The 46,070-nt window shown below is 64.9% G+C and carries 43 protein-coding genes; 17 read left to right on the forward strand and 26 right to left on the reverse strand.

Going from position 1 to position 46,070, the window contains the following annotated elements; genetic code table 11:
* Positions 1-29: 29 nt before the first annotated feature.
* Positions 30-1,177 (reverse strand): IS3 family transposase gene (locus tag ACOXXX_RS20525; RefSeq protein ID WP_422828496.1). Its coding sequence is split into 2 segments (ribosomal slippage): positions 30-902 and positions 905-1,177, totalling 1,146 coding nucleotides; the frame shifts between segments, so codons are not numbered across the junction.
* Positions 1,178-1,616: 439 nt separating this feature from the next.
* On the opposite strand from ACOXXX_RS20525, the gene ACOXXX_RS20530 reads away from it, so the two are divergent.
* From ACOXXX_RS20530 to ACOXXX_RS20545, 4 genes are all read left to right on the forward strand, one after another.
* Positions 1,617-1,979, forward strand: coding sequence for a hypothetical protein (locus ACOXXX_RS20530; protein ID WP_422828497.1), 363 nt, complete (start codon positions 1,617-1,619; stop codon positions 1,977-1,979).
* A 187-nt stretch (positions 1,980-2,166) separates the two neighbouring features.
* Entirely contained in the window at positions 2,167-2,514 is a 348-nt protein-coding gene (locus tag ACOXXX_RS20535) for a hypothetical protein (protein WP_422828498.1), read from the forward strand.
* Complete coding sequence (locus ACOXXX_RS20540; protein ID WP_422828499.1) at positions 2,511-3,482, forward strand: tyrosine-type recombinase/integrase; 972 nt, start codon at positions 2,511-2,513, stop codon at positions 3,480-3,482. Before ACOXXX_RS20535 ends, ACOXXX_RS20540 begins: the two co-directional genes overlap by 4 nt.
* 70 nt (positions 3,483-3,552) lie before the next feature.
* Positions 3,553-5,907 (forward strand): hypothetical protein, encoded by a 2,355-nt coding sequence (locus ACOXXX_RS20545; RefSeq protein WP_422828500.1) that lies wholly within the window; start codon positions 3,553-3,555, stop codon positions 5,905-5,907.
* Positions 5,908-6,233: 326 nt separating this feature from the next.
* Here the strand turns inward: ACOXXX_RS20545 and ACOXXX_RS20550 are convergent, their stop codons facing one another.
* From ACOXXX_RS20550 to uxuA, 8 genes are all read right to left on the reverse strand, one after another.
* Positions 6,234-7,112: a metal ABC transporter substrate-binding protein gene (locus ACOXXX_RS20550; protein WP_422828501.1), complete on the reverse strand. Its 879-nt coding sequence runs from the start codon at positions 7,110-7,112 to the stop codon at positions 6,234-6,236.
* Positions 7,112-7,450, reverse strand: a complete 339-nt coding sequence (locus ACOXXX_RS20555) for a hypothetical protein (RefSeq protein WP_422828502.1) — start codon at positions 7,448-7,450, stop codon at positions 7,112-7,114. The genes ACOXXX_RS20550 and ACOXXX_RS20555 overlap by 1 nt, the downstream gene beginning before the upstream one ends.
* Positions 7,447-8,211, reverse strand: a complete 765-nt coding sequence (locus ACOXXX_RS20560; RefSeq protein WP_422828503.1) for a DUF4198 domain-containing protein — start codon at positions 8,209-8,211, stop codon at positions 7,447-7,449. The genes ACOXXX_RS20555 and ACOXXX_RS20560 overlap by 4 nt, the downstream gene beginning before the upstream one ends.
* Before the next feature lie 29 nt (positions 8,212-8,240).
* Positions 8,241-9,395 (reverse strand): ABC transporter permease, encoded by a 1,155-nt coding sequence (locus tag ACOXXX_RS20565; RefSeq protein ID WP_422828504.1) that lies wholly within the window; start codon positions 9,393-9,395, stop codon positions 8,241-8,243.
* A complete protein-coding gene (locus ACOXXX_RS20570; protein WP_422828505.1) occupies positions 9,392-10,075 on the reverse strand; it encodes an ABC transporter ATP-binding protein in 684 nt (227 codons plus the stop codon). Before ACOXXX_RS20570 ends, ACOXXX_RS20565 begins: the two co-directional genes overlap by 4 nt.
* Positions 10,072-10,659, reverse strand: coding sequence for a hypothetical protein (locus ACOXXX_RS20575; RefSeq protein ID WP_422828506.1), 588 nt, complete (start codon positions 10,657-10,659; stop codon positions 10,072-10,074). Before ACOXXX_RS20575 ends, ACOXXX_RS20570 begins: the two co-directional genes overlap by 4 nt.
* A gap of 90 nt (positions 10,660-10,749) precedes the next feature.
* Entirely contained in the window at positions 10,750-12,210 is a 1,461-nt protein-coding gene (locus ACOXXX_RS20580; protein WP_422828507.1) for a mannitol dehydrogenase family protein, read from the reverse strand.
* The gene (uxuA, locus tag ACOXXX_RS20585; RefSeq protein ID WP_422828508.1) at positions 12,207-13,418 is read right to left on the reverse strand and encodes a mannonate dehydratase; all 1,212 of its coding nucleotides are present in this window, start codon (positions 13,416-13,418) and stop codon (positions 12,207-12,209) included. The genes ACOXXX_RS20580 and uxuA overlap by 4 nt, the downstream gene beginning before the upstream one ends.
* Before the next feature lie 237 nt (positions 13,419-13,655).
* On the opposite strand from uxuA, the gene ACOXXX_RS20590 reads away from it, so the two are divergent.
* Entirely contained in the window at positions 13,656-14,504 is an 849-nt protein-coding gene (locus ACOXXX_RS20590; RefSeq protein ID WP_422828509.1) for a shikimate dehydrogenase family protein, read from the forward strand.
* A gap of 17 nt (positions 14,505-14,521) precedes the next feature.
* Here the strand turns inward: ACOXXX_RS20590 and ACOXXX_RS20595 are convergent, their stop codons facing one another.
* Positions 14,522-15,439, reverse strand: a complete 918-nt coding sequence (locus ACOXXX_RS20595; protein ID WP_422828510.1) for a LysR substrate-binding domain-containing protein — start codon at positions 15,437-15,439, stop codon at positions 14,522-14,524.
* A gap of 96 nt (positions 15,440-15,535) precedes the next feature.
* Here ACOXXX_RS20595 and pcaC point away from each other — a divergent pair, with 96 nt between their 5' ends.
* Genes pcaC through pcaG form a run of 3 tightly spaced genes read left to right on the forward strand, consistent with a single transcriptional unit; the run spans position 15,536 to position 17,276 of the window.
* On the forward strand, positions 15,536-15,916 hold the full coding sequence (gene pcaC / locus ACOXXX_RS20600; protein ID WP_422828511.1) for a 4-carboxymuconolactone decarboxylase: 381 nt from the start codon (positions 15,536-15,538) through the stop codon (positions 15,914-15,916).
* Positions 15,913-16,659 carry a protocatechuate 3,4-dioxygenase subunit beta gene (pcaH, locus tag ACOXXX_RS20605; protein WP_422828512.1) on the forward strand — a complete coding sequence of 249 codons (747 nt, stop codon included), beginning with the start codon at positions 15,913-15,915 and terminating at the stop codon, positions 16,657-16,659. Before pcaC ends, pcaH begins: the two co-directional genes overlap by 4 nt.
* 2 nt (positions 16,660-16,661) lie before the next feature.
* Positions 16,662-17,276: a protocatechuate 3,4-dioxygenase subunit alpha gene (gene pcaG / locus ACOXXX_RS20610; protein WP_422828513.1), complete on the forward strand. Its 615-nt coding sequence runs from the start codon at positions 16,662-16,664 to the stop codon at positions 17,274-17,276.
* 9 nt (positions 17,277-17,285) lie between these two features.
* Here pcaG and ACOXXX_RS20615 read toward each other — a convergent pair whose 3' ends face one another.
* The 4 genes from ACOXXX_RS20615 to ACOXXX_RS20630 all read right to left on the reverse strand — a co-directional run bounded on the left by ACOXXX_RS20615 (position 17,286) and on the right by ACOXXX_RS20630 (position 22,297).
* Positions 17,286-18,683, reverse strand: coding sequence for a pyridoxal phosphate-dependent decarboxylase family protein (locus tag ACOXXX_RS20615; RefSeq protein WP_422828514.1), 1,398 nt, complete (start codon positions 18,681-18,683; stop codon positions 17,286-17,288).
* Positions 18,684-18,803: 120 nt separating this feature from the next.
* A complete protein-coding gene (locus ACOXXX_RS20620; RefSeq protein ID WP_422828515.1) occupies positions 18,804-20,081 on the reverse strand; it encodes a flavin-dependent oxidoreductase in 1,278 nt (425 codons plus the stop codon).
* A gap of 43 nt (positions 20,082-20,124) precedes the next feature.
* Entirely contained in the window at positions 20,125-21,303 is a 1,179-nt protein-coding gene (locus ACOXXX_RS20625; RefSeq protein ID WP_422828516.1) for a cytochrome P450, read from the reverse strand.
* Between the two features lie 109 nt (positions 21,304-21,412).
* Complete coding sequence (locus ACOXXX_RS20630) at positions 21,413-22,297, reverse strand: amidohydrolase family protein (RefSeq protein ID WP_422828517.1); 885 nt, start codon at positions 22,295-22,297, stop codon at positions 21,413-21,415.
* A gap of 106 nt (positions 22,298-22,403) precedes the next feature.
* Between ACOXXX_RS20630 and ACOXXX_RS20635 the strand changes: the two genes are divergently transcribed.
* From ACOXXX_RS20635 to ACOXXX_RS20650, 4 genes are all read left to right on the forward strand, one after another.
* Entirely contained in the window at positions 22,404-23,189 is a 786-nt protein-coding gene (locus tag ACOXXX_RS20635; protein WP_422828518.1) for a crotonase/enoyl-CoA hydratase family protein, read from the forward strand.
* A gap of 69 nt (positions 23,190-23,258) precedes the next feature.
* Positions 23,259-24,293, forward strand: a complete 1,035-nt coding sequence (locus ACOXXX_RS20640; protein ID WP_422828519.1) for a TRAP transporter substrate-binding protein — start codon at positions 23,259-23,261, stop codon at positions 24,291-24,293.
* 68 nt (positions 24,294-24,361) lie between these two features.
* On the forward strand, positions 24,362-24,889 hold the full coding sequence (locus ACOXXX_RS20645) for a TRAP transporter small permease (RefSeq protein WP_422828520.1): 528 nt from the start codon (positions 24,362-24,364) through the stop codon (positions 24,887-24,889).
* A complete protein-coding gene (locus tag ACOXXX_RS20650; protein WP_422828521.1) occupies positions 24,886-26,214 on the forward strand; it encodes a TRAP transporter large permease in 1,329 nt (442 codons plus the stop codon). The genes ACOXXX_RS20645 and ACOXXX_RS20650 overlap by 4 nt, the downstream gene beginning before the upstream one ends.
* A 21-nt stretch (positions 26,215-26,235) precedes the next feature.
* On the opposite strand, the gene ACOXXX_RS20655 is transcribed toward ACOXXX_RS20650, so the two are convergent.
* The 3 genes from ACOXXX_RS20655 to ACOXXX_RS20665 are packed head-to-tail and all read right to left on the reverse strand — an operon-like array spanning position 26,236 to position 29,288.
* Positions 26,236-28,023 (reverse strand): feruloyl-CoA synthase, encoded by a 1,788-nt coding sequence (locus ACOXXX_RS20655; RefSeq protein WP_422828522.1) that lies wholly within the window; start codon positions 28,021-28,023, stop codon positions 26,236-26,238.
* 21 nt (positions 28,024-28,044) lie between these two features.
* Entirely contained in the window at positions 28,045-28,812 is a 768-nt protein-coding gene (locus tag ACOXXX_RS20660) for an SDR family NAD(P)-dependent oxidoreductase (RefSeq protein ID WP_422828523.1), read from the reverse strand.
* Between the two features lie 2 nt (positions 28,813-28,814).
* Positions 28,815-29,288 carry a MarR family winged helix-turn-helix transcriptional regulator gene (locus ACOXXX_RS20665; RefSeq protein WP_422828524.1) on the reverse strand — a complete coding sequence of 158 codons (474 nt, stop codon included), beginning with the start codon at positions 29,286-29,288 and terminating at the stop codon, positions 28,815-28,817.
* Positions 29,289-29,365: 77 nt separating this feature from the next.
* Between ACOXXX_RS20665 and ACOXXX_RS20670 the strand changes: the two genes are divergently transcribed.
* Positions 29,366-29,830, forward strand: coding sequence for a DUF3237 domain-containing protein (locus ACOXXX_RS20670; RefSeq protein WP_422828525.1), 465 nt, complete (start codon positions 29,366-29,368; stop codon positions 29,828-29,830).
* Positions 29,831-30,120: 290 nt separating this feature from the next.
* Here ACOXXX_RS20670 and ACOXXX_RS20675 read toward each other — a convergent pair whose 3' ends face one another.
* From ACOXXX_RS20675 to ACOXXX_RS20685, 3 genes are all read right to left on the reverse strand, one after another.
* Positions 30,121-31,680 carry an acyl-CoA dehydrogenase family protein gene (locus ACOXXX_RS20675; RefSeq protein WP_422828526.1) on the reverse strand — a complete coding sequence of 520 codons (1,560 nt, stop codon included), beginning with the start codon at positions 31,678-31,680 and terminating at the stop codon, positions 30,121-30,123.
* A gap of 83 nt (positions 31,681-31,763) precedes the next feature.
* Positions 31,764-33,410: a sulfatase-like hydrolase/transferase gene (locus ACOXXX_RS20680; RefSeq protein WP_422828527.1), complete on the reverse strand. Its 1,647-nt coding sequence runs from the start codon at positions 33,408-33,410 to the stop codon at positions 31,764-31,766.
* On the reverse strand, positions 33,407-33,916 hold the full coding sequence (locus ACOXXX_RS20685; RefSeq protein WP_422828528.1) for a MarR family winged helix-turn-helix transcriptional regulator: 510 nt from the start codon (positions 33,914-33,916) through the stop codon (positions 33,407-33,409). The genes ACOXXX_RS20680 and ACOXXX_RS20685 overlap by 4 nt, the downstream gene beginning before the upstream one ends.
* 133 nt (positions 33,917-34,049) lie before the next feature.
* Between ACOXXX_RS20685 and ACOXXX_RS20690 the strand changes: the two genes are divergently transcribed.
* Together ACOXXX_RS20690 and ACOXXX_RS20695 are read left to right on the forward strand one after the other, a co-directional pair.
* A complete protein-coding gene (locus ACOXXX_RS20690; protein ID WP_422828529.1) occupies positions 34,050-35,105 on the forward strand; it encodes a TAXI family TRAP transporter solute-binding subunit in 1,056 nt (351 codons plus the stop codon).
* A gap of 55 nt (positions 35,106-35,160) precedes the next feature.
* Entirely contained in the window at positions 35,161-37,464 is a 2,304-nt protein-coding gene (locus ACOXXX_RS20695; RefSeq protein WP_422828530.1) for a TRAP transporter permease, read from the forward strand.
* A gap of 10 nt (positions 37,465-37,474) precedes the next feature.
* Here ACOXXX_RS20695 and fahA read toward each other — a convergent pair whose 3' ends face one another.
* From fahA to ACOXXX_RS20720, 5 genes are read right to left on the reverse strand one after another with little or no spacing between them, the layout of a single operon-like run.
* Positions 37,475-38,728 carry a fumarylacetoacetase gene (fahA, locus tag ACOXXX_RS20700; protein ID WP_422828531.1) on the reverse strand — a complete coding sequence of 418 codons (1,254 nt, stop codon included), beginning with the start codon at positions 38,726-38,728 and terminating at the stop codon, positions 37,475-37,477.
* Positions 38,725-40,074, reverse strand: a complete 1,350-nt coding sequence (hmgA, locus tag ACOXXX_RS20705) for a homogentisate 1,2-dioxygenase (protein WP_422828532.1) — start codon at positions 40,072-40,074, stop codon at positions 38,725-38,727. The genes fahA and hmgA overlap by 4 nt, the downstream gene beginning before the upstream one ends.
* Positions 40,071-40,268, reverse strand: a complete 198-nt coding sequence (locus ACOXXX_RS20710) for a DUF2783 domain-containing protein (RefSeq protein ID WP_422828533.1) — start codon at positions 40,266-40,268, stop codon at positions 40,071-40,073. Before ACOXXX_RS20710 ends, hmgA begins: the two co-directional genes overlap by 4 nt.
* Positions 40,265-41,881, reverse strand: coding sequence for an FAD-dependent oxidoreductase (locus ACOXXX_RS20715; RefSeq protein WP_422828534.1), 1,617 nt, complete (start codon positions 41,879-41,881; stop codon positions 40,265-40,267). Before ACOXXX_RS20715 ends, ACOXXX_RS20710 begins: the two co-directional genes overlap by 4 nt.
* A gap of 26 nt (positions 41,882-41,907) precedes the next feature.
* Complete coding sequence (locus tag ACOXXX_RS20720) at positions 41,908-42,858, reverse strand: MBL fold metallo-hydrolase (RefSeq protein WP_422828535.1); 951 nt, start codon at positions 42,856-42,858, stop codon at positions 41,908-41,910.
* A gap of 119 nt (positions 42,859-42,977) precedes the next feature.
* Here ACOXXX_RS20720 and ACOXXX_RS20725 point away from each other — a divergent pair, with 119 nt between their 5' ends.
* Complete coding sequence (locus tag ACOXXX_RS20725; RefSeq protein ID WP_422828536.1) at positions 42,978-43,460, forward strand: MarR family winged helix-turn-helix transcriptional regulator; 483 nt, start codon at positions 42,978-42,980, stop codon at positions 43,458-43,460.
* A gap of 6 nt (positions 43,461-43,466) precedes the next feature.
* Here the strand turns inward: ACOXXX_RS20725 and ACOXXX_RS20730 are convergent, their stop codons facing one another.
* Positions 43,467-44,096: a LuxR C-terminal-related transcriptional regulator gene (locus ACOXXX_RS20730; RefSeq protein WP_422828537.1), complete on the reverse strand. Its 630-nt coding sequence runs from the start codon at positions 44,094-44,096 to the stop codon at positions 43,467-43,469.
* Between the two features lie 258 nt (positions 44,097-44,354).
* On the opposite strand from ACOXXX_RS20730, the gene ACOXXX_RS20735 reads away from it, so the two are divergent.
* Positions 44,355-46,031 carry a formate--tetrahydrofolate ligase gene (locus tag ACOXXX_RS20735; protein WP_422828538.1) on the forward strand — a complete coding sequence of 559 codons (1,677 nt, stop codon included), beginning with the start codon at positions 44,355-44,357 and terminating at the stop codon, positions 46,029-46,031.
* The last annotated feature ends 39 nt before the right edge of the window (positions 46,032-46,070 follow it).

The following is a 46,070-nucleotide window of genomic DNA, read 5'->3' on the forward strand; positions in this document are numbered from 1 at the left end:
TGGACTTGCCCGGATTTGGTGGAGAGCGTTTATCTCACTTCCTTGGCCTTTCGCTCGAATGCAATCGGGCTCTGGAAGTCGAGCGATGAATGGCGTCTGACGGGATTGTAGAACCCGTCGATGTATCTGGCGATAGCGTTTTCGGCCTGCTGGCGTGATTGCCAGGCGACTGGCCACAATAGCTCGGACTTGATGGTCTTGAAGAAGGTCTCGACCATGGCATTGTCATAACAGTTTCCCTTGCCACTCATTGATATCAGGACGCCGCGCTTTCGGAGTTCGGCCTGGTATTCGACAGAGCAGTATTGGCTGCCGCGGTCGCTGTGATGGACCAGACCAGGCTGTGGATTGCGAGCCGCGAGAGCACGGCGCAGGGCCTCGACCGCCAGGCCGCGCTTCAGTCGATCACTCGTGGCCCAGCCGACAACCCGTCTTGAGTAGAGGTCGATGATCACGGCCAGGTAGAGCCAACCCTCAGCAGTCCAGACGTAGGAGATGTCAGCGCCCCACTTTCTGTCCGGGGCATCCGCCGAGAAGTCCTGTGCAACATGGTTGGGGGCGATCGGCCAAGCATGTTCGCTGTCAGTTGTGCGCTTGAACCGGCGCTTCTGGCGGGCCACCAGCTTGTTCTCTTTCATCAGGCGAGCGGTTCGGTGCCGCCCGATCTGGTGCCCCTCATCGACGAGATCGCGGTGCATGCGGGAACTGCCGTAGGTCCCGTTCGACAGCGCAAAGGCCGTTCGGATGTGGGCAAGATGGATCATGTCCTGCCGCTGGCGATGACAGGCGGGGCGGTCCCGCCAGGCGAAGAACCCGCTCTGGCTGACACCGAGAACATGGCACATCCGCTGGATCGGGAAGCTGGCCTTCTCCGCCTCTATGAAAGCGAAGCTCATCGACTTGCGTCTTTCGCGAAGAAGGTTGCGGCCTTTTTTAGGATGTCGCGCTCCTGCTTCAGAACCGCGTTCTCGCGTCGCAACCGCTTCAGTTCCGCGTGCAGGTCCACCGACGCCTCGACCGGCTCACCGGCATCCCGTTCGCGACTGAGCCATCGCGTCAACGTCGATAGGCCAATGCCCAGATCTTCTGCGATCTCGCGCCGTGTCCGGCCGCTTGTCAGCGCAAGTCTAACCGCTTCCCGCCGAAACTCCGGCGTCGGTCTGTTTCCGTTTCCCATAGAACACCTCCTGGTTCCTCAGTTGGTGCTCTCCACTTTTTCCGGGCAAGTCCATCACGAGCACGTCCGGGGCGAAGTGGACATCGCCAGGCACGATCGTGTTTGCCGCGAACCTTTCGGCCCACGAAAGTCTCGCGGCGGTGAGATACTTCCGTGAGATGGGCCTCGCGGAATAGCGCCGAGACGCAACGCCGCGGTTTCCGAAGCCGGTCTTGACGGTGAGACCGGCTTCGCAAGCCGCGGCCTGACGAGGGTCGAAACAGATCAAGGGTATGCGGCATGCAGACCGGACATCCGCGCATGTCCTCCAAGATCGCATCGAGACCTTCTCGCATTCGATCCACCCGGCGCGTCCTCCTGCGCACCGGGCCTTGAAAAGACCGGCACCGATTGTTCCGGACGACATGGTGTCGTCCAGCGGCTGCCAAGGAGATCTCTCGTGACCCATCAACAACTGATCGCCATGGACCCGCGGAGTGGCGTTCCGCAAGCAACCGCGGCCCGGCTCGTCCGCAGTTTTCTGGACCGACACGGCTCTGGTCTGGATGATCTGCTCCGGCGTTTCCCGAGCGTGCCAGGGCCGGCATTCCGGCATGCCATCGAGAGCTGCCTCAAGGCCGGCGACACGATGCCAGAACTGCAGATCGCGCTCGAAGAAGCGTGCGACACGCTCCTGTCCCTGCGCGCCGAAGAATTTCGGCCGTTGCCCGTCGATGAGGGCAAGCGCGTCAACATCGACGCTGGGCTCCGGTGGTATGCCGCGCGACTTCGCGATCTCGCCCAGGCAGCCCGTCACATGTGACCGACCACAGCCCGTGTTGGCAGGCGCCGACGCGGGCCTCGGCCACGGTCCGATCTCCTCCGAAGTGGAGATATCGAACCCTGCACAAAGTTCCGGCCGGCCCGTTTCGGGCAAGCCGACCTCCTCCTCGGGACCCGGGAAATCATCCGGTGCGCCCTTCACCGAAGACCCTCCCGAGGAGCGCAACATGACCACACAGGACTGGGCAGTCATCCCCCTCAGGCAGAAGGAAGCCGCGGCCGTTATCGGCCACAGCTACGGCCGTTTTTCCGCGGTGCTGGATGAGCTGGAGAAAGGTGGCGTCAAGACCTGCGCGTATCGAGGCACTCGGCGGGTCTTCTATCCGCAGCACATCCAGAACATCAAGGAAGCCCTGGAATGCAGGACACCCCCCAAAAAGGCCGCGGGAAAAACCGCGAAAAGCGCAACCCTTGGGACCCGTACTGGGTCAAAAAAACAGGCGACTGGGCAGTCGATTTCGTCATCGACGGACAAAGATTTCGACGCCGCCTTGGCATACGCTCTGAAGAAATGAAGAGCCGGGCCAATGAAGAGGCAAAGCGTCTCTATACGCAAGCGTGGGATGTGATGAAATGCCCCGCGATCGAACCGGCGCCGGCCAAGACTCCATTTTTCCTGGCGGCCCTGCGCCACATGGAGCAGGGAAAAGAAAGGCGGTTTCTCGCGCGCATCATCGAGTATTTCGGCGAGGGCACAATGATCGAGGACATCGACACGATGACGATCGCGGCCGCCGCAGCTGAACTCTATCCGAACGCGAAACCCGAAACGGTCAAGCGTCAGTTGAAGACCCCGATCAGGGCGGTCATCAACTTTGCCCAGGGAACTGGACGTGAGAAGGGCCATGACACCAAGAGGACCCGCTGGCTCACCCCCGAAGAGGTGGAACGCATGCTCTATTTCGCAAGCAATCCGCAAAAGGCCGGACTGCATGACCCGCACCTGAGGACGCTCCAGAAGATCGCGTTCATGCTCGGCGGCGGTGCTGGGCCCGGCGAGACCTTCGCCACGCATGTCGAAAACTGGAATGCAGCAACGTCCGAGTGGTGGCTGGACGGCACCAAGACTGCCTACCGGCCTCGTTTCGTCCTGCTCCCGCAGCGGTCAATCGACCTGATGGGGGACCTGCCGGAAAGCGGACCGGCTTTCCTCGCGCCGGACGGTCAGCCCTATGTGGCACGCAAGAACGGCGGTGGTCAGATGGCCGGGGCCTTCGGAAATATCCGGGCCGCGGCCGGCTTGGGAGAGGACGTCGTGCCCTATACCCTGCGACATACCTGGGCCACATGGTTCTACGCGCAGACCAAGGATTTCCGGCGCCTTGTCGATCTCGGCGGCTGGAACAAATCGGACACCGCCAACCGGTATTGCAAGGTCGCCCCAAAGGATCTTGGAAATCGTCTCCTTCAGCATGGCTGTGATTTCCGTGAGGATGTCGGAGGCCCCGTCAGATACGGCGAACTGGTGACTGTTCGAAAGTGATTTCAATTCGCCCGGGGGAGTGTCCTCCGGGCGATTGTCATTTGCTCGCCTGAGACGCATGGTCCGCGGCATGTCAGATGATTCCGCGGCACACCATATCGTTCGTCCCATCCACATCCTTGCCGGTCTCGGAACTCTCGAGCGGGCTGAGATATGCCAGATCATAGCCCTCCTCGAATGCGTTGATGGCCTTTTTCTCGCCAAGGGCGCCGTGGCCGGCATGACTGCCAAGCTCGGTCTGGAAAGCGATGCGGCCGCAGAACGCCTCCAGGCCCTTCAGGATGACCTCGCCGGATCGTCTGCCTCGGATGGCGCATTGCGCTTCCGCCTCTGGTCGCGGCTGACCGAAGCCATGGCGTTGCCGTCAGTAGCGCCCCTCTCGACGAAGTCCGCCATACGATCGGCATCTGCCTTTGCTGTTCGAGCGTCCGAGAGGCTGACGCCGTCAATCCGCGCCCGCCAACGTAGGGCGGATCGCAATGAACCTGACGGTGGCATTGCGGAACGGGTCGGAGGAAAGGCCGCAGATTACTGGAATTCGGCGAAGGCTGCCGTCGTCGCCGAGCCCCCGCTGCCGTTTCCCCAGATCGTAGCCGAGGAGATGCTGGCGTTCCTCTCGAACGACGAGGTTGTCGAGACCGCTGCGAAGAAAGCCGATCCCGAAATCGCCGAGGCGCTTCGGCAAGGACATGCCCGAGCGCGCAATGCCCTGGCCGCTGGCGGGGCCTGGATCGGTGGGGCGGCCGTCGTCGCCAACGCCGGGTTCTTGCCGTACATTCTGGCTGCACAGCTCAGCGCGATCATCCCGTTCGTCAGTGGTCCAACCCTGGTCTCGCTTCTGGCAACTCTCGTCAACCCCGTGACCGTCTTCGCGGGCGTTGCCGCGCTCGGATGGCTCGGAATGGGCCGTGGTTCAAGAGTGGTGCGCAGTCAGCTGGCTGCTCGCCTTGGGGTGCTCATGGCGGCACAAGGCACCCAGCACAGCGAGGCAGGTCTGGATCGGTTCATCGCCGACATGCGCAACCTGGACCGGGAACCGACCGGTTCGTTCGACTGGATGCCCTCGAAGGATCACGCAGACGTCCGCAACCGCATTGCCGCGCTCACTGGTCGCCTGCCCGGGCCGCTACCGTCGCCAGCCGGGCGACCTCCAGAGCCTTGGTCGTCGAAGAAAATGACGACCGATGGCTCGGACGCAACGGCCACGCTGGGCCTGACAGCGGGGGAGATGCTCTGGCATGCAGCAGCGCTCGACCCCAACGTCATGAAGGCTGCCGACTTCTCCCGGGCCGAGGACATCGGTGACCCCATGGCCTTCGCCTGTAGCGCGGCTGACTTCCTGACTTCAGGTGCCGGATGGTCGCTGCGGGGGTACACGGCCGAGCGGCTTGTCATGGACAAGCTCATTGCCGACGGTCACGCCGTCCACCTTGCAGAGGCGAGCAATACGCCCGGCCTCGACCTCATGGTCGACGGGACGCCAGTCCAGGTGAAATGCGGGACCTCGCTTTCGAACCTGACCGAGCATTTCGAGAAATACCCGGACATCCCCGTGATCGCCAATGCCAGCCTTGCCGAGGAGGCGGCCACAGACGAAAAACTCAACGAGTTTGCTCATCTCGTGACAACCCTTCCCGGGTTCGAGATCGAGGCGATCGAGAAGCAAATCGCAGAGACGCTCGGTCATGCCGTCGACTTGGCTGACCCGGACATCCTGCAGTTCGCGCTCTCCGTGGGTGTGCTGCGCGGGGGCATCGAGGTCATCCGGGGGCGGATTCCGATTTCCGACCTCCCCGCCTCGCTCATTCTCGATGGTGCTTCGCGCGGCCTCCTCGTCTTTGCTGGTGGCAACGCCGGGGCCTGGTTAGGGCTGATCGCGATCGGTCCGGCTGGCGCCCTCATCCTCGGTCCCGCGATCGGTGCGGCGGCTCTCTTGGGAAACAACACCCTGAAGGGCTACGCCCAGAAACAACTCATGGCAGACTGGCACGAAGACCTGCTGCGAGCCGCTGAGGATCTTCATGGAAGTATCATCTCGGCCGTCGAGCGCCGTATCGATCACTTGGAAGATAGATCTCGCACCTTTGCCAGCAACGCATCGCAATCCGCTCTCGATGCCTGGATGGCCAGGCGGGCCCAAGACGACTTGATCGCGGCGCAGGAAGACAGTGCCAGCCTCATCGCGTCTCGGCCGAAGACCGAAGTCGACGCAATCCGGCTGCTGTTCAGCGCGCGCGAGATTGCGCCGGCCGACGCTGACGTGTTGTCGCGGGTCCACGAAGTCGAACTTACGATAGCCCGAAAACCAGGCCTCAAGACTCTCATGATCGAAGCGGGGCGCCCCGCTGGTGACATGCTACGGTCGCGCCTGAAAGGGCGTGGGTTCAATCGCAGAAAAACGGAAACCGGTGACGGCCAGCGGTAGGCCGAGTTGGCAATGATCTGTCAATTCGACGGGTTTCTGGGGGATGCTGGAGGGAAAACACCTTATTTCATTGAAGGTGACTGCCCTCTTAGCAGGGGAGCGCCTTCGACCACTCGGCCACGTCTCCGCCGAACGGTCTAGCCCGTAACGCATTGGAACCGCAAGGCTTTTATCGGAAAACTTTCCGGACGCGTAAGCCCCTGATTTTCGGGCGTTTTACCTGAAGTCGTGCAATGCCACGGCGGGTTCACGCCTTGGAGAGATGCTGTGCTCCGGTCGATATGTCCTGACAACCGCTGCCGATCGGGCGGTTTGGCCAGAGCAGCCTAGCCCTCTCCGGCCTCCGACAGGGCGGTGATCTGGTCACGCATGATGGACGGGAAATCGCCGCTCTCCGGGCGGCCTGCCAGGGGGGAAAGGACGACCGAGCGCAGGCCCAATTCGTCGGCCTGGGCGATGGCCTCTTTCGGTGGCGCGGCTTCCCAGATCAGCAGGCTGGCGCCGGTCTCGGCCTTTTTTGCGGCGAGCGTCTGCCACTGGTCGGGATCTGGCATGGCGCCCGTCTCCCACTCCAGCGCCGTGATGTCCAGACCGTAAGCGCGGGCGAAGTACTGGTAGCGCGGGTGGGTGGCGAGGATCGTGCTGCCGCGCAGATCGGCCAGGGCCTCGCGCGTGTCGGCATCGAGCGCTTCCAGATCGTCGACGAGCTGCGGCAGGTTCCCGGCCACGGTGTCGCTCAGCGCCGGGATGCGGCGCTGCATCATCGCGGCGAGTGCTTCGGCCTGGCGAGCGGCCTGATCGAAGTCCAGCCAGGTGTAGCTGGCGGTGCCGGTGTGCGAATGTTCACCGTCCGCGCCGTGGCTGTGGGTCACCGCCTGTGTGCTGATGTAGCTGTCGGCAAAGGCGGCAGAGGTGTCGACGAGGCGCGATCGCGGCAGGGTGGTGCGCGTGGTCCAGTCGGCGAAGGCGGCCCCGTTGAGCGCGATGACATCGGCCTGCTGGATTGCCGCGATTTCGGACAGGCCGGGGCGCCAGAACGACGGGTCCTGGCCTGCCGGGACGGGGAACAGGACTGCGACGCCGTCGCCGCCCAGACGTTCGGCCATCCAGGCCAGTGGGTAGTTGACCGTCGCCACGACCGGACGGTCCTGCGCGCCTGCCGCCGTGGCGGCCAGCGCCGCGGCCAGCACCAAACGCCTGAGCATCAGTTCATCTCCAGCCCGTGGGCGATGTCCTCTGGCGTCAGCAGCCAATAGTCGGAATGCCCTTCGCTCACCTCGACCTCGATCATCAGCCCGGTCTCTGCGGTGCCTTCCGGTAGGGCAAAGACGGTTTCGCCCGCTTCGCCCACCGGCAGCGTCATCAGTACGGCGTTTTCGGCATCCATCACGCGAACGGTCCCGTCCTTCGGCACGCGCCCGGTCGAAAACTTGCTTTCGACCGTGACCATGTCGCCGCTGACAGAGGCAAAGACGCGCAGGTCATGCGCCGCCGCAGGCAGCGCCATGACCAGGCCCAAAATCAACGCAAGCGGTCGGATCATTGCGCCGCCCAGGGTTCGAAATGCACCCAGATCACCGCACCCAGTTCGTGCGCCTTGTCCTCGCTTTCGTGCTGCATCGGCTCTTCCGCCGTGTTGAGGGCGGCAAAGCCCCACCACCCCGGCGTCGGCGCGGCATAGGTGAACACGCCTTCGGCATCCGCCTTGATCGTCTGGGTGATCATCAGGTCGGACGGGGCAGAGGCGCTGCCGTCCTCGTTGTAATACTCGACCTCGACCTCGGCGTAGGGCACGGCTTCGCCGTCCAGCTTCACGATGCCCTGGAACACGTTGCCGGACCAGAGCGCGAAGGGTTTCGACAGCGGCACGATTTCGGTCTTAAGACCCAGTTCCGTGTCCCAGCCTTCGTCATCGCCATAGGCGGACACGTAGGTCTTGGTGAAATGGGTGATAAAGGCGTCTTCTTCCGGTTCCCAATAGGGTTTCGGCGTCATGGCAAAGACATGCGTGCCGGGGCGTTCCATCCGGTATTCGGTGGTAAAGCCCGCGTCGTCCATCACCTGCGCCGGTTCCAGCGTGTCGAGCAGGGACATGGTTTCGCCCTCATGCGTGACGGTAAAGGCCTCGGGCGTTTCAAGCACCATGCCCAGGCCTTCGAACGGATGCGAGAAGGACAGCGTCAGGTCCACCGACCGGCCGTCTTCCTGGCTGACCATATTGTCCGACGGGATGATCATGCCGTAGTGCGCACCGGCGGTGGTGGCAAAGGCGGCAAGGGCCGCGGCGGTCAGATAGGTCTTCATTAAGGGTCTCCCTTCGGGATCAAAATCAACTAGACGGCCAGGATCCATGTCACGATCCCGTCGCCGTTTGTTATCACGACTATGACAAGACACGCGGCAATTGCGACCGCGCAGGATAACAATAGCGCGATTTCGGCCGCCGCAAGGCGCAGGATCACGAAACGCCCCGCACCAAGACGCCGGGCGGTCGCCATTTCGGGGGCGCGCAGGCTCCATGATAGGTAGAGGGACAGGCCGATGGCCCCCGCCGCCGCCACGCCGATGATCAGAGTCACCGCGTCCAGCAGAGCTGCGATGCGGAAAATCCGGTCGACGAGGCCCGCGACGATGTCCGCCGGGACGGTGATCTGCACCGGGTTTTCCGGGTCGAGGTAACGCCCCCGAAGGATCGTGCCGGAGCGGGTGTCGTTGGGCACGACCAACACGGCAGACAGCGGATAGTCGGCCGCATCGCCGTGGAAATGAAAGCTGTCGATATTGTCGGGCGTGATGCGCTGGAATTCGGTGATGGCGGCATTGGCGGTCACGTTGCCATCGGCATCCGCGGTCACCACGTCGTCATGCCCGTGGCCGATACCGGCGATAACCCAGGCGGTCTTAATGTCGGTAAAGACCGCCTCGTCATCCGCCGTGCCCGTGGGCGCAAGGACGCCGGTGATCTGCAGTTCCAGCGGATAGATGCCATCGAGGTCAAAGAGGTTTTCGGGCGACGACACCACCGTGTCGCCCGGCCCCAGACCCAGCCGCTGCGCCACCTGCGCGCCCAGCACCGCCTCGCCCAGAAGGGCAAGCTGGCGTCCGTCCGCAATCGAAAGCCCGCGAAAGTCGAAATAATCGAGCGAGGTGCCGACGATCCGTGCGCCGTTGGCCTGAAACGCCGTGTGCAGCGGGATCGGCAGGGCCAGCCCGCTGTCCCAGACCGCATCCTCGGCGGCGCGGCTGATCGGCTGGGGGCGGTCTTCGGAAAAGTAGACCGCGCTCATCACCAAGTCGAGCTGGCTGCCGCGCGCGCCCAGCACCAGCGGTGCCGCTTCGGCCCGGCGGGTCAGCGCCTCTTCGGAGCCGCGCAAAAGGGTCTGCGTGACCAATGGTACGGCAAGGATCAGCGCGCCGACCAGCACCAGCACAAGGCTGCGCACCCAGGTCCAGCGCAGATGCGCGAGGGCAAGAAACAGCGCGTTCATGCGGGCTGACCAGCCGGCGCGGCGGGCTGGCGCAGGCTGGCAAAGTCGATCACCCGGTCGAAGCGCGGCAAGAGGTCGTGATCATGCGTGACGGCCAGGATCGTCGCATTCATCTCGGCCGCGCGGTCGAACAGCAGGTCCAGGATGGCATCCTTCGTCTCGGGGTCGAGGTTGCCTGTCGCCTCGTCCGCGAGGATCAGCGCCGGTTGCGTCACCAGCGCTCGGCAGATCGCCACGCGCTGCTGTTCGCCACCGCTGAGCGCGCCGGGGTGGTTGGCCAGCCGGTCGGTGATCCCGCAGGCGGCGGCCAGCGTCCGCGCCCGGTCACGCACCGCATCGTCCAGCCGCAAGCCCAGCCCGACGCGGTAGGGATAAAGGATATTCTCGAAGGCGTTCAGGTAATCCACCAGCGCGAAGTTCTGAAAGATAAAGCCGATGCGCCGCGCCCGGAACGCCCGCCGCTGTGCATCGGTCATGCCGATCAGATCGGCCTCCGCGACCGTAAGCGCGCCGCTGTCGGGCACCGCCAGCCCGGCCAACAGGTTCAGCAGCGTGGTCTTGCCGGTGCCGCTGGGGCCGATCACGGCGACCCGTTCACCGCCCGCCACCTGCAGCCGTGGCACGCGCAGGGTGAAGCCGCCGCGCGGATAGCCAAAGGACAGATCGCGCGCGTCGATCACGTCTTGTCCCCTGAAGCCTCTGCCGCGTCGTCGGGCGGCGCGTCCTTGTTGCGTTCCAGCGTGCCCGCATCGGTCCGATCCACGTCCGTCAGGGTAAAGCCGGTGATCTTCCATCTGTCCTCGACAAATTCAAAGACCAGATCGGCGGAATAGGCATTGCCGCGCATGTGCATGTGTTCAGCGTGCCCGACGACGCCCAGCACCCGCCATTTCGCGTCGATCGTCACGCGCTGTCCTTCGGAGCGCGCGCTCATCCCCGACAGTTCGATTTCGTGGATTTCCTGATCGGGGTTCAGCCCGCCGCCCGCCATGGCGCCGACCCGTTCAAGGTAGAGCTGCTCCAGCGCCGGACCCGAGGAGACATCCGCCAGCCGGTCATAGATCGCCGCCTCTTCCGTTTGGCCGAAGGCGTCGTAAACCACGTCCAGGATATCCGGCAGCAACAGCGGGCTTTCACGCGAAAACTCCGTCGCGGACATCTGTCCTTCCGTCGCGGCCTCGTCGGCCCCTTGGGCAAGAAAGGCCCAGGCGCCGACGCCAATTCCGAACACCAGCACGACTGCGGCAAGGATTTTTGCGTTCATGGTGGCGGGGTTCCGTGATCCGGGCAACTGTTACTGGGTCAGACCATAGGTTGGCGACAGGCAAGAACAAGCCGAAACCCCGGAGGCTGACTAGGCGGCCTCGGCCCCGATCACGTCGGTCATCGGGCGGGTCAGCATGTCGTGCAGGATCGGATTTACCTCATCCCAGAACCCGTCGTCCCGCGCCACCTGCCGCGACACGAGTGCAGACGCCCGGATGGCCGCGATGATCGCGGAGGCCGGTTTGCCCTGTGCCATGTCGCTCAGATCCCCGGCGCGCGGATCCCGCAGCTCGTAGGGCGCGCAGTCATGCGTCGACTGCGACAGGTGCCGCAGCCAGGCGGCGGTCGCGAAGGCAAAGGCGCGCAGGTCGCCGCCCCCGGCACGGGCGTCGGGGATGGCCGAGAACACCCGTTGCGGCATCTTTTCCGAGCCGTCCATGGCGATCTGAAAGGTCTCGTGCGCCAGATGCGGGTTGCGGAACCGTTCGGCCAGCTGATCCGCGTAGGCGGCAAAATCGACACCCTCAAGCGGGGTGAACGTGGCCGATGCAGCGCGGAGGTGACGGGTGACAAGCCGTGAAAGGGCCGGGTCGGCCATGACATCGCGCACGTAGCGGTGCCCCGCGGCAAACCCGGCATAGGCCAGCATCGAATGCGCGCCGTTGAGCATACGCAGTTTCATCTCTTCATAGGGGCGCACATCGGTGGTGAAGATCGCGCCACCCGCTTCCCATCCTGGCCGCCCGGTCGGGAAATGATCCTCGATCACCCATTGATGAAACCCTTCGGTTTCTATCGCGGCGGCGTCGCGGCGCCCGGTCAGGTCTTCGGCCAGATCGCGGGTGCTTTGTGTCGCGGCAGGGGTGATCCGGTCGACCATGGTCGAGGGGAAGGCCACATCTTCGGCGATGTGATCGGCCAGGTCCGGCACGGCGCGGCGGGCGAAATCCACCAGCAAACCGCGCAGAACCTTGCCGTTTTCCGGCAGGTTGTCACAGCACAGAACCGTGAACGGTTTGCGGCCCAGGCGGCGCCGCTGACCCAACGCCCAGACCAGAAGCCCGGCCAACCCCTGCGGCCGTGACGGCTTGTCCAGATCGTGCGCAATCGCCGGATGGGCGGGATCGACGCCCCCGCTCGCGCGGTCAAGGCCATAGCCCTTTTCGGTGACGGTGATCGTGACGATCCGCGTCGCGTCGGAAAGAAGCGCGGCGGTGACCGCGTCCCTGTCGGTCCTCAGGCAATGCGCCGCCGCCAGCGCCCCGATCACCCGCGCGCGGCTGCCCGAAGCGTCCCGCTCGATCAGGGTGTAAAGGCCATTCTGCGGCCCCAGTTCCTGGGCGGGCGCGTCGCTGCGCAGGCTGACGCCCGTGATCCGCCAGTCGCCACCCGCCGCCGCCAACGCATCGTCGGTATAAGCGGCCTGATGCGCACGATGGAACGCCCCCAGCCCGATGTGCACGATGCCCGCCCCGTGGTCGTCGCGCCTGTATCCGGGAACACGCACATCGTTCGGCAGTCCGTCCGTCGTCTTCAGCCGTTCGGTCATGCCAAGGTCCGCGCGTATTGCAGCCCCGCGATCACGCCGCGCAGCTCTGCCAGGCCCTTGAGCCGACCGATGGCCGGATAGCCGGGCTGCGCCTTGCGGTGCAGATCGTCCAGGATGTCCTGTCCGTGGTCGGGGCGGAACGGGATCGACCATTCCTCTTGCCCGGCGGCCCGGCGGCGCGCCTCTTCCTCCAGCACCGCGGCGATGAGGGCCACCATATCGGTGTCACCCGCCAGATGCTCGTCCTCGAAGAACGAGCCAAACAGCCGGTCGCTTTCGCGTTTCACATTCCGCAGATGCAGGAAATGCACGCGGTCGCCCCAGCGGCGCATAATCCCGGGCAGGTCGTTGTCGGACCGCGCGCCCAAAGAGCCTGAGCAAAGCGTGATGCCGTTGGCGCGTCGGTCGACGGCCTGCATGACCTTGGCGTACTGCGCTTCAGTCGACATGATGCGCGGCAGGCCCAGCAGCGGCACCGGCGGATCGTCGGGATGGCAGCACAGGCGCAGGCCGCGCGCTTCGGCGACCGACACCACCTCTTCGAGGAAATCGATCAGATGTCGGCGCAACCGGTCCTCGTCGATGGCGCTGTAATCGGCCAGGTGTTGGCGCACGTCGTAAAGCGAAAACCGTTCTGCCGCGCCGGGCAGACCGAAAACGACGTTCCGGGCAAGCTCTGCACGGCGGTCGTCGGTCATTGCGCGAAAGCGGGCGGTCGCCTGCTCTCGCAAATCTTCGTCGAAATCCTCCGCTGCGCCGTCACGTGCCAGGATATGCAGATCGAAGGCGGCGAAATCCACAAGGTCGAAGCGCATGCAGGTCGCACCCGTCGGGCGCGCCCAGGCAAGATCGGTGCGGGTCCAGTCCAGCACCGGCATGAAATTGTAGCAGATCACCGAAATGCCCGCGTCCGCCAGATTGTGCAGACTTTGCTTGTAAGCCTCGATATGCGCGCGCCAGTCGCCGGTCTGCTTCTTGATATCCTCGGACACCGGCAGGCTTTCGACCACGTCCCAGGCGATGCCCGAGGGGCTGCCACCGTTCATCGTGGCGACCTCTTTCTGGCGCTGCGCGATCTCTTGCGGCGACCAGACCGCTCCGGTGGGCACGTGATGCAGGGCCGACACGATCCCCTCGACCCCGGCCTGCCGCGTGTCGTCAATCGAGACCAGATCGCTGGGCCCGAACCATCGCCACGTCTGTTTCATGCCTCATCCTCCCGAGTCGCCTGACCTTTGTCTAGCACCGCAGCACACGCAGACCAGTGCGGAAGTGGGGCAACCAGTTGTCTGTAGCGGGCAAGGCCCGATGGCATCCGGCGCAATATCCCGCCGGGCCGACACCGCCGCGGCGATATCCTTGCCAGCCCCTGTCGCCAGGCGGAATTATTGCTCATACCCTGATGCGGTACACTGCTTTGATCGACCGCAAGGAAAGGCCGCGCCATGACGGATAGGAACAGCAAGACCGTGAAGCTCGGCCTGATCGGCGACAACATCGCGCAGTCGCAAGCGCCGCGCCTGCACAGAACGGCGGGCGCGTTGACCGGCGTTTCCGTCACCTACGACCGGCTGGTGCCAAGGGACATGGGTCTGACCTTCGACGAGGTGTTCGAACAGGTGCGATCCAGCGGCTTTCGCGGCGTCAATGTCACCTATCCTTACAAGGAGGTGGCAGCGGCCAGGGTCCATGTGGCGGACCCGCTGGTGCGGGCCATCGGCGCGGTCAATACGGTGGTGTTCGATGCGGAGGGGCCGCAGGGATTCAACACCGACTACACCGGCTTCGTGCGGGCCTACCGCGCGGTGCGTGGCGACGCGGCGCCGGGAACGGTCTGCCTGATCGGCACGGGTGGCGCGGGAAAGGCGGTGGCCTTTGGTCTGATCCGGTTGGGCGCCCGTGTGATCCGCTGTGTCGATCTTGACCCCGCCAAGGCCGAGGGGCTGGTAAATGCGTTGCGCGCGCTGGGGTCGGACACGCGGGTCGAGGCCGCAAGCGATGCCATCGCCGCCGCCCGGGATGCCGACGGGATCGTGAACTGCACGCCCCTTGGCATGGTGGGTATCGGCGGCTCTGCCCTGCCCATCAGCGCGATGCGGGGGGCGGTCTGGGCCTTTGACGCCGTTTACACGCCGATCGACACACCTTTTCTGCTGGATGCCGAACGGGCGGGCCTGACGGTGATTTCCGGATACGAGCTGTTCTTTGGTCAAGGCGTCGATGCCTGGTCGATCTTTACCGGTGTCGATCTGGACCCCGCAGCACTTCGGGCCGCGCTTCGGGAAGGCCCCTGAGACCCCGGCAAGGCTGATCAGGTTGCCGCGCCGCCCGCCACGGTCGCGCGCAGGCAGTCGGCCAGAAGGCTCCGCTCGACCGACAGGGGTGCCGATTGCGCGACGCTGATCCCCACCGGCCCGGACAAGAGCGGCGAGGCAAGATCGACCGATATCAGCGCCCCGGCCTTCAGCTCGTCGATGACCACGCCACGCGAAATGAACCACAGCATGTCCGAGGTTTGCACGATCTTGCGCCCGACCGGCAGCGCCACGGTCTCGAACGTGCCGCGCGTGTCAGCGAGGCCGATGCTCGACAGGTAGCGGCTCACCGTTGCAAAGATCATCGCGCCCCTGGGGGGCAGGATCAGGGGATGGTCCGCGATGGCGGCCTGGCGGGGCTGCGCCGACAGGATCGGATGACCGGGCCGGCAGACCAGCACCACATCCTCGGTATAAAGCTGCTCGAACGTCACGCCGGTCGCGGCCTCGCCTTCGGGCATGCGCCCGACAACCAGATCAAGCGCGCCGTCGCGCAGCTGGTTGAAGAGCAGCCAGTTCGGCCCGGTCAGGATATGCAGCCACACATGCGGGGCCTGGTCCCGGAACGCCAGCGCCGCCTCAGGCACAAGCGCGCTTGACGCCGTGGGAAGCGCACCGACCGACAGCCTGACCAGCGCCTCGCGCGACGTGATCCGGTCATGCGCGCGCATCAGTTCGGTCATCGACGCGGCGGCGTGACGCTGAAAGACCCGCCCGGCCTCGTTCAGGCGCAAACCCCGCCCGACCTGGTCGAAAAGGCGCTGGCCCAGCATCTCTTCCAGCTCCCTCAGGCTGCGCGACAGGGCGGGCTGGGTGATGTTCATCCGCTCCGCCGCGAGCGAGACGCTTTCGGTTCTGGCGATTTCCAGAAAGCTGCGGATGTGGCGCAGGCGCAGGTTTGACTCCCAATTCATACCGCCACGGTTATCGTTTATGGGTGATTGATCAATAGTCAGAGCGCCTTTGCCTGCGTAAACAGGGGAAGAGATCATGCAGGGGGACCGCCAGAGATGACCGACCGCTTTGAAAAGGGCATGGCCACCCGGCGCGCGGTGCTGGGCGACGCGCATGTAGACCGGGCCGAGGCCGCGAAGACCGACTTCGACACCCCGTTCCAGACGTTGATTACCGAAGGGGCCTGGGGCACGCTTTGGGCCGACGACACGATCTCCCGCCGCGAACGGTCGATGCTGACGCTGGCGCTGCTGGCCGCGACGGGAAATTTCGAGGAGATCCCGATGCACATCCGCGCCACGCAGAACACCGGGGCCACGCCGCAGGACGTGTTGCAGGCGTTTCTGCACGTGGCGGTCTACGCGGGTGTGCCCAAGGCGAACCACGCGATCAAGCTGGCCAAACAGACCTATGCCGAAATGGGAGTAGAGATATGAGCCCGACCAACAGCCCGGCCAGACCCGGCGGCTTTGTCCCGCGCGACCGCGACTGGCAGCCGGAGGCGCTCACCCCCGCCTACAAGACCAGCGTCAAACGCAGCCCGCAGGCGGCCTTGTTGTCCTTCCCGACGACCCTGTCCGAGGAAACCTCGCCCGTCTTCGGGCAACAGATGCTGGGCCCGCTCGACAACGATCTGCTGCTGAACCACGCCAAACCTGGCGAAAGCGCGATTGGCCCGCGGATCATCGTGCATGGCCGGGTGCTGGACGAGATGGGGCGCGGAGTGCCGGGCGCGCTGCTGGAATTCTGGCAGGCCAACGCGGGCGGTCGCTACCGCCACAAGAAGGAAAGCTATCAGGCCGCGCTCGATCCCAATTTCGGCGGCTGCGGGCGCACGATCACCGGGCCGGACGGGTCCTACGAATTCCGCACGATCCAGCCCGGCCCCTATCCTTGGCCCAACGGCATGAATGACTGGCGACCCGCACATATCCATTTTTCCGTTTTCGGCCACGGCTTTGCGCAGCGCCTGATCACCCAGATGTATTTCGAAGGCGACCCGCACATTGCGCTCTGCCCCATCGTCGGCGTGCTGAAATCGCAAGAGGCCGTCGACGCGCTGACTGCCATGCTCGACATGCACCGCACGGTGCCGATGGACAGCCGCGCCTATCGGTTCGACATCGTGCTGCGCGGGCGGCGCCAGACCTATTTCGAGAACCGCAAGGAGGGGATGTGAGCATGGCACCAAAGTTCGATTACCTGCGCGAAAGCCCGAGCCAGACCGCAGGGCCCTACGTCCACATCGGCTGCACCCCCAATTTCACCGGTATAGACATATACGGCGGCGACTTGGGCACCCGGATGAAGACCGGCCCGGTGCAGGGGCAGGAAATCACCGTCAGAGGCACCGTCTATGACGGCACCGGCACGGCCCTGCGCGACGCGATGATCGAAATCTGGCAGCCGGATGCGGCGGGCCTTTTTCCGTCCGCCAACGAAACCCGCGGTGCGGCCGATCCGAATTTCACCGGGTGGGGCCGGTCGCCCGGGGATATGGAGACCGGGGAGTTCAGCTTCGACACGGTCAAACCGGGCGCCGTGCCCTGGCCCGACGGCCGCATGCAGGCGCCGCATATTACCGCCTGGATCGTCGCGCGCGGCATCAACATCGGCCTGCACACCCGCATCTATTTCGAAGACGAGCCCGAAGCGAACGCCGCCGACCCCATCCTGTCTCGGATCGAACATCAGAACCGCGTGCGTACCTTGCTGGCCAGGAAGGTCGGCGAGGGGGCGTATCGCTTTGACATCCACTTACAGGGGCCGGACGAGACCATCTTTTTCGACATCTGACCGGCGCGCTCATCTCAACCGCTGCCAGATATCGCTCACGACTTCATGCACTGTCATGACGTCGGCGCGCGTGGTGTCGAACTGGCCCACCTGAACGCGGATGACCTTGCGACCCCCGAACGCGCCCTGGGTCAGGTAGATGCGCCCGTCATCGTTGATCGCATCGACCAGCCACTGCTGCATCGTGTCATCGCCGGGACAGCGGAAGGAAAATACGCTCAGGATCGGCTCTGTCACGATCTCGAACCCGTCCAGCGCGCGCAGAGCCTCGCACAGCTCCTGCGCCCACAGAACATGATTTCGGATGCGGGCGCGCAGCCCGTCCAGCCCGTAGGACCGGATCAGGAACCAGAGCTTGAGCGCGCGGAACCGGCGGCCCAGCGGGATCGTCCATTCGGAATAGTTGGTGACGGCGGCACCGGATGTACGCAGATATTCCGGTTCGATCTTCAGCGTGTTGAGCTGCGGCGTGGCGTCGCGGAGGAACTGGACCGAACAATCGAACTGCGCGCCCAGCCACTTGTGCGGGTTGAAGACGATGCTGTCGAACCCGTCCACGCCCGCCCAGAACCGGGCGCGAAACTCGGGGCAGATCATCGCGGACCCGGCCCAGGCGGCATCGAGGTGCGTGTAAAGATCGTGCCTCCTCGCGACCTGCAAGACAGCCTCCAGATCGTCGCAGGCCCCGACGCCGGTGCCGCCGGTGATGGCGATGATCCCGGCGGGCGTGTGCCCGGCGGCGATGTCGGCGCGGATGGCCGCGTCGAGCGCCGCGGCATCCATTCCGTGCAGGGGGCCAGAGGCGGCGATCTTCACCAGATTGTCCTGCCCAATCCCCGCAACCCAGCAGGCGCGATCGATCGAGGAATGCACCTGGTCAGAGCAGTAGATCCGCAAGTGTCCCTTGCCCGACAACCCTTCGCGGTTGCCGGTGTGGCCGGTGGCCCGTTCGCGCATGGTCAGCACCGCAGACAGGGTGGCGGAGGATGCGCTGTCCTGAATGACGCCGGTAAAGCCCTCAGCCAGCCCAAGCGCCTGTCGCAGCCAGTCGATCATCCGCCCCTCAACCTCTGTCGCGGCCGGTGAGGTCTGCCACAACATGCATTGCGCGGCGACGGTGTTGACCAGCTGTTCGGCCAGCATCGACGGCGGCGTGGCGTTGGCGGGGAAGTAGGCGAAAAAGCGGGGGTGCTGCCAATGGGTCATGCCGGGCATCACGATGGTGTCGAAATCGGCCATGATGGCGGCCATGTCTTCGGGTGCCTCCGGCGGTTGCGCGGGGAGTTGCGCGGCGATCTGGCCGGGCCCCGTCTGGGCCCGCACAGGGCGGTCGCGCAAGGTCTTGTGATACCGCGCGCCCCAGGTCGCGATCCGTTTGCTCCAGGCCTCGAAATCGTCCCAGTTCATGGCCTTGCTCCCCCTTGTTCCCGCTTGCGCGAATGCCTGACGGTTCGGCACTCTCGCAGGGTTCTTGTCAAGCCCGTCGGCACCGCCAGTAGTGGGTATGCGCCAACCGAACGGTGGCCCCTATCCGACCTTTGCGCCCTTCGGGATGGTCGGCGCGGCGCTGTTCAGGTGGTCTATCGCTAGCCCCGCCGCCGCCTTGTACTTGGCCATGAACTCGGCCCGTTCGGCGGCGGGGATCACCGCGTCGATATCGTCGAACAGTCCGCCGCAGCGGTCATCAAGCAGGTTGAGCAGGCCGAACGGACCGGCACCGCGATTGCGCAGCACCAGCGCCGACACCGGTTCGCACAGCTGCCTGTCATAGGCCGCGAGCGCCGCATCGGTCACGCCGTGGTCGATCATACGCGCGCCGATCACGCGGGCATCGACGATGGCCTGGCTCGCCCCGTTCGATCCGGTGGGATACATCGCATGCGCGGCGTCCCCCATCAGACCCACGCGACCCTGCACCCAGGACGGAATCGGGTCGCGGTCGATCATCGGGTTTTCATAAGCGCAATCGGCGGCACGCAGCATCGCAGGCACATCCAGCCAGTCGTATCGGAACTGTTCGAAATGGTGGATGAAGTGATCCACCTCGACCGGTCGGAACCACCCGGCCTGCTGCCAGCCGTCGGCATTGTCGACCGTGACCTCGGCGATCCAGTTGACCAGGCAGGTGCCATCGGGGTCAGGCGCCGAAATCGGATAGATCACCATCCGGTGCCGATGGGTGCCCAACCCGATGAAGGAGCTTTCGGTGCGCAGCGGCCGCGCCCGGACCGTCCCGCGCCACATGATCGCACCGCCCCAGTGGATCGGCGGCTGGTCGGGGTACATCTGCGCACGAATGGCCGAATGGATGCCGTCAGCCCCGATCAAAAGCCCACCGCGCACCGTGTCGGTCGTTCCATCGGCCAGCGCGACCGTGGCCGTCACGCCGGTGTCGTCCTGCGCGAACCCGGTCACCCTGGCACCCAGCCGGATCACGTCGGCCCCGGCCCGTTCGACCAGCGTGCGGTAAAGCAGCATGTGAAACGCGCCCCGGTGGGCCGCGTATTGCGGCCAGTTGTAACCGGCATCCAGACCGCGCGGTTCGGCATAGACCTCGCGCCCGTTCAGCCCCACCAGCGCCCATTCCCGGGCAGGCACGCCGACGCTGTCCAGATGCTCTGAGCTCAGGCCCAGATCGAAAAGCTCGCGCACCGCGTTGGGTTGCAGGTTGATGCCAACACCGATGGGCCGCATGTCGCGCGCGCTTTCGAAAACGGTGAAGGGCACGCCGATCTGGTGCAGGGTCAGCGCCAGCGTCAGCCCGCCGATCCCGCCCCCGGCGATCAATACCTTGTCCTGCGTCACCTGCGCCCCCCTGTTCTTCGGCCCACCACCAATTTCGTCTGCGCTATTGCAGCAGAACCGGAATCTGGATCGGCCCCCGAAAACCGAAGCCGCGCCAGATCACCGCGTCGGTGTCGGGGATCGTCATATCGGGAAAGCGGTCAAAAAGGGTCGGCAGCATGATATGCCCGACCGCCCGCCGGGCCACATGGGTGCCCTGGCAGAAATGCGGCCCGTTGCCAAAGGACTGGTGGTGACAATCGGACCGGTAGACGTCGAAGGTCTCGCCGTTTTCCACCACCTCTTCGTCGCGGTTGGCGCTGGCCTGGATGGTCATCACCGTGTCGCCCTTGGGGATGGCGTAACCGCGGATCTCGGTGTCCTCGGTCACGAGGCGGGAGGAGGCGGAAATCGGCGCGACCCAGCGCACGCCTTCCTCGAACGCCTTGACCCAATCGCCGTTCTTCTTCACCTCGGCCAGCTGATCGGGGTTGGTCAGCAGCCCGTAGAGCGTGGTATTGAGCGCGTCGCGCGGTTCGTTGATGCCGCCGCCGATGGCGATCTTGATGTTGGCGTAGATCTGCGATTCGGGAATCGGGTCGTCGGCGTTGAGCATGACTGAGAAGGCCGAAGGGTTCGGATCGGCCAGATGCCGAGCCTTCGCCCCGTCGAGAACCGCATTGACGGCGGCATTGGTCCGATCCGCCCGTTCGAACGGCGCATCGCGCCAGCCAAAATTCCCGGCCCCCTCGATCAGCGCCTGCGACCATTCCATCATGTCCTCGTCGCTGGCCTCTTCCATCCCCAGCAGGATCGCAAGCCCGCGCGCGGCGTAGGCGCCCGACAGGATGGCGAAGAGGTCGACAACCTCGCCCCGCGGCAGGCGCGCGACATAGTCTTCGGCGATCTTCTGATAGCGCGGCATCCATTCCGTCTGGATCACCTTGGGGCTGAAGGCGGGGGCCATCGCCATGCGTTCGCGCAGATGCGCAGCGCCATCCTTGCGCATCAGCGTATGCGCGCCAAAGGCGCGTTTCATCGGCGTGTTGGGATCGTCCGAGCTGAACAGCTCGGGATTGTCCTTCACGTATTTCGTGTCGGCGGCCTTGGTCAGAAAGGTCCGCCCGGCAGCCTTGACCTGCACGACGGGTGTTTCGGCCCGCAGGCGGCGATAGATCGGGAACGGATCGCGATCCAGCTGGTCCAGCGTGATCGTATCGTCGATGGGGGCGGGCGTTGGCATGGAAACCTCCGGTCATGGTAATTCGGGCCCTATACCTGACCCGGTCAAAACGTATCACTGGCTGGCAAAACTGTCTGCCTCTCCCGCAAGTCCAGCCCGGCACATCGGGCTAGGCCTCGCCCAGCAGGCGCAGCGCGTTTTCCTTCAGGATCAGCGGGCGCACCTCGTCCTTGAAGGGGGCGGCGTCGAAATCGGCCAGCCAGCGGTCCGGCGTGATCGCGGGCCAGTCCGACCCGAAGAGCATCTTTTTCTTCAGGATCGAGTTGGCGTATTTGACGAAGATGTCGGGAAAGTATTTCGGCGACCAGCCGGACATGTCGACATAGACGTTGGGCTTGTGCTGCGCCACGGCCAGACCTTCCTCGGTCCAGGGAAAGCCGGGATGCGCGAGAACGATCTTCATATCCGGGAAATCCACCGCGACATCATCCAGATGCATCGGGTTGGAATACTTGAGCCGCATCCCCATGCCGCCGCGCATGCCCGACCCGACGCCGGTCTGCCCGGTGTGAAAGAGCGTGATCACCCCCTCTTCGGCACAGGCTTCGAGCACGGTGTAGCACGCCTCCCGGTCATTGGGGAAAAAGCCCTGCATGGTCGGATGAAACTTGAACCCGCGCACGCCGAAATCGCGCACCAGACGACGCACCTCGCGCGCGCCTGCCCGCCCCTTGTGCGGATCGATCGAGGCGAAGGGGATCAGGATGTCGTCATTCTCGGCACAGATCTGCGCCACCTCTTCGTTGGAATAGCGGCGAAAGCCGGTCTCGCGCTCGGCATCGACGGGAAAGATCACCGCGGCGATGTTGCGTTCGCGGTAGTAGGCCGCGGTGTCCTGCACCGTGGGCAGCATGCCGTCGACGCCCGCCGGATTCTTGAAATAGGCGGCCATGCCGGCCTGGAATTCATTGTACCCATCGCTGCGGTCGTGCTTGCACGGTTCTTCCGCATGGGTGTGAAAATCAATGGCTTTCACCGCGCTAAAGTCGACCATTGCGACGCCCCTTTCGGCTGCGATCCGTGTCCTTCAAAGAATGCTATACATTAAAACTGTTTACCTATACAACAAAAAGCAGGAACCGCTGAGGGGATCAACGACCATGACCGACGGGGCAACCCAGGCCAGCACGGCGACGCGCGTCGAAATCGACGGCGACATCGCCACCCTGATCTTTGACCGCCCCGAAAAGCGCAACGCCATGAACGATGCGTTGGTGGACGATCTGGACCGGTTCTTTTCCAACCCGCCCGACGGCGTCAACGCGGTGATCCTGCGCGGCGAGGGCGGGCATTTCTGCTCGGGCCTTGATCTGGCGGAACACGAACATCGCCCGCCGGTGGACGGCGTTTATCATTCGCGCAACTGGCACCGGGTGTCGGAGCTGATCGAATTCGGCGGCCTGCCCGTCATCTCGGTCCTGACGGGTGCCGTCATAGGTGGCGGGCTTGAAATTGCCGCCTCGACCCATGTGCGCATCGCCGAGCCCGACGTGCGGTTCCAGCTGCCCGAGGGGCGGCGCGGCATCTTTGTCGGCGGCGGTGCCACGGTGCGCGTCGGACGACTGATCGGCGCCGACCGGATGCGGGAAATGATGCTGACCGGGCGGAACTACGGGGCCGAGGACGGGCTGCGCCTGGGCCTTGCCCACTACACGACTGAGGCGGGCGAGGGGCTGGCGCTGGCCCGGACGCTGGCACGCCGGATCGCGGACAATGCGCCGTTTTCCAACTACCTGATGATCAACGCTATCTCTCGGATCGGCGATATGTCACGATCCGACGGGCTGTTCACCGAAAGTCTGGCGGCGGCCATGTGCCAGACGTCCGATGGCGCCAAGGAAGGACTGCGTGCCTTTCTTGAGAAACGGGAGCCTAAATTCCGCTGAAAGGTCGCGACAGATCGACCGCGGGACACGACGACAGAACACATCATGGGAATCTAGGGAGGTCACACCATGAAAAGAAGAGAGTTCATCAAGACGACAGCCGGGGCCGCCGCCGCACTTGCCGTGCCAAGCATCGCCAAGGCGCAAGAAGTCACGTTGCGGCTGCACCAGTTCCTGCCGCCGCCTGCGCCTGTGCCCGCGATGATCCTCAAGCCCTGGGGCGAGAATGTCGCCGCGGCCTCGGGCGGGCGGATCAAGATCGACCATTTCGACGCCATGTCGCTGGGCGGACGCCCGCCCGAACTGATGGACCAGGCCCGCGACGGCGTGGTCGATCTGTCGATGACCGTGGTCGGCTACACCCCCGGGCGTTTTCCGCGTACCGAAGTTTTCGAACTGCCCTTCATGATGACCAACCCCGTGGCCACCGCCAAGGCCTATTGGGAGATGGTCGAGAAGGATTTCCAGAGCAACGAATACAGCGATGTCAAGGTGCTGGGCGCCTGGGTGCACGGCCCCGGGGTCATCCACACGGAAAACGGCGTGAACACGCTCGAGGACATGAAGGGTCTGACACTGCGCGGCCCGACCCGCATCATCAACGACCTGCTGTCGGAACTGGGGGCAGAGCCTGTCGGCATGCCGCTGCCCGCGATCCCCGAGGCGATATCGAAGGGTGTTGTCAAAGGCACGGTGATCCCGTGGGAGGTGACGACCGCCATCCGGCTGTCCGAACTGGTCAGCAACCACACCGAATTCTCGGGCGCGGAATCGCTTTATACCGCGGCGATCGTTCTGGTGATGAACCGGGCCAAGTACGACGCGCTTCCGGACGATCTGCGCGCCATCATCGACGCGGAATCCGGCGAGAAACTGTCGGCCTTCGCGTCGCAGGTGATGTGGGACATGGACGCGCCCGCGCGGCAGATCGCCGTGGATGCGGGCAACAGCATCATCACCCTGGACGAGTCCGAGGTCGCGCGCTGGAAAGAGGCGTCACAGCCCGTCATCGACCGCTGGATCGCCGACATGGATGGCAAGGGCATCGACGGGGCCGCGCTGATCGAAGAAGCCAAGGCGCTGATCAATAAGCACGGCGGCTAAGCGCGCCCCGCGATTTGGACGGGCGGCTGCCGCTGCCCGTCTTGCCTTTGGGAACGAGGACGCCCCAAGTGTACCGCCACCTGAACCGTATCGCCGAACGCATCGCGATCCTGCTGGCCCTGGCCAGCGGGTTTGTCCTGCTGGGCATTGTCGTGCTGACCTGCGTGTCGATCATCGGTCGGGCTTTGGTGCCGCTCAACATCGGGCTGGGTCCGATCCGGGGCATCTACGACATCACCGAAATCGGCATGGCGGCGGCGGTCTTCGGCTTTCTGCCGCTGACCCAGTACCGCGAGGCGCATGCCCGGGTCGACCTCTTTCAGACTGCCCTGCCCAACGCGGTGAACCTTGGCCTCGACCTGCTGTTCAACGTCGCGATGTTCGTCGCCGCTCTGGTCGGCAGCTACCGGCTGTATCTGGGCATGCTCGACAAGAAATCCTACGGCGAAACCACGCTGATCGCGCAGATCCCGGTCTGGCAGGGCTATGCGCTCAGCCTTGTGGGATGCGTGGCGTTCGTCGTCGTCGCGGCGTTCTGCATTCTGCGTTCGGCCCGCCGGTTGCTGGGCCGCGGCACGGTGGGTGAGCCGACATGACCAATATCGAACTGGCGATCTGGTCGTTTCCGGCCCTTCTGGTGCTGGTCTTCCTGCGGATGCCCATTGCGCTTGCGATGATCGGCGTCGGGGTCGGCGGTACCTGGCTTGTCATCGGCAACCCGATGATGACGCTGAACCAACTCAAGACGCTGACCTACGGCACCTTCTCGAACTACTCGTTCTCGATCATCCCGCTATTCCTGCTGATGGGCCAATTCGCGACGCTGTCGGGGATGTCGGCGGCGCTCTTCCGCGCGGCGGAAAGCTTTCTGGGCCACCGCAAGGGCGGCGTCGCCATGTCCGCCGTCGGGGCCTGTGCAGGGTTCGGGGCGATCTGCGGATCGTCGCTGGCCACCGCCGCCACCATGGGGCAGGTCGCCCTGCCCGAGCTGAAACGCTATGGCTATCCCGGATCGCTCGCTACCGGTGCGCTGGCGGCGGGCGGCACGCTGGGCATTCTGATCCCGCCTTCGGTGATCCTGGTGATCTATGCGATCCTCGCCGAACAGAACATCGAAAAGCTGTTCGTCGCGGCGCTGATTCCCGGCATCCTGGCCGCCATCGGCTACATGATCGCGATCTCGGTCTGGGTGCACTGGTCGCCCAATAGCGCCGCGGTCAAGGACCGCGCGCCTTGGAGCGAGCGGATGAAGGCGCTCGGCAAGGTCTGGCCTGTCCTAACGATCTTCATCGTTGTCGTCGGCGGCATCTATGCGGGCATCTTCACGCCGACAGAGGCCGCCGCCGTGGGTGCCGCGGGAACCGGCATCGCGGCACTTGCCGCGGGGCAGATGAATTGGCACCGCCTGCGCGAATCCATTCTGTCCACCGCCTCGGCCACCGGGATGATCTTTCTGATCATCCTGGGCGCGGGCATCTACAACAACTTCCTGTCGCTGACGCAACTGCCGCAGAATGCATCCGTCTGGGTGGGCGAACAGGGCTTTTCGCCGTGGTTCGTGCTGACCATCGTCCTGATCATGTACCTGATCTTCGGCTGCGTCATGGACAGCCTGTCGATGGTGCTGCTGACCGTGCCGATCATCTTTCCGATCATGTCAGTCCTCGACTTCGGGATGAGCGCTAGCGATTTCGGCCTGTGGTTCGGCATTCTGGTGCTGATCGTGGTCGAGGTCGGGTTGATCACGCCACCTGTGGGCATGAACCTGTTCATCATCAACTCGATGGACAAGCACACGCCCATCGGCCAGACCTACAAGGGCGCACTGCCTTTCGTGCTGACCGACATGGTGCGCGTGGTGATCCTCGCGGCGTTCCCGGCGATCACGCTTTGGCTGGTCTGGGTGATCGACGCCTTGTGACGGGGCGCGCGGCGCGGCCGCTCAGGCTTTCAGCACCGCGCCCTCCTCCGCATACATCCGCGCGATCAGATCGGCATGACTGCCCCGCATGGCGCGCTGGTTCAGCGATCCCTTTTCGGTGATTTCGCCCCGGTCGAAACTGGGCTCCCGGTCCAGCACCACGGCCCGCCGCACGCAGGAGGCTGAGCCGGTGGACGCCTTCGCCGCCGCACCGAGCTTTTCAGTCAGCGCCGCGTGGCGAGCGTCGGCGTCCATCTCTTGCGCACGGTCCGACAGCAGCAAGAGCGCGCCCAGCTGCTTCTGATCCTCTCCGACGATGACGGCGTCGCGCACCAGCCCGTCCATCGCGTCGACCAAGGCCGCGCGCACAGCGCCCACCGCGACCCACGTGCCGGTGCCGAGCTTGAAATTCTCGGCCACCCGCCCGTCAAAAAAGAACCCTTTGGAGAAATCCTCCGGATCGGCGGGGCGCAGCGCATCGCCCATCTTGTAATAGCCTTCTTCGTCAAAGGCCTCTGCGGTCTTGGAAGGCTCCTTGAAATAGCCCGGCGTGATGCTGGGACCCTTCAGCCGCAATTCCAGCTTGCCGCCGTTGGGCACCAGCTTCATCGTCAGTCCCTTGGCAGGCACGCCGATGTTGCCGGATTTTTCCTGCACTTGCGTGCAAGACAGCGCGAAGGGCGCGGTTTCGGTGGACCCCAGGCTGGTCGACAAAAGCACCTCATGACCCGTGGTCTTGCGCCCGATGGCGCGCAGGCGGTCCCAGGTATGCTGGGCCATGCCGGCACCCGCGTAGAACATCATCGACAACCGGGCAAAGAACGTCTTGGCCAAAGCCTCGTCACGCTCCAACTCCTCGACCAGCCGATCCCATCCAACGGGCACGTTGAAGTACCAGGTGCAGGACACGTCATGCAGGTTGCGGATCGTTTCGTCGATCTTGCCCGGCGCGGGCTTGCCGTCGTCGATGTAATAGGTGCCACCGTTGGTCATCACGAGAAAGAAGACCTTGTTGCCTGCTGCCGTGTGGTTCCACGGCGCCCAGTCCAGAACGACAGGCGGCGTGTGCTGCAAAAAGCGATAGCAGTCGCGCACCATCGCCTCCATCGTGCAGATCATCCGGTTGGTGTTGATCACCGCCTTGGGCGACCCGGTCGAACCGGAGGTGAAGAGGTATTTCACCACCGTATCGGGGCCGATGCCCTTGCGCGCCGCGTCCGCTGGGGCGGGGTCGGTGTCCAGAAGCGATTGATAGCTCACCGCATCCACGCCCGGGTTGTCCAGGGCGATCACCTTGCGGCCTGTCGCCTTGATGGCATCCAGTGCGGCGGCATAGGCCTGTCCATCCTCGACGAAAAGCGCGCCGGGGGTCAGGGTTTGCGCGATCTCCCTGAGCTTGGCATGATCCTTGGACACCAGCGAATAGGCGGGCGACACCGGCGCGTATGGAATGCCGGTGTAGAAACACGCCGCCCCCAGCATCGCGTGTTCCAGCGAATTGCCCGACAGGATCAGCAGCGGTCGGTCCGGCCCCAGCCCCATCGCCAGCAGCGCCGCGCCGATGCGGCGGGCCTGCTCGCGAGCCGCGCCATAGGTCAGGCCGATCCACGCGCCGTCGGCCCCGCGACGGGCGAGCCAGGTCTGCTCGGGGGTCGCGTCGGCCCATTTGTCCAGGTAATCCGCCAGCGTCGGCAGATGATCCGGCAACGCCCCCTTCTGCCGCATCAGGATCGTGCCGTCGTCGCGGTGCTCGTACTCGAATTCCGGGTCCCAGAAATCCGACGCCACGCCTGGCGCTTCGATGTTCATGTCATCCTCCCTGACCCCGCCCTAGCGGGGGGCCATCCGTATCGCCCCGTCAAGGCGGATCACCTCGCCGTTGAGCATGGAATTGCATGTGATGTGATGCACCATTTCGGCGTATTCCTCGGGGTTGCCCAGGCGCGACGGAAACGGCACCTGCGCCCCGAGCGAGGCCTGAACATCCTCGGGCAGCGATTGCAGCAGCGGGGTGAGGAAAAGGCCCGGCGCGATGGTGCAGACCCGCACGCCCTTGTCGGCAAGGTCGCGCGCCATCGGCAGGGTCATCCCGACGATCCCGCCCTTGGACGCGGCATAGGCGATCTGACCGATCTGTCCGTCGAAGGCCGCGACCGAGGCGGTGTTGACGATCACGCCGCGCCCGCCGTCGGCATCCACCGGATCGGCGGCGACCATCCGCGCCGCCACCTGCGAGGCGCAGTTGAAACTGCCCAGAAGGTTGACGCGCAGGGTACGGTCGAACAGCGCGAAGTCATGCGGCTCCCCGCGTGACACGGTTTTGGCCGCCTCGCCGATGCCGGCGCAGTTGACCAGCACGCGCGGCGTGCCATGCGCTGCCTCTGCCGCGTCGATCCCCGCCGCGACCGATGCGGGCTCGGACACGTCGACGGCGGCGAACCGCCCGCCGATCCGGTTGGCATGGGCCTTGCCCTTGTCTGCGTCGCGGTCGAAAATGGTGACCTTCATCCCGCTGTCCGCGAGCCTGAGCGCGGTTGCGGCGCCAAGGCCCGATGCCCCGCCCGTCACAATGGCGGCGTGGCCTGTCCAGTCCTGCATGCTTAGTCCTCCGTCTGCCTGATCTTGCGCAAGAGCGTCAGCAAGGTTTCGCGTTCCTCGGCTGTGAGATCCGACAGAAGCGCTGCCTCGTGGGCGCGCACTGCATCTCGGGCCCGCGCATAGGCGGCACGGCCTTCGTCGGTCGGGATCAGGGCCTGCACCCGCCTGTCACGCGGCACCGGGATCCGCTTGAGCAATTTGCGGCCTTCCAGTTCGTCGATGATCGCCACAAGGCCCGACCGTTCGATGCCCAGCATCCGCGCCAGTTCGCTTTGGGTGATGTTGGGATATTGCACGACCAGCGACAGCGCCGAAAAGACCCGCGGGCCAAAGCCGTCCATCCCGAGCGTCCGCCGGAAGTCCGCGCTGACGATGACATAGGCGCGTTTGAGGTTGTAGCCGACCAGATCCTCAAGATCGGCCCCGGCCCTCTGCTCGTCATCCGATGGCGTCGGGATCTTCCGCTGCGCGGCCATACCAGCCCTCCCTGCTTGCTTTTGCGGAAAGACTACGCCAGATTGTTAACCAAGTAAACAATTACTGGAGTCCGACGATGCACCTTCTCGAACCGACGCTGGATCATGTCGCGACCCTGATGGTGGAGCTTGGCCCGATCCGGCCGATGGGGGACGGTCGCGCCGGTCAGCGGCGGATCATTCCGATCATCGGCGGCACCGTCACAGGCCCCGAACTGTCGGGCCGCATCCTGAATGTCGGCGCGGACTGGCAGACGATATTCGCCAACGGTCTGGCCGAACTCGACACCCGATATGCCATGGAAACCGACGACGGCGCGACGATCGAGATCGTCAATTACGGGTACCGGCACGGTCCGAAAGAGGTGATCGAGGCGATTGCCCGGGGCGAACCGGTGGACCCCGCAAGCTATTACATGCGCACCCAGGCAAGGCTGGAAACCGGCGATGCGCGTTACGACTGGGTCAACAAAACTCTCTTCGTAGGGACCGGCGCGCGCAATCAAAGCAGCGTCCAGATGGAGCTTTACGCGCTGCGCTAAAGCGTGATGCGATAGGCTTGAAACGGCCCTGAGCGGACGTACGATCCATGAACCCGGCGCGGAATCAAGGCCGAAGGCCGCCGCGCCATTGCAGTCGCGCCCCCACGCGGCTGCGATTTGGCTGAGCTTGGTGCATAGCCGGTGTGGCGTGCGAATTTGGCTGGCATAAAGCGCAGAGCTGAAACACCTGATCGCATCCGCGCGCGACTGCAATGGCGCGGCTTCTCACCTGGTTGCGCAAAATCCTCTTCAGGCTGCTCGCGCGCGTTTCAACCTTTCTGCATCCCCCATTAGGCGGCGGCGCTGCTCCAGTCCGGTCCGGGGGCGATCACGTGCTCGGCCAGTTCCCTAAAGCTTTCAGTGGCCCCGACCTGGGCGATGCGGGACCATACCGCGCGGTAGAAAACCGTGCCCGTCAGTTCCATGAAGCCATGCGCGTATTTCGCGGGGCTGTCGGTTGCCAGTACCGCGGCGCGGGCCATACGCCACCTTTCGCGCAGCTCCAGAACCCTGGCATCGTCGGTCAGCCGCCCGATCAGCGCATCGAAGGCATCCGCACCCGCACCGTCCGCCACCCGAAGCCCGCGCGTCGCGGTGGCCAGGGCATGGATACCGTTCGCCCCTTCGTAGATCGAGGTGATGCGGGCGTCGCGCCAGGTCTGGCTGACCCGGTATTCGGTCAGGTAGCCGTAGCCGCCAAGCACCTGGATGCCCAGATCGGCGGCTCGAATCCCGGCCTCGGTGCAAAAGACCTTGCAGACAGGTGTCAGGAAATCGACCAGTTCGGGCCCGATGCCGCGCACCATTTCCACCAGGGTGACATGCGCCATGCCGCGCGCGCCCAGCGCGAGGCAGCGCTGTTCGGTCAGCATCCGCTGCACATCCGGATGATCCGCCAGCACAGCCTCCGCGCCGTCGGCGGTGCGGCCCTGCCTGCGCTCTGCCGCGTAGGCGGCGGCGATGGCCTGCGCGCGGGACGCATGCGCGACCCCCTGGAATGCGACATCGAGCCGGGCGTGGTTCATCAGCGTGAACATCGCCTTCAGCCCCTGCCCCTCGGTTCCGACAAGCTCTGCTGGGGCCGCATCAAACGCCATCTGGCAGGTCGGAGAGGCGTGCAGGCCCAGCTTTTCCTCGATCCGCGTGACCTTGATCGCCGATCCTGCCGCCCGCTTCGACGTCAGGAAAAGCGACAGGCCCTTGATCCCCTCCTCGGCCGAACCGCTGCGGGCCAGAACGAGATGCAGGATGTCGTCAGACAGGTCCTGATCACCGCCGGAGATGAAGATCTTTTCGCCGCTGATCATCCATCCGTCGCCCTGCGGCACGGCGCGCGTTCGCACCTTTGACAGATCGGACCCCGCGACGGCCTCGGTCAGGCACATGGTCGACAGCGCCGCGCCGCTGGCCAGTTTCGGCACCCATTCCTGCTGTTGCGCAGCGGTGCCAAAGCGGCGCAGAGTCGTGATCGCGCCGGGCACGAGATTGCAGACCATCTGCATCGCATGGTTCGCCCCGGCGAACACCTCGGACACCATGGCGGCGATCAGGGGGCCCTGCCCCATCCCGCCGTGATCCTCGGGCGCGGTCAGCCCCTGCCAGCCCATTTCCGCCAGCTGGGCGTAGGCCTGCGCAAAGCCGTCTGGCATGCGCACACGGCCATTTTCCAGGCGGCAGCCCTGCCGGTCGCCGATGGCGTCCAGCGGCGCGATCTCACCCTCGGCAAAGGCCGCGAAGGCCGACAGGATATCGGTGGCCAGTTCGTCGTCCCACTCCGCCAGATCGGCCGCCCCGGCCACATCACGCAGCGAGAATAGGATGTCGTCGGTCGGCGCTGTGAAAGGCATCATCGAAGTGGTCCCGGATTTTGTTACCCGAGTACACTGTTATCCTGTGTAACTATCTTCTCCAAGCGAAATGATCCGCGGGCCCGTCAGGGCTTTCCGACGGGTTGTAGCGACGCAAAGGGTTTGCCGACCGTCTCCTCGTATTCCCGCTCGTCCCAGAAGCCGATGAGGATTCCGCCTTCGGCCGCCATCTTCTGCCGTGCCAGAACCGCCGGGGTCGCGGTGATACGGGTGTGGTGGCGTGTGGCCCAGTCCAGCAGCGCGGCGTCCATCCTTTGGCGCACGGCGATGTGTTCCTCCGCCGTCGACGCGCCAATGTCGACCAGTTCGTCGGGGTCGGTGTCCAGGTCGAACATCACGGGACGAAACCCTTCGCAGCGGATATATTTCCAACGCCCGTCAAAGATCATCGTGGTGTGCGCGTGTTCTTGTGGCTGGTCCAGGCTGCGGGCCATTTCGGACCAGTGGTAATCGTGCTGGCTTATGACGTAGTTGCGCGAAAACCCGCCCGTCCCATGCAATATCGGCGTCAGGTCGCGGCCTTCGATCACGTGCGGTTTGGCAGGGCAGCCCAGTGCAGACATGAAGGTGGGCGCAAGGTCGATCATCTCGACCAGGGCATCCGAGACCTGTCCCCGGGTGGCATCGGCCCCGGGCCGCGGATCGGCGATGATCAACGGCACCTTGACCGCCGTTTCATGATAGAAATCCTTGTCGCCCATCCAGTGGTCGCCCATGTAGTCGCCGTGATCCGAGGTGAAGGCGATGATGGTGTTCCGGCTCAGCCCGCTTTCGTCCATCCAGGCAAAGAGCCGCCCCAGATTGTCGTCAAGCTGCTTGATCAGCCCCATGTAGGCAGGGATGACGTGTTCGCGCACGTGATCCCGGGAAAAGCTGCGACAGACGCGGGCATCCAGGTAGGCCCACAGCAGCGGGTGATCGGTCGTACGCTCGGCATCCGACCGGATGGGCGGCACGATGTGCGACGCGTCGTACATGTCGTGATAGGGCGCGGGCACGATGTAGGGCCAGTGCGGCTTGATATAGGACAGATGGCAGACCCAGGGCCGCCCGTCGGCCTGCACCCCCGACATGAAGTCGATGGCGCGGTTGGTCATGTAGGCGGTTTCCGAATGCTCTTCGGGCACGTTGGCGGCGAGGCGAGAGTTCTTGAGAAGCCAGGCGGACAGCAATGCGCCATCGGGGTCGAGGCCGGAATTGGCGAAATCCTCCCACGGGTTGTCCGAGGCAAAGCCATGCGCCACCAGGTAGTCGTCATAGGCCGACCAGTTCTGCCGCGCGCTGTCGGGATGCAGGCCGTCGTCCCGCTCGAACGGTTCGAACCCGCATTCCGAGACCCGGACGCCGATTTCGCTGGATGGATCGATGCCGAGCCACGCCATGCCGTCGGCATCCGCGGTCATGTGGGTCTTGCCAACCAGAACGGCGCGGGCACCAACCTCGCGCAGGTGATCGCCCAGCGTCGGTTCACCCACTCGCAGGGGCATGCCGTTCCAGGTCGACCCGTGGCTGCGCACATAGCGGCCGGTGTAGGCGGACATGCGCGACGGGCCGCAGACCGGCGACTGCACATAGGCATTGGTGAAGCGCACCCCGCGCTGCGCCAGTGCATCGATATGCGGCGTGTGAAGATGCGGGTGGCCGTAGCAGCTCAGATAGTCGAACCGCAGTTGATCGGCCATGATCCAGAGGACGTTCGGGCGGTCGGTCATTTGGCCTCCTCCGTGCTCAGGATGTCCTGCGCGGGGATGTGCAGAAACGTCTCGAGCCGGTCCAGAAGACCCGCGAAAAGCGTGATCTCCTCCTCGCTCAGCACGTCGCGCAGGGCGCGGCGGCGCCGCGCCATGATCGGGGCGGCGCGGGCATAGGCGGCGCGGCCCCTGTCGGTCAGGTCGACGATCATCCGCCGCGCGTCGCCCTGCCCGCGTTCGACGGTGACCAGCCCGCGTTCGCGCATGGCCGGCAACGCCCGGCTGAGCAGCGAATGGTCGGTGCGCTGGATCGCGGCCAGATCGCGGATCGTCATCGGCCCCGCCTCGTGCAGGTCCCACAGGGTCCGCCATTCCACGATCGACAGCCCGCCCCCGAATTTCAGGAACTGCTGCCCCTGACGGCGCGACGCCGCATAGACGGCGGGCAGACGTGAGAACACGTTCGTGTCCTCGCGCCTGCGGCGGCGATTGATGCGATCAGGGTCGATCCTTGGCTCTGCGGTCATGGGCTCCTCCTGCCGTCACTAAAGACCGAAAGATAATACGTGACAAGTCATATATTTTTTGCAACCCTCGGGAAGAGGCGCCTGACCGGCGCGCGGCGGCTTTGGAGGAAGGCGCCGGTTTTGGGAGGATAGGATGATCAAACAAACGATACTGGCCGCGACCTTTGCGCTGGCCCCGCTGCCCCTGGCCGCGCAGGCGACGCTGACGGCGGAAACCACCACGCCCGGGTCCACCCCGCATTACATTGACAGCACGCTGGCGGCGATTCTCGAAAGTGCGGGCGTTGCCACGCTGCAGATCACCGAAGGCGCGACGCTGACCAATTCGGTGCAGGCGGTGGCCGAGGGGCAGCTTGACATGGCGCCCGCGCCGCTGATCCTGCCGTTCCTTCTGTCGCGTGGCATTGGGCCCTACAGCGGCGTCGGGCCCGAGAAAGGGGCAGAGCTGGCGGGCAACCTCCGCGCGCTTTTCTTCAACGCAGGCTCGGCGCAGATCCTTGGCTATTACAATAATAACCCGGTCGCGGATATCCGCGACATGTCCGGATTGCGGATCTGGAACGGCCCGCCGCGGGGTGCGGCGCTCACCTCCGGTCGGGCGATGATCCAGTTGCTGTCGGGCCTTCAGGACGGTCAGGGGTACGAGGGGGTCCAGACGCCCTGGCCCGACACCGTGTCGACCATCACCAGTGGCGCGGTAGATGCCTGGACCATTCCCGAAGGCCTGCCGTCGGGCCGCGAAATCGCCATCGCGGCGGCGGGCGGCATCACGTTGCACGACGTGCCTTCCGACCTTCTGGCCAGCGAACTGGGCCAGCAGATCCTCGCGGCGCCCGGCCATGCCGCCTATTCCGTTCCGGTCGAGGAGTTTCGCGCCGCCTATGCGGGCAACGACATCACGGTCGTGACAGACGACGACACCTTTGACAGCTTTGCCACCGCGTTCGCGCAGATCGTTCCGGCGTCGATGGACGACGACCTGGTCTACCGGATCGTGACCGCCTACCTAGAAGGCGAGGACCGGTTTGTCTCCGGATCGCCCCGGGGGCCGTTCATCCGGCTGAGCTTTGGCGATCTTGATGGCACCGCGCAGGGGGCCTGCGGGGCGGTGCAGATCAAGATGCACCCCGGCGCCATCCGCGCGTTCGAGGATGCGGGCCACACGGTCGCCGATTGCCTGCGTCCCTGATCCGGCACCCCAAGCGGGGCCGGCCCTGTCCGGCCCCGATGTATAGGCCCTTCGCATGACCCAGACATCGCCCCCCCGCGGCACGGGCCAGCGCCTTGCCATCGTGCTGGCCTTTGTCCTGGTGGTCGTCGGCATGCTCAACACCATGCCCGAAATCCCGGGCCTGCAGGATCTGGCCCGCGACCTTACCGGGCGCCCGTTCTTCCGGGTGTCGGGCTTTCCGTCGGAATACTTCTACCCGGCGGTCTTTGTGGTGATGATGGTGATCGTGGCGCTTGATGCCAGCGTGTTCCGGGCCTGGCGGGTCGAGAAACCGCAACTCAGGTGGCTGGGCCTCGCGATGGATGCGGGGCTGATCATCGCCGCGGTTCTGGCAGCTGCCGGGTTCCTGGTCGAGATCGATTCGATCTGCCTGATCGACCAGATCACCGGCGAACGCGCGCGCCTGATCCAGGACGCGGCAGAGCGGTCGGCGGGCGTCATCCCGGGCATGTCGTTCGAAGCCGAAGTGCCCGCCTGCCAGGCGCGGTTCGGCATCTGGATCATCCCGCTGCTCTTTACCATAATCGCGCTCTTCTTTGTCTACAACGTCCGGGTCTGGGGGCTGCCGCTGGTGGCTGTGGCCAGTGTCGTTGTGCTTTACACCGTCGGCACCACGCTGATCTGGATGTTCGACCTGTCGGACAACAACTTCCTGCTGACCAAGCTCGGGGCCGATGGCGGCGACGTGCAGGCCGCGGCGATCCAGAAGGCCACCAACGTCTTTGTCACGCCCGACGGGTTCATGGGCCGGTTCATGGACATCATCGTCAACCAGGTCTTTCCCTACGTGATCCTGGGTGCGCTGTTCGGCACGTCAGCCGGGGGTGTGTCGCTGATCAAGCTTGCGGTGCGCCTGACCCGGCGCCTGCGGGGCGGGCCCGCGCATGCCGCCATCGTGTCGTCGGCGATGTTCGGCACGATCACCGGCGGGCCTGTCACCAACGTGCTATCGACCGGGCGGCTGACGATCCCGATGATGCGCCGCACCGGGTTCTCGCCGCAGTTCGCGGGCGGGGTCGAGGCGGCGGCGTCCTCGGGCGGGCAGATCATGCCGCCGGTGATGGGGGTTGCGGCCTTTGTCCTCGTGGCGCTGACCGCCGTGCCCTATACCAAGGTCATCACCGCGGCCTTTCTGCCCGCGATGTTCTTTTTCTTTTCGATCTTTCTGGCGGTGGTTTTTCAGGCCCGCAAGGAACGGGTCGAGGCGATGCGCGTGATCCCGGACGATCTGATCATGGACCGACAGGACTGGCTGAACCTGACGATCATTGCGGTGCCGATCCTGACAATCCTGCTTTTGCTGCTGGGCAACAAGGACGCCATGAGCAGCGGCTGGCTGTCCGCTGTCCTGCCCGCCTTTGTCACGCAGACGCTGACCAATTCCACCGGCGACGCGGTATCGGCGGGCTGGTGGGCGGTGGCGATCGTGCTGCCGCTGCTGTTTCTGGACCCCGAAACCCGCGCCCGGCCCGGCAAGATCGTCGTGTCGCTGGCCGAGGGCGGCATCCTGCTGTCGCGGCTGTTCCTGCTGCTCTTCGCGGTCTCGATCATCTCGGCCTTCCTCAACGAAAGCGGCCTGACCGGAGAGTTGACCCGCGCCGTGACCTCCTGGCTAGAAACCGCGACGGTCCTGTCGGTGCTGGGGGTCGAGGTGCAGATCGTCGGCGGCGTCTACCTGATGCTGGCGCTGGCCTGCGCGATGCTGTGTGCGATCGTGCTGGGCATGGGCATGCCGACGGTGCCCGCCTACGTCAACGTCGCACTTTTGCTGGGGCCGCTGCTGTCGAGCCTTGGTGTCAGCTTTTTCACCGCGCATATGTTCGTCTTCTACTTCGCCGTCGCCTCGGCCATCACGCCGCCGGTGGCGGTGGCGGCCTTTGCCGCCGCGTCGATCACCGGAGCGGAACCGATGCGCACCGGGTTTGCCGCCGTGCGGGTGGGCATCGTGATGTTCACCATCCCCTTCGTCTTTGCCTGGTATCCCGAGCTTCTGCTGATCGAAGAGGCCGTGACCATAACCAGCGACACCGGCCGCCGCGTCCTGATCGAGGGCTACACAGGCCAGACCGACTGGACCGCGCTGTCGCTGCTGGGGGCGCGGCTGGTGCTGGCGCTCTACCTCATCGCCTCGGCCCTGGCGTTTCACGACCTGGGCCCGCTCAGACGCGTTTCGGTGGCGCTGCGGCTGCTGGCGGCGGTGCTGGTGCTGTGGAAAACCGCGCTGCTGATGTGGCTGGGCCTGATCCTGGCGGCGCTACTGATCCTCGGGCACGTGATCCTGGTGCGGGCCCGCCCGTTGCCCGCGCGCGCGGCCTGATCGGACGGCGCTAGGCCTTCGCGGGCAGAACCCTGCCTGTGCAGGCGCCGAACCCGATGCGATATCCCCTGCCCGTCGCGTGGCCCCGCAGCGTCAAGGTATCGCCATCCTCGACAAAGCTGCGCGTCTCTCCGGTGTCCAGCGTCAGTGGTTCCTTGCCGCCCCAGCTAAGCTCCAGCAGCGATCCGCAATTGCCCCGCTCCGGCCCGGAAATCGTCCCCGACCCCAGCAGATCGCCCACCCGCATCGGGCAGCCCGAACTGGTGTGATGCGCCAGTTGCTGGGCCGAGGAATAGGACATTTCGTTGAAGTTCGTGCGCGAGATGACCGTCTCGGGCCCGCCGTCGGGGCGAAGCCCGACCTCAAGCGCGATGTCGTAAAGCGTCGGTCCGGGTTCGGCGAGATACGGCAGAAGCGCTACCTCGCGGGCCGGTGTCGCGGTGCGGAACGGGGCCAGCGCCTCTGCCGTGACGATCCAGGGGCTGATCGTAGTGGCGGTGGCCTTGGACTGGAAAGGCCCCAGCGGCTGATATTCCCAGGCCTGGATGTCGCGTGCGGACCAGTCGTTCAGCAGCACGTAGCCAAAGATGTTGTCAAAGGCCTGCGCCACGCTGATCGGGCCGCTTGAGGGCTGGCCGACGATGGCTCCGATCTCCAGCTCGATATCGAAACGTTCCGACGGGCCAAAGCGGGGGCTGTCGTCCTCCGGCCGCTTGAGCTGCCCCTGCGGCCGGGTCACGGGCGTGCCCGACACCACGACCGACGACGCCCGCCCGTTGTAGCCGATGGGCATGTGCAGCCAGTTCGGCGGCAGCGCGTTTTCGGCACCGCGAAACATCGTGCCAACGTTGGTGGCATGGTGACGGCCCGCGTAGAAATCGGTGTATTCGCTGACCCGGAACGGCATGTGCAGCGTCGCGCGGGCCATCGGCACGGAGCGGGAGATGATCTGTTCCTGAATGTCATCCGCAGCGCCTTCGGCAAGCATGGCGGTCAGGCGCGCGCGATACGAAGACCAGACGTCGCGGCCCAGTTCCATAAAGTCGTTCCAATAGGGCGCATTCAGCACGTCGGCATCCGGGTCCGCACGCAGGATGCCCGCCGACTCGAGCGCCGTGGCGTCAATGACGCGGTCCCCGATGGCCACACCACAGCGCAGGTCGCCTTCCCCGGCTGAAAAGACGCCGTAGGGCAGATTGTTGAGGGGGAAATCGCACCCCGGCGCATTGGCGCTGTCGATCCAGGACCGTTTGAGCTCTGTCATTTGCGGCCCGGCGTCCCGTCGAACTTCCTTTCGAGCGAGGTCCAGCAGTCGATATAATTGTCCTGCAAAGGCGCCTCTTTGCCCGCGAATTCCGTCAGGTGCTGCGGGAACCGCGTTTCGAACATGAAGGACATCGTGTCGTCCAGCTTGTCGGGGCCGAGGTTGGCGTTCGACGCCTTTTCGAACGCGTCGCGATCCGGCCCGTGCGGCAGCATCATGTTGTGCAGGCTCATCCCGCCGGGCACGAAGCCTTCGGGCTTGGCATCGTACTGGCCATAGATGTTGCCCATCAGTTCGGACATGACGTTCTTGTGGTACCACGGCGGGCGGAAGGTGTCCTCGGCCACCAGCCAGCGTTCGCGGAACAGCACGAAGTCTATATTGGCGGTGCCCGCAACCGCCGAGGGGGCCGTCAGCACCGTGAAGATCGACGGGTCGGGATGGTCGAACAGGATCGCGCCCACCGGGCAGTAGCGCCGCAGGTCGTATTTGTAGGGCGCGTAATTGCCGTGCCAGGCGACCACGTCCAGCGGGCTTTGCCCGATCCGGGTTTCGTGAAACTGCCCGCACCACTTGATCGTCAGGGTCGACGGTACCTCGCGGTCCTCGAAGGCGGCGACGGGGGCCTTGAAGTCGCGCGGGTTGGCCATGCAGTTGGCCCCGATCGGGCCACGGCCCGGCAGTTCGAACTTTTGGCCGTAGTTTTCGCAGACAAAGCCGCGCGCCGGTCCAGCCAGCACCTCGACCCGATAGACAAGGCCGCGCGGGAGGATGGCGATTTCCTTTGGTCCGACGTCGAGGATGCCCAGTTCGGTGGCAAAGCGCAGCTGCCCCTCTTGCGGGACGACCAGAAGTTCCGAGTCCGCCGAGTAGAAATAGGCATCCTTCATGCTTTCGGTGACAAGATAGATGTGGCTTGCCATGCCGGTTTGCGTGTTCACGTCACCGGCTGTGGTCATGGTGCGCATGCCGGTCAGCCAGGTCAGCGGCTCGCCGGAATGAGGCACCGGATTCCAGCGGTACTGGCCCAGCGAGGTCACATCCTGAACCACGTGCGGGGCGGATTTCCAGTACGGCAGGTCGATCCGCGTATAGCGGGCCGAATGCTTGACCGACGGGCGGATGCGGTAGCACCAGGTCCTCTCGGGCCGTTCGGCCGTGAAGGCCGTGCCGGACAGCTGTTCGCCGTAAAGGCCGTAGTTGCATTTCTGCGGGCTGTTCATGCCAACCGGCAGGGCACCGGGCAGCGCCTCGGTTTCGAAATCGTTGGCCCAGCCGGGCATGTAGCCGGGTTCGGTCAGGCGGCCCTCGGCCTGGACAAGGTCAGAGCGGTCGGATGCGTTCATCTGGCGTCTCCCTTCGAAGCGGCGGCCAGCGCGGCGGTCAGGACCGCGCGGTCGCCGATGTGATTGGCAAGGATCAGGATGAGCCGCGCGTTGAGCGCGGCGCTTTCGTCGTCGGACAGGCCGTCATGGGCTCCTAGCAGTTCGGCATAAAAACCGTCCGGATCGGGAATGTTCGGGTCGGTCATCACGGTCATTCTGCCGGCTCCTGTCCCGTGGCGCGCCGCAGCGCGGCCCTGACGGCAGCGCGGTCGAACTCGGGCCAGCGGGCCGCGACGTGCTGATCGGGGCGGATCAGGTACACCGCGCTGACGGCGTCCCCCAGGTATCGGCTGGCCAGGTCGCCCACCGGCGAAAGGTTGAGCACGCGCAGGTCGAGGCCGTTGAACCCGTCGGGCAGATCGACCCCCAGCGCAAGCAGGACGAAATCGCCGCCCAAGCGGTCCAGTAGAAACCCATCCTCCAGCGGCGCGTCCGGGCAGGGGGCGCCGGGACGGGTGCGGGCGGGGGCACCGGGCAGCGCATCGGGGGTGTTGAGCGGCATGTCGTCATAGACACAAGGCACCGACAGGCGCCCCGAATTGACCAGCGGCCGGGCAAAGGCATGATGTTCGGCAAGGTCCAGCACGGCGTTGCGGAACACGCGGCTCATGCGCGACTTGGGGGTGATGAAATCGGTGGAACGGGACGAGTTGAGGATATTCTCATCCGCCCCCATCCGACGCTCGGCATCGTAGCTGTCGAGCAGCGTGTCGGGCGCCTTGCCCGTCAGCACCAGCCCCAGCTTCCAGCCCAGATTGTCGACATCCTGAATACCGGAATTGGCCCCGCGCGCGCCGAAGGGGGACACCTGATGCGCGGCATCCCCGGCAAAGATCACCCGCCCGTGGCGAAACTTGCGCATGCGGCGGCACTGGAAAGTGTAGATCGAGGTCCAGACCAGATCATATTCGACCTCCGGCCCCAGCATCGCGTTCAGCCTGCGACGCACGTTCTCCTCTTTCAGCTCTTCGCGACGGTCGATGTTCCAGCCCAGCTGGAAGTCGACCCGCCAGACGCCGTCGGGCTGGCGGTGCAACAGCGCGCTGTCGCCGGATTTGAAATGCGGCTCGAACCAGAACCAGCGCTCGGTTGGGAAGTCGGCCTTCATCGTGATGTCGGCGATCAGGAAGTTATCCTCGAACACCCGGCCTTCGAAATCGAGCCCCATCATCTTGCGCAGCGGCGACGACGCGCCGTCGCAGCCGATCAGCCAGTCCGCCGCGATGCGGTAGGGGCCATCGGGGGTGGTGATGTCGATGACCACTTGATCATCCCGCACATCGACCTGATCGACCCGGTTGCGGCCGCGCAGCTCGATCGGCGCGCCGCTGGCCTGCGCCTCGCGCACGCGTTCGACCAGGAACCGTTCGAAATAGGGTTGCTGCAGGTTGATAAAGGCGGGGTAGCGATGGCCGTCTTCCGGCAGAAGATTGAATTCATAAACCTGCCGGTCGTCGTGAAAGACCTTTCCGACGTTCCAGCGCACACCCTTGTCCAGCATCGGCTGGCCGCAGCCATAGCGATGCGCAATCTCCATCGTGCGCTTGGCGAAACAGATGGCGCGCGATCCCTGCCCCACCCCTTCGTGATCGTCGAGCAGGACAACAGGGATGCCCTGCAGCCCCAGATCCAGCGCTGTTGCCACACCGATCGGACCGCCGCCCATGACCACGACGGGGTGGCGCACCGGCGCATCGGCATCCTGATCGGCGCAGCGCTCGTAGGGATAAAGCCGGAAAGCCAGCTGGTAGCGGTCGTCCAATGGCATGGTCTGCCCCTCCCCCGGTGGTCGGCCTAGCCCTGCAGGTCCTTCCACATCTCAAGATCGCGCTCCGCGGTCCAGATGCGCGGCGTGTCGATGCCGCGCGCCTCATCATAGGCGCGGGCGACGTTGAACGGCAGGCAATGCTCGTAAATCGCGAAATCCTTGAACTTGGGATCGCAGGCGGCCCGCACCGCGTCCCAGGCGTCTTTGAGCGTGCCGCCCCGCGCCGCGACTCGCTGCACCGGGCGGTAGGTGCTTTCGACAAAGTCGCGTGTGCTCTCGATCGCAGCGTTCACCATGTCCTTGCCGACCAGCGCATCGCCCCGACCGGGCGCGATGGCATCGACATCGAACGCGGCGATATTGTCGAGGGTCTGGCCCCAGTCGCTGAAATGCCCGTCCCCGCAATAGCAGGCAGAGTGGTATTCGACGATGTCGCCGGTAAACATGACGTTCTCGTCCGGCACATGGATCACGATATCGCCCGCGGTATGCGCCCGGCCCAGGTGCATCAGATCGACCCGGCGGTTGCCCAGATAGACGGTCATGCCGCTGTCAAAGGTCGTGGTGGGCCAGGTCAGCCCCGGAATGCTCTCGTGCCCCTCGAACAGGCGCGGGAAGCGTTGGAATTCGCTGTCCCAATCCTCCTGCCCGCGCTCTACCACCATGGCGCGGGCGGTGTCGGACATGATGATCTGCTGCGCGCCAAAGGCCGAAGCGCCAAGGACGCGGACGGCGTGGTAATGCGTCAGCGCCAGGTGGGTGATCGGCTTGTCGGTCACCTGCCGCACGCAGTCGATCACCTTGTTGGCCAGACGCGGGGTGGCCTGCGCCTCGACGATCATGACGCTGTCGTCGCCGATGATCACGCCCGAGTTCGGATCGCCCTCGGCGGTAAAGGCATAAAGCCCCTCGCCGACCTCGGTAAAGGAAATCGTCTTTTCGGCGGTGTCGCCCTGCGATGCGAATCCGGTGGCCATGTGCCTGTTTGTCCTTCCGTCGGTTCCGTGCCCCAGTGCCCTCGGAACGGGGCGTTTATCGTTGCAATTGCAACGAAAGTCAATATCATTTCATCCGCAACGATCCTGGAGCGCTGCCCATGTCCCGCGACTTCAACCTCTCGACCTTCCTGCCTTACCGGCTGGCCGTGCTGTCGGAACGAGTCAGCCGCCGACTGTCGGTCGAATACCAGCGGACGCACGGACTGGCCGTGGCGGAATGGCGGGTTCTGGTACATGTGCAACGCTGCGGCGCGGTGTCGGTCCGCGACATCCACAACTGCGTCAACCTGGAAAAGCCGCGGGTCAGCCGGGCGGTGTCGCGGCTCGAATCCGAAGGGCTGGTGCAAAAGGCGCAAGGCCAGCCCGACGGGCGGCTGGTGGCGATCACCCTGACCGATGCGGGGCGCGCTGCGCTGGAGGAAATCGTTCCGGCCGCGCAGCGCGTCGCTTTGGCGCTGACGCATAGGATCGACGACGCCGACCTTGCGACGTTCTTTCGGGTTATGGAGACCATGCACGAGGTGCTGGACGACGACCCGCGGGCCCGGCCGCGTTCTGCGCTGGACCGCGTGCCTGACTGAGCGGGCCTAATCATCCGCCTCGCGCGAATAGACGGCGACGGCCATTGCGCGGTTGCGTACCCCCAGCTTGTCATAGAGATTCTTGAGGTGATATTTCACCGTGTTCTCCGAAATCCCGGTGCGGTTGGCGATCTGCTGGTTGGTCCAGCCGCGCGCCAGTACCGCCAGCAGTTCGCGTTCGCGCACGGTAAGCTGCGCCAGCGGCGTGTCGTTGATCTTGGTCACGTCGATATAGGGCACGCAGATGCGCCCGTTGGCCACCGCGTGCAGCGTGTCGAACAGGACCGACGGATCGTCGAACTGGTAACAGAACCCCAGCGCCCCCAGCCGCACCGCCTGGCGCACATGGCCCAGGTCACGGTTGTTGGAAAAGACCGTGATCCGCTGTCCGCAGCCGCGCGCCTTCACCGCCTTCAGCACGTCGGGCGCGGTCATGTCGGACAGCTGCCAGGCCAGCACCAGAACGTCGAAACCGGCGGCATCCGCGCTCAGCGCCTCTGCCCCACTTTCGACGCTTCCGATCAGCTGAAACCGCGTATTGTTCTGGAAACAAACCGTCAGCGCCGACACCACCAGCGGATTCGGTTCGGCCAGCAGAACCCTCACGGGGTTGTCCGCCCCATTCAGGTGCGTCATGGCTTACCTCCCGACACCATGCCAATGTTCCGCTCTGCCGCGCGGATTGAACAAAGGCTGACCAGTCGGGGCTTTGATGTCCACCTATTCTTTCGGCGGGGATGGGCGGCCCGGGACAATCCCCTGCCCGACCGGGTAGCTCGCGGGTCGTCAACCGGGCGGAAACTTGTCGCGAACCGGCAATCGCGACCTCTGGCGTATTGCCCGCGCGGCTGTTTTCGTGGCAGCAGATCGCAAGGGCTTCGGGAGGTCGGCAAGATGAGCGTGAAGACGGATATCGAGATAGCGCGTGAGGGGGTTAAGGAGCCCATTCAGGCGATTGGGGAGAAGTTGGGGATCGGGGCGGAGCATTTGCTGCCCTACGGTCACGACAAGGCCAAGGTCAGTCAGGCGTTCATCGATTCGGTGCAGGACCGGCCCAATGGCAAGCTGATTCTGGTAACCGCGATCAACCCGACGCCCGCGGGCGAGGGCAAGACCACGACGACCGTGGGCTTGGGCGACGGGCTCAACCGGATCGGCAAGAAGGCGGCGATCTGCATCCGCGAGGCGAGCCTTGGGCCGAACTTCGGCATGAAGGGCGGGGCCGCGGGCGGCGGCTATGCCCAGGTGGTGCCGATGGAGGACATGAACCTGCATTTCACCGGCGATTTCCACGCCATCACCAGCGCTCATAATTTGTTAAGCGCGATGATCGACAATTCGATCTACTGGGGCAACCCGCTGGGAATCGACGAACGCCGCGTCGCCTGGCGCCGGGTGCTCGACATGAACGACCGCGCGCTGCGGGACGTTGTGACCTCGCTTGGCGGGGTGGCCAACGGCTTTCCGCGCCAGACCGGTTTCGACATCACCGTCGCGTCCGAGGTGATGGCGATCCTGTGCCTGGCCAAGGACCTGGCCGATCTGCAGAAACGTCTGGGCGACATGATCGTCGCCTACACGAGAGAGAAGGAGCCGATCTACTGCCGTGACATCAAGGCCGACGGGGCGATGACGGTGCTGCTGCGCGATGCGATGCAGCCCAACCTCGTGCAGACGCTGGAAAACAACCCGGCGTTTGTGCACGGCGGGCCGTTCGCCAACATCGCGCATGGCTGCAATTCGGTCATCGCCACGAGGACGGCGCTGAAGCTGGCGGATTATGTGGTGACCGAAGCCGGGTTCGGCGCCGATCTGGGCGCGGAAAAGTTCATGGACATCAAGTGCCGCAAGGCGGGGCTTGCCCCCGATGCGGTGGTGATCGTGGCGACGGTGCGCGCGATGAAGATGAACGGCGGCGTGGCCAAGGCCGACCTGGGCGCCGAGAACGTGGACGCGGTCAAGGCGGGCTGCCCGAACCTGGGGCGGCACATCGCCAACGTCAAAGGCTTCGGCGTGCCGGTGCTGGTGGGGATCAACCACTTTGCCGGCGACAGCGAGGCCGAGGTGCAGGCGGTCAAGGACTACGTGGCCGAACAGGGTGCGGAGGCGATCCTGTGCAAGCACTGGGCCGACGGCGGTGCCGGCATCGAGGAGATGGCGCGCCGGGTCGCCGAGGTGGCGGATTCGGGCGTGTCGGAGTTCAAGGTGCTCTACCCCGACGAGATGCCGCTGTTCGAGAAGATCGAGGCGATCGCCAAGAACATCTACCACGCCGACGGGGTGGATGCGGACGGCAAGATCCGCAGCCAGCTGAGTGAATGGGAGGCGCAGGGCTACGGCACGCTGCCGATCTGCGTGGCCAAGACGCAGTATTCCTTCACCACCGACCCGGGCCTGCGCGGCGCGCCCACGGGCTTCCGCCTGCCGGTGCGCGAAGTGCGCCTGTCGGCGGGCGCGGGGTTCGTCGTGGCGATCTGCGGCGAGATCATGACCATGCCCGGCCTGCCCCGCACCCCCGCCTCCGAATCCATCCGCCTCAACGACGACGGCCTCATCGAGGGCCTGTTCTAGGGGGCATCGCCCGGCATTTTTGAACTGCAAAAGCGGCGA

The sequence above is a fragment of the Thalassococcus sp. BH17M4-6 genome (assembly GCF_049323015.1).
Classification (GTDB): Bacteria; Pseudomonadota; Alphaproteobacteria; order Rhodobacterales; family Rhodobacteraceae; genus Puniceibacterium.

Coding starts and splice junctions, on each gene's coding strand:
- ACOXXX_RS20715 (WP_422828534.1), bottom strand. CDS start 41,881: ATGCCATTGGACGACCGCTACCAGCTGGCTTTCCGGCTTTATCCCTAC.
- ACOXXX_RS20580 (WP_422828507.1), bottom strand. CDS start 12,210: ATGACCGAACGGCTGAAGACGACGGACGGACTGCCGAACGATGTGCGT.
- ACOXXX_RS20725 (WP_422828536.1), top strand. CDS start 42,978: ATGTCCCGCGACTTCAACCTCTCGACCTTCCTGCCTTACCGGCTGGCC.
- ACOXXX_RS20550 (WP_422828501.1), bottom strand. CDS start 7,112: ATGCTCAGGCGTTTGGTGCTGGCCGCGGCGCTGGCCGCCACGGCGGCA.
- ACOXXX_RS20650 (WP_422828521.1), top strand. CDS start 24,886: ATGACCAATATCGAACTGGCGATCTGGTCGTTTCCGGCCCTTCTGGTG.
- ACOXXX_RS20685 (WP_422828528.1), bottom strand. CDS start 33,916: ATGACCGCAGAGCCAAGGATCGACCCTGATCGCATCAATCGCCGCCGC.
- ACOXXX_RS20680 (WP_422828527.1), bottom strand. CDS start 33,410: ATGACCGACCGCCCGAACGTCCTCTGGATCATGGCCGATCAACTGCGG.
- ACOXXX_RS20630 (WP_422828517.1), bottom strand. CDS start 22,297: ATGGTCGACTTTAGCGCGGTGAAAGCCATTGATTTTCACACCCATGCG.
- ACOXXX_RS20660 (WP_422828523.1), bottom strand. CDS start 28,812: ATGCAGGACTGGACAGGCCACGCCGCCATTGTGACGGGCGGGGCATCG.
- ACOXXX_RS20545 (WP_422828500.1), top strand. CDS start 3,553: ATGTCAGATGATTCCGCGGCACACCATATCGTTCGTCCCATCCACATC.
- ACOXXX_RS20560 (WP_422828503.1), bottom strand. CDS start 8,211: ATGAAGACCTATCTGACCGCCGCGGCCCTTGCCGCCTTTGCCACCACC.
- ACOXXX_RS20690 (WP_422828529.1), top strand. CDS start 34,050: ATGATCAAACAAACGATACTGGCCGCGACCTTTGCGCTGGCCCCGCTG.
- ACOXXX_RS20625 (WP_422828516.1), bottom strand. CDS start 21,303: ATGCCAACGCCCGCCCCCATCGACGATACGATCACGCTGGACCAGCTG.
- ACOXXX_RS20595 (WP_422828510.1), bottom strand. CDS start 15,439: ATGAATTGGGAGTCAAACCTGCGCCTGCGCCACATCCGCAGCTTTCTG.
- ACOXXX_RS20565 (WP_422828504.1), bottom strand. CDS start 9,395: ATGAACGCGCTGTTTCTTGCCCTCGCGCATCTGCGCTGGACCTGGGTG.
- uxuA (WP_422828508.1), bottom strand. CDS start 13,418: ATGAAACAGACGTGGCGATGGTTCGGGCCCAGCGATCTGGTCTCGATT.
- ACOXXX_RS20720 (WP_422828535.1), bottom strand. CDS start 42,858: ATGGCCACCGGATTCGCATCGCAGGGCGACACCGCCGAAAAGACGATT.
- ACOXXX_RS20735 (WP_422828538.1), top strand. CDS start 44,355: ATGAGCGTGAAGACGGATATCGAGATAGCGCGTGAGGGGGTTAAGGAG.
- ACOXXX_RS20655 (WP_422828522.1), bottom strand. CDS start 28,023: ATGAACATCGAAGCGCCAGGCGTGGCGTCGGATTTCTGGGACCCGGAA.
- pcaH (WP_422828512.1), top strand. CDS start 15,913: ATGAGCCCGACCAACAGCCCGGCCAGACCCGGCGGCTTTGTCCCGCGC.
- ACOXXX_RS20710 (WP_422828533.1), bottom strand. CDS start 40,268: ATGACCGTGATGACCGACCCGAACATTCCCGATCCGGACGGTTTTTAT.
- ACOXXX_RS20640 (WP_422828519.1), top strand. CDS start 23,259: ATGAAAAGAAGAGAGTTCATCAAGACGACAGCCGGGGCCGCCGCCGCA.
- fahA (WP_422828531.1), bottom strand. CDS start 38,728: ATGACAGAGCTCAAACGGTCCTGGATCGACAGCGCCAATGCGCCGGGG.
- pcaG (WP_422828513.1), top strand. CDS start 16,662: ATGGCACCAAAGTTCGATTACCTGCGCGAAAGCCCGAGCCAGACCGCA.
- ACOXXX_RS20635 (WP_422828518.1), top strand. CDS start 22,404: ATGACCGACGGGGCAACCCAGGCCAGCACGGCGACGCGCGTCGAAATC.
- ACOXXX_RS20555 (WP_422828502.1), bottom strand. CDS start 7,450: ATGATCCGACCGCTTGCGTTGATTTTGGGCCTGGTCATGGCGCTGCCT.
- ACOXXX_RS20590 (WP_422828509.1), top strand. CDS start 13,656: ATGACGGATAGGAACAGCAAGACCGTGAAGCTCGGCCTGATCGGCGAC.
- ACOXXX_RS20540 (WP_422828499.1), top strand. CDS start 2,511: ATGAAGAGCCGGGCCAATGAAGAGGCAAAGCGTCTCTATACGCAAGCG.
- ACOXXX_RS20665 (WP_422828524.1), bottom strand. CDS start 29,288: ATGGCCGCGCAGCGGAAGATCCCGACGCCATCGGATGACGAGCAGAGG.
- pcaC (WP_422828511.1), top strand. CDS start 15,536: ATGACCGACCGCTTTGAAAAGGGCATGGCCACCCGGCGCGCGGTGCTG.
- ACOXXX_RS20730 (WP_422828537.1), bottom strand. CDS start 44,096: ATGACGCACCTGAATGGGGCGGACAACCCCGTGAGGGTTCTGCTGGCC.
- ACOXXX_RS20535 (WP_422828498.1), top strand. CDS start 2,167: ATGACCACACAGGACTGGGCAGTCATCCCCCTCAGGCAGAAGGAAGCC.
- ACOXXX_RS20615 (WP_422828514.1), bottom strand. CDS start 18,683: ATGAACTGGGACGATTTCGAGGCCTGGAGCAAACGGATCGCGACCTGG.
- ACOXXX_RS20675 (WP_422828526.1), bottom strand. CDS start 31,680: ATGATGCCTTTCACAGCGCCGACCGACGACATCCTATTCTCGCTGCGT.
- ACOXXX_RS20695 (WP_422828530.1), top strand. CDS start 35,161: ATGACCCAGACATCGCCCCCCCGCGGCACGGGCCAGCGCCTTGCCATC.
- ACOXXX_RS20670 (WP_422828525.1), top strand. CDS start 29,366: ATGCACCTTCTCGAACCGACGCTGGATCATGTCGCGACCCTGATGGTG.
- ACOXXX_RS20575 (WP_422828506.1), bottom strand. CDS start 10,659: ATGAACGCAAAAATCCTTGCCGCAGTCGTGCTGGTGTTCGGAATTGGC.
- hmgA (WP_422828532.1), bottom strand. CDS start 40,074: ATGAACGCATCCGACCGCTCTGACCTTGTCCAGGCCGAGGGCCGCCTG.